Annotated in this window: 65 protein-coding genes, 1 tRNA gene, 1 pseudogene and 1 riboswitch (1 of these 68 only partly in view); of the genes and pseudogenes, 9 read left to right on the top strand and 58 right to left on the bottom strand. The window is 37.8% G+C overall.

All coding sequences use genetic code 11. From position 1 onward, the window contains the following. Window positions 1-237: transposase (locus T356_RS20760; RefSeq protein ID WP_197020880.1), on the top strand; the 237-nt coding region annotated here is incomplete at its 5' end. Window positions 238-260: 23 nt separating this feature from the next. On the opposite strand, the gene T356_RS0105660 is transcribed toward T356_RS20760, so the two are convergent. The 4 genes from T356_RS0105660 to T356_RS0105645 all read right to left on the bottom strand — a co-directional run bounded on the left by T356_RS0105660 (window position 261) and on the right by T356_RS0105645 (window position 2711). Continuing rightward, window positions 261-1046 (bottom strand): carboxymuconolactone decarboxylase family protein, encoded by a 786-nt coding sequence (locus T356_RS0105660; RefSeq protein ID WP_026513651.1) that lies wholly within the window; start codon window positions 1044-1046, stop codon window positions 261-263. An 87-nt stretch (window positions 1047-1133) separates the two neighbouring features. Next, the gene (locus T356_RS0105655) at window positions 1134-1463 is read right to left on the bottom strand and encodes a putative quinol monooxygenase (protein ID WP_026513650.1); all 330 of its coding nucleotides are present in this window, start codon (window positions 1461-1463) and stop codon (window positions 1134-1136) included. A gap of 13 nt (window positions 1464-1476) precedes the next feature. Continuing rightward, the gene (locus T356_RS0105650; protein ID WP_026513649.1) at window positions 1477-2475 is read right to left on the bottom strand and encodes an alpha/beta hydrolase; all 999 of its coding nucleotides are present in this window, start codon (window positions 2473-2475) and stop codon (window positions 1477-1479) included. Between the two features lie 20 nt (window positions 2476-2495). Then, window positions 2496-2711: a hypothetical protein gene (locus T356_RS0105645; protein WP_026513648.1), complete on the bottom strand. Its 216-nt coding sequence runs from the start codon at window positions 2709-2711 to the stop codon at window positions 2496-2498. 122 nt (window positions 2712-2833) lie between these two features. Between T356_RS0105645 and T356_RS0105640 the strand changes: the two genes are divergently transcribed. The 3 genes from T356_RS0105640 to T356_RS0105630 all read left to right on the top strand — a co-directional run bounded on the left by T356_RS0105640 (window position 2834) and on the right by T356_RS0105630 (window position 4484). Beyond that, window positions 2834-3706: a LysR family transcriptional regulator gene (locus T356_RS0105640; protein WP_026513647.1), complete on the top strand. Its 873-nt coding sequence runs from the start codon at window positions 2834-2836 to the stop codon at window positions 3704-3706. A gap of 201 nt (window positions 3707-3907) precedes the next feature. Beyond that, on the top strand, window positions 3908-4207 hold the full coding sequence (locus tag T356_RS18515; RefSeq protein WP_051563181.1) for a type II toxin-antitoxin system RelE/ParE family toxin: 300 nt from the start codon (window positions 3908-3910) through the stop codon (window positions 4205-4207). Beyond that, window positions 4176-4484, top strand: a complete 309-nt coding sequence (locus T356_RS0105630; RefSeq protein ID WP_197020879.1) for a hypothetical protein — start codon at window positions 4176-4178, stop codon at window positions 4482-4484. The genes T356_RS18515 and T356_RS0105630 overlap by 32 nt, the downstream gene beginning before the upstream one ends. A 122-nt stretch (window positions 4485-4606) precedes the next feature. On the opposite strand, the gene T356_RS21815 is transcribed toward T356_RS0105630, so the two are convergent. The 24 genes and pseudogenes from T356_RS21815 to T356_RS18495 all read right to left on the bottom strand — a co-directional run bounded on the left by T356_RS21815 (window position 4607) and on the right by T356_RS18495 (window position 20212). Then, the gene (locus T356_RS21815) at window positions 4607-4747 is read right to left on the bottom strand and encodes a DUF7713 domain-containing protein (RefSeq protein WP_442856031.1); all 141 of its coding nucleotides are present in this window, start codon (window positions 4745-4747) and stop codon (window positions 4607-4609) included. A gap of 193 nt (window positions 4748-4940) precedes the next feature. After that, window positions 4941-5666 (bottom strand): MerR family transcriptional regulator, encoded by a 726-nt coding sequence (locus tag T356_RS0105620; protein ID WP_026513644.1) that lies wholly within the window; start codon window positions 5664-5666, stop codon window positions 4941-4943. Window positions 5667-5802: 136 nt separating this feature from the next. After that, window positions 5803-6315 (bottom strand): nitroreductase family protein, encoded by a 513-nt coding sequence (locus T356_RS0105615; protein WP_026513643.1) that lies wholly within the window; start codon window positions 6313-6315, stop codon window positions 5803-5805. A 16-nt stretch (window positions 6316-6331) separates the two neighbouring features. Continuing rightward, entirely contained in the window at window positions 6332-6811 is a 480-nt protein-coding gene (locus tag T356_RS0105610; protein ID WP_026513642.1) for a YbaK/EbsC family protein, read from the bottom strand. Between the two features lie 15 nt (window positions 6812-6826). Further along, window positions 6827-7144, bottom strand: coding sequence for an SCP2 sterol-binding domain-containing protein (locus tag T356_RS0105605; RefSeq protein ID WP_026492917.1), 318 nt, complete (start codon window positions 7142-7144; stop codon window positions 6827-6829). A 184-nt stretch (window positions 7145-7328) separates the two neighbouring features. After that, the gene (locus T356_RS0105600) at window positions 7329-7799 is read right to left on the bottom strand and encodes a cyclophilin-like fold protein (RefSeq protein ID WP_242846564.1); all 471 of its coding nucleotides are present in this window, start codon (window positions 7797-7799) and stop codon (window positions 7329-7331) included. Between the two features lie 178 nt (window positions 7800-7977). Further along, window positions 7978-8526, bottom strand: a complete 549-nt coding sequence (locus tag T356_RS21475) for a DUF4298 domain-containing protein (RefSeq protein WP_242846563.1) — start codon at window positions 8524-8526, stop codon at window positions 7978-7980. A gap of 29 nt (window positions 8527-8555) precedes the next feature. Then, on the bottom strand, window positions 8556-9023 hold the full coding sequence (locus tag T356_RS21470) for an SEC-C metal-binding domain-containing protein (protein WP_051563176.1): 468 nt from the start codon (window positions 9021-9023) through the stop codon (window positions 8556-8558). 31 nt (window positions 9024-9054) lie between these two features. Next, window positions 9055-9345 (bottom strand): helix-turn-helix domain-containing protein, encoded by a 291-nt coding sequence (locus T356_RS0105580; RefSeq protein ID WP_026513639.1) that lies wholly within the window; start codon window positions 9343-9345, stop codon window positions 9055-9057. A 1-nt stretch (window position 9346) separates the two neighbouring features. Further along, window positions 9347-9700, bottom strand: a complete 354-nt coding sequence (locus T356_RS0105575) for a type II toxin-antitoxin system RelE/ParE family toxin (protein ID WP_026513638.1) — start codon at window positions 9698-9700, stop codon at window positions 9347-9349. 114 nt (window positions 9701-9814) lie between these two features. Then, window positions 9815-10021: pseudogene (locus tag T356_RS21765) on the bottom strand (reverse transcriptase domain-containing protein); the annotation flags it as partial. Continuing rightward, a complete protein-coding gene (locus tag T356_RS0105570; protein WP_026513637.1) occupies window positions 10006-10428 on the bottom strand; it encodes a hypothetical protein in 423 nt (140 codons plus the stop codon). The pseudogene T356_RS21765 and the gene T356_RS0105570, both read right to left, overlap by 16 nt. A 307-nt stretch (window positions 10429-10735) precedes the next feature. Further along, on the bottom strand, window positions 10736-11542 hold the full coding sequence (locus tag T356_RS0105565; protein ID WP_026513636.1) for a nucleotidyl transferase AbiEii/AbiGii toxin family protein: 807 nt from the start codon (window positions 11540-11542) through the stop codon (window positions 10736-10738). 1 nt (window position 11543) lies between these two features. Beyond that, window positions 11544-12149, bottom strand: a complete 606-nt coding sequence (locus T356_RS0105560) for a type IV toxin-antitoxin system AbiEi family antitoxin domain-containing protein (RefSeq protein ID WP_155838977.1) — start codon at window positions 12147-12149, stop codon at window positions 11544-11546. Window positions 12150-12217: 68 nt separating this feature from the next. Then, window positions 12218-12931: a YkgJ family cysteine cluster protein gene (locus T356_RS20195; RefSeq protein ID WP_051563174.1), complete on the bottom strand. Its 714-nt coding sequence runs from the start codon at window positions 12929-12931 to the stop codon at window positions 12218-12220. Between the two features lie 194 nt (window positions 12932-13125). Then, a complete protein-coding gene (locus tag T356_RS0105550) occupies window positions 13126-13329 on the bottom strand; it encodes a hypothetical protein (protein ID WP_026513634.1) in 204 nt (67 codons plus the stop codon). A gap of 8 nt (window positions 13330-13337) precedes the next feature. Further along, window positions 13338-14450 carry an RNA ligase gene (locus tag T356_RS0105545; RefSeq protein ID WP_026513633.1) on the bottom strand — a complete coding sequence of 371 codons (1113 nt, stop codon included), beginning with the start codon at window positions 14448-14450 and terminating at the stop codon, window positions 13338-13340. After that, the gene (locus T356_RS20190) at window positions 14447-15034 is read right to left on the bottom strand and encodes a metallophosphoesterase (RefSeq protein WP_026513632.1); all 588 of its coding nucleotides are present in this window, start codon (window positions 15032-15034) and stop codon (window positions 14447-14449) included. The genes T356_RS0105545 and T356_RS20190 overlap by 4 nt, the downstream gene beginning before the upstream one ends. An 18-nt stretch (window positions 15035-15052) precedes the next feature. Further along, the gene (locus T356_RS0105535) at window positions 15053-16099 is read right to left on the bottom strand and encodes an RNA ligase (ATP) (protein WP_026513631.1); all 1047 of its coding nucleotides are present in this window, start codon (window positions 16097-16099) and stop codon (window positions 15053-15055) included. 17 nt (window positions 16100-16116) lie between these two features. Continuing rightward, window positions 16117-16869: a tRNA(His) guanylyltransferase Thg1 family protein gene (locus T356_RS0105530; protein ID WP_026513630.1), complete on the bottom strand. Its 753-nt coding sequence runs from the start codon at window positions 16867-16869 to the stop codon at window positions 16117-16119. 370 nt (window positions 16870-17239) lie between these two features. After that, window positions 17240-17311: transfer RNA gene (locus tag T356_RS0105525), tRNA-Ile, on the bottom strand. A gap of 387 nt (window positions 17312-17698) precedes the next feature. Continuing rightward, window positions 17699-18739 (bottom strand): hypothetical protein, encoded by a 1041-nt coding sequence (locus T356_RS0105520; RefSeq protein WP_035780473.1) that lies wholly within the window; start codon window positions 18737-18739, stop codon window positions 17699-17701. Window positions 18740-18831: 92 nt separating this feature from the next. Continuing rightward, complete coding sequence (locus T356_RS0105515; RefSeq protein ID WP_026513628.1) at window positions 18832-19533, bottom strand: metallophosphoesterase; 702 nt, start codon at window positions 19531-19533, stop codon at window positions 18832-18834. 40 nt (window positions 19534-19573) lie between these two features. Further along, window positions 19574-20212, bottom strand: coding sequence for a hypothetical protein (locus T356_RS18495; protein ID WP_051563173.1), 639 nt, complete (start codon window positions 20210-20212; stop codon window positions 19574-19576). A gap of 255 nt (window positions 20213-20467) precedes the next feature. On the opposite strand from T356_RS18495, the gene T356_RS0105505 reads away from it, so the two are divergent. Beyond that, window positions 20468-20818 carry a hypothetical protein gene (locus T356_RS0105505; protein WP_026513627.1) on the top strand — a complete coding sequence of 117 codons (351 nt, stop codon included), beginning with the start codon at window positions 20468-20470 and terminating at the stop codon, window positions 20816-20818. A 500-nt stretch (window positions 20819-21318) separates the two neighbouring features. Here the strand turns inward: T356_RS0105505 and T356_RS0105500 are convergent, their stop codons facing one another. The 4 genes from T356_RS0105500 to T356_RS0105485 all read right to left on the bottom strand — a co-directional run bounded on the left by T356_RS0105500 (window position 21319) and on the right by T356_RS0105485 (window position 25057). Further along, window positions 21319-22326 carry a hypothetical protein gene (locus T356_RS0105500; protein WP_026513626.1) on the bottom strand — a complete coding sequence of 336 codons (1008 nt, stop codon included), beginning with the start codon at window positions 22324-22326 and terminating at the stop codon, window positions 21319-21321. Window positions 22327-22363: 37 nt separating this feature from the next. Continuing rightward, window positions 22364-23236 (bottom strand): SDR family oxidoreductase, encoded by an 873-nt coding sequence (locus T356_RS18490; RefSeq protein ID WP_242846561.1) that lies wholly within the window; start codon window positions 23234-23236, stop codon window positions 22364-22366. 72 nt (window positions 23237-23308) lie between these two features. Further along, window positions 23309-23755, bottom strand: a complete 447-nt coding sequence (locus T356_RS0105490) for an Abi family protein (RefSeq protein WP_026513625.1) — start codon at window positions 23753-23755, stop codon at window positions 23309-23311. 165 nt (window positions 23756-23920) lie between these two features. Beyond that, window positions 23921-25057: an alpha/beta fold hydrolase gene (locus tag T356_RS0105485; protein WP_026513624.1), complete on the bottom strand. Its 1137-nt coding sequence runs from the start codon at window positions 25055-25057 to the stop codon at window positions 23921-23923. A 118-nt stretch (window positions 25058-25175) separates the two neighbouring features. On the opposite strand from T356_RS0105485, the gene T356_RS0105480 reads away from it, so the two are divergent. Continuing rightward, a complete protein-coding gene (locus T356_RS0105480) occupies window positions 25176-25724 on the top strand; it encodes a TetR/AcrR family transcriptional regulator (protein ID WP_026513623.1) in 549 nt (182 codons plus the stop codon). Between the two features lie 10 nt (window positions 25725-25734). Here the strand turns inward: T356_RS0105480 and T356_RS0105475 are convergent, their stop codons facing one another. The 12 genes from T356_RS0105475 to T356_RS0105415 all read right to left on the bottom strand — a co-directional run bounded on the left by T356_RS0105475 (window position 25735) and on the right by T356_RS0105415 (window position 33773). Then, the gene (locus tag T356_RS0105475; RefSeq protein ID WP_026513622.1) at window positions 25735-25923 is read right to left on the bottom strand and encodes a hypothetical protein; all 189 of its coding nucleotides are present in this window, start codon (window positions 25921-25923) and stop codon (window positions 25735-25737) included. Between the two features lie 72 nt (window positions 25924-25995). Next, window positions 25996-26184, bottom strand: a complete 189-nt coding sequence (locus T356_RS0105470; protein ID WP_026513621.1) for a hypothetical protein — start codon at window positions 26182-26184, stop codon at window positions 25996-25998. A gap of 2 nt (window positions 26185-26186) precedes the next feature. Continuing rightward, on the bottom strand, window positions 26187-26456 hold the full coding sequence (locus tag T356_RS18485) for a hypothetical protein (protein WP_242846560.1): 270 nt from the start codon (window positions 26454-26456) through the stop codon (window positions 26187-26189). 110 nt (window positions 26457-26566) lie between these two features. Then, window positions 26567-27289: a hypothetical protein gene (locus T356_RS0105460; RefSeq protein WP_026513620.1), complete on the bottom strand. Its 723-nt coding sequence runs from the start codon at window positions 27287-27289 to the stop codon at window positions 26567-26569. Then, window positions 27267-28433 (bottom strand): ATP-binding protein, encoded by a 1167-nt coding sequence (locus tag T356_RS0105455; protein ID WP_026513619.1) that lies wholly within the window; start codon window positions 28431-28433, stop codon window positions 27267-27269. Before T356_RS0105455 ends, T356_RS0105460 begins: the two co-directional genes overlap by 23 nt. Window positions 28434-28511: 78 nt before the next feature. Further along, entirely contained in the window at window positions 28512-28682 is a 171-nt protein-coding gene (locus T356_RS21060; RefSeq protein ID WP_155838976.1) for a hypothetical protein, read from the bottom strand. Window positions 28683-28778: 96 nt separating this feature from the next. Continuing rightward, on the bottom strand, window positions 28779-29987 hold the full coding sequence (locus tag T356_RS0105440) for a tyrosine-type recombinase/integrase (RefSeq protein ID WP_026513618.1): 1209 nt from the start codon (window positions 29985-29987) through the stop codon (window positions 28779-28781). Window positions 29988-30605: 618 nt separating this feature from the next. Then, window positions 30606-31826 (bottom strand): tyrosine-type recombinase/integrase, encoded by a 1221-nt coding sequence (locus tag T356_RS0105435; protein ID WP_034462090.1) that lies wholly within the window; start codon window positions 31824-31826, stop codon window positions 30606-30608. A 162-nt stretch (window positions 31827-31988) separates the two neighbouring features. Then, complete coding sequence (locus tag T356_RS0105430) at window positions 31989-32210, bottom strand: DUF6462 family protein (RefSeq protein ID WP_026513616.1); 222 nt, start codon at window positions 32208-32210, stop codon at window positions 31989-31991. Between the two features lie 12 nt (window positions 32211-32222). Next, a complete protein-coding gene (locus T356_RS0105425; protein WP_051563168.1) occupies window positions 32223-32771 on the bottom strand; it encodes a sigma-70 family RNA polymerase sigma factor in 549 nt (182 codons plus the stop codon). A 111-nt stretch (window positions 32772-32882) separates the two neighbouring features. After that, complete coding sequence (locus tag T356_RS18480; protein ID WP_034462092.1) at window positions 32883-33257, bottom strand: helix-turn-helix domain-containing protein; 375 nt, start codon at window positions 33255-33257, stop codon at window positions 32883-32885. A gap of 273 nt (window positions 33258-33530) precedes the next feature. Beyond that, on the bottom strand, window positions 33531-33773 hold the full coding sequence (locus T356_RS0105415; protein ID WP_026513614.1) for a hypothetical protein: 243 nt from the start codon (window positions 33771-33773) through the stop codon (window positions 33531-33533). Between the two features lie 254 nt (window positions 33774-34027). Then, a riboswitch (cyclic di-GMP riboswitch) is annotated at window positions 34028-34103 on the bottom strand. Window positions 34104-34295: 192 nt separating this feature from the next. Here T356_RS0105415 and T356_RS0105405 point away from each other — a divergent pair. Further along, window positions 34296-34580 (top strand): hypothetical protein, encoded by a 285-nt coding sequence (locus T356_RS0105405; RefSeq protein WP_026513613.1) that lies wholly within the window; start codon window positions 34296-34298, stop codon window positions 34578-34580. Window positions 34581-34623: 43 nt separating this feature from the next. On the opposite strand, the gene T356_RS0105400 is transcribed toward T356_RS0105405, so the two are convergent. The 3 genes from T356_RS0105400 to T356_RS0105390 all read right to left on the bottom strand — a co-directional run bounded on the left by T356_RS0105400 (window position 34624) and on the right by T356_RS0105390 (window position 37163). Beyond that, window positions 34624-35064: a flavodoxin family protein gene (locus T356_RS0105400; protein ID WP_026513612.1), complete on the bottom strand. Its 441-nt coding sequence runs from the start codon at window positions 35062-35064 to the stop codon at window positions 34624-34626. Window positions 35065-35180: 116 nt separating this feature from the next. After that, complete coding sequence (locus tag T356_RS0105395; protein ID WP_026513611.1) at window positions 35181-35936, bottom strand: hypothetical protein; 756 nt, start codon at window positions 35934-35936, stop codon at window positions 35181-35183. Between the two features lie 18 nt (window positions 35937-35954). Further along, window positions 35955-37163: a hypothetical protein gene (locus tag T356_RS0105390; RefSeq protein WP_026513610.1), complete on the bottom strand. Its 1209-nt coding sequence runs from the start codon at window positions 37161-37163 to the stop codon at window positions 35955-35957. Between the two features lie 267 nt (window positions 37164-37430). On the opposite strand from T356_RS0105390, the gene T356_RS18475 reads away from it, so the two are divergent. Continuing rightward, window positions 37431-39236, top strand: coding sequence for a zinc-ribbon domain-containing protein (locus T356_RS18475; RefSeq protein ID WP_035780470.1), 1806 nt, complete (start codon window positions 37431-37433; stop codon window positions 39234-39236). A gap of 151 nt (window positions 39237-39387) precedes the next feature. Continuing rightward, window positions 39388-41067: a hypothetical protein gene (locus T356_RS0105380; protein ID WP_026513609.1), complete on the top strand. Its 1680-nt coding sequence runs from the start codon at window positions 39388-39390 to the stop codon at window positions 41065-41067. A gap of 285 nt (window positions 41068-41352) precedes the next feature. Here T356_RS0105380 and T356_RS0105370 read toward each other — a convergent pair whose 3' ends face one another. The 11 genes from T356_RS0105370 to T356_RS18465 form a co-directional block, all read right to left on the bottom strand. Then, on the bottom strand, window positions 41353-42114 hold the full coding sequence (locus T356_RS0105370) for a hypothetical protein (RefSeq protein ID WP_026513608.1): 762 nt from the start codon (window positions 42112-42114) through the stop codon (window positions 41353-41355). Window positions 42115-42158: 44 nt separating this feature from the next. Then, entirely contained in the window at window positions 42159-42740 is a 582-nt protein-coding gene (locus T356_RS18470; RefSeq protein ID WP_051563167.1) for an alpha/beta hydrolase, read from the bottom strand. 86 nt (window positions 42741-42826) lie between these two features. Continuing rightward, window positions 42827-43624 carry a hypothetical protein gene (locus T356_RS0105360; protein ID WP_026513607.1) on the bottom strand — a complete coding sequence of 266 codons (798 nt, stop codon included), beginning with the start codon at window positions 43622-43624 and terminating at the stop codon, window positions 42827-42829. Window positions 43625-43709: 85 nt separating this feature from the next. Continuing rightward, window positions 43710-44387, bottom strand: a complete 678-nt coding sequence (locus T356_RS0105355) for an MBL fold metallo-hydrolase (protein WP_242846559.1) — start codon at window positions 44385-44387, stop codon at window positions 43710-43712. Window positions 44388-44449: 62 nt separating this feature from the next. Then, window positions 44450-45598 carry a hypothetical protein gene (locus T356_RS0105350; RefSeq protein ID WP_026513605.1) on the bottom strand — a complete coding sequence of 383 codons (1149 nt, stop codon included), beginning with the start codon at window positions 45596-45598 and terminating at the stop codon, window positions 44450-44452. Between the two features lie 54 nt (window positions 45599-45652). Further along, the gene (locus tag T356_RS0105345; RefSeq protein WP_026513604.1) at window positions 45653-46546 is read right to left on the bottom strand and encodes a DUF4238 domain-containing protein; all 894 of its coding nucleotides are present in this window, start codon (window positions 46544-46546) and stop codon (window positions 45653-45655) included. Between the two features lie 84 nt (window positions 46547-46630). Beyond that, entirely contained in the window at window positions 46631-47095 is a 465-nt protein-coding gene (locus T356_RS0105340; protein WP_026513603.1) for a hypothetical protein, read from the bottom strand. 17 nt (window positions 47096-47112) lie between these two features. Further along, complete coding sequence (locus T356_RS0105335) at window positions 47113-47811, bottom strand: GIY-YIG nuclease family protein (protein WP_026513602.1); 699 nt, start codon at window positions 47809-47811, stop codon at window positions 47113-47115. A gap of 113 nt (window positions 47812-47924) precedes the next feature. After that, window positions 47925-49313 carry a DNA (cytosine-5-)-methyltransferase gene (gene dcm, locus T356_RS0105330; RefSeq protein ID WP_026513601.1) on the bottom strand — a complete coding sequence of 463 codons (1389 nt, stop codon included), beginning with the start codon at window positions 49311-49313 and terminating at the stop codon, window positions 47925-47927. 138 nt (window positions 49314-49451) lie between these two features. Further along, window positions 49452-50876 carry a Sau3AI family type II restriction endonuclease gene (locus T356_RS0105325; protein WP_026513600.1) on the bottom strand — a complete coding sequence of 475 codons (1425 nt, stop codon included), beginning with the start codon at window positions 50874-50876 and terminating at the stop codon, window positions 49452-49454. Further along, window positions 50860-51217 carry the 3' end of a hypothetical protein gene (locus T356_RS18465; protein WP_155838975.1) on the bottom strand. Its footprint extends 371 nt past the window's final position, so only the last 358 of its 729 coding nucleotides appear in the window; the start codon falls outside the window, past its right edge; its stop codon occupies window positions 50860-50862. The genes T356_RS0105325 and T356_RS18465 overlap by 17 nt, the downstream gene beginning before the upstream one ends.

Genomic DNA, 51217 nt, shown 5'->3' with positions numbered 1-51217 from the left:
CCTGTAAAACTCATCAACTCGTTAAAATCACAGCTGTCCAAAGAAGTGAGAAATACATATAGAACACACGTTGAGAAATACCTATGGGGAGATTCACCCTTCTGGAGTGCAAGTTACTTCTGTGCCACTACCGGAAGTGTTTCTCTTGATACTGTCAAGAAATACATTGAAGATCAACGAACAGAGGAACACAAACGCAAATACATTAAGACGGGGAAATACAAAAAGAAAAGCTAGTGCGATTCATCCCACAACCGACTTCATCGGAAGGGGTTTTCTCGCACGATATTTATGAGTTTTTCATAATCCTCTTCTGCCACCGATTCACACCATTCATTACTTGTCTCCTCGCCTTCTATCTCAATGGCAAGATGTGAGAACCATGAGTCAGCAGCTGCACCATGCCAGTGCTTTACATTAGCAGGTATATTTACTACGTCCCCGGGATGAAGTTCTCGTGCTTCTTTTCCCTCTTCCTGGTAAAATCCTCTGCCTCCGACACAGATAAGCATCTGTCCTCCGCCACTCTTTGAATGATGGATATGCCAATGGTTCCTGCATCCGGGTTCAAAAGTCACATTGTAAATAGGAATCTGTTCTGTAGAAACCGGTGCAAGATAGCTCTGTCCATCAAAATACTGAGCATAGGCATCATTTGGATTCCCTATGGGGAAGAAAATAGTATTCTGATAACGATCCTTGTCTGTATTCTCAGTGACAGGCTCATTATATACTTCTTTTGCCAGATTAAATACAGCCCATGCCTTTGGCCATCCGGCATAGAAAGCCACATGCGTGATAACAGCAGCCATCTCTTTTTGAGTAACGCCATGATTTTTAGCATTCATGATATGATACTTTAAGCTACTGTCAGTTATTCCTTGCGCCATTAGTGCCACAACTGTAGTGATACTCCTCGTCTTTACATCAATATCCTGATTATTCCAGTTCTCTCCAAATAAAACATCATCATTAAAATGCGCAAAATCCGGTGCAAATTCTCCAAGCTGTTCCCTTCCTGCTGTCTGTACAATCTTTTCGCTCATATTCCTCACTCCTTCTATTCAAGCCCTAATACAGTAAATGCTGAGATAAGTAGCATTGAAATTATTTTCTTCATCAGGCACCCTTTCTTATTTTCTTATGAAATCTTTATCCTTATCCGGCATACTGTTGTCAGAGACATACCTTTCTACAGTCATATGAAGATCATATTTTTCGCGAAGCTCCATGATAGTCTGCATCATAGGTGAAGCATGATGGACATCAATAGACTCCTGATCTTCCCAACTGTCTATCAGAAGAATTGTCTCAGGGTCATCCAAAGACTGATAATACTCATACTTAAGATTGCCTGCCTCATTTCGTATTTTTTCAACCGTTCCGCTTTTTGTCATTTCCTCTGCAAATCTTTTTGCAGCACCATCTGTTCCTTTATAACGTAAGTTAACTGTAATGCTCATCATGAACCTCCAATCACAGTTTTTCCTTAAAGAAGTTCTCCAGCTTGTCAAAAGGAATATAATCCTTATCTCCGCCATCATATAGATCAGTATGTACTGCATCAGGGATTATCATTAGTTCCTTGTTATCTGCATACTTGCTGTCTTTGATCATATCTGCATAAGCATCCTTAGAAAAATAGCAAGAGTGCGCCTTTTCTCCATGAACAAGTAAAACAGCACTCCTTATCTCATTAGAGTACTTAAGGATTGGCTGATTAACAAAAGACTCACAGCCAATAACATTCCATCCACCGTTGGAATTAAGGCTTCTCTTGTGATAACCTCTGTCAGTCTTGTAGTAGTCATAATAGTCTTTTACAAAGAAAGGTGCATCCGAAGGCACTGGATCTACTACTCCACCGCCAAGCTTATATTCGCCAGCCTTAAGGTCTTCAAGTCTCTGAGCACACATAGCTGCTTTTTTCTGATATCTCGCTTCTTCACTGTCCTCGGAATCAAAATATCCCTTGGCATTTACCCTTGTCATGTCATACATTGTTATAGCTACCGTAGCTTTAATTCTTGTATCAAGAGCTGCTGTGTTTACAGCCATTCCTCCCCAGCCACAGATACCGATGATTCCGATCCTGTCAGGATCTACCATTTCATTTAGTGATAGAAAATCAACTGCCGCCATGAAATCTTCTGTGTTGATATCCGGAGATGCCATATATCTCACATTTCCTCCGGACTCTCCTGTGAATGACGGGTCAAATGCTATGGTCAAAAAGCCTCTTTCTGCCATTGTCTGTGCATAGAGTCCTGAGCACTGCTCTTTTACTGCACCAAAAGGTCCGCATACAGCAATTGCAGAAAGTTTACCTTCTGCATTCTTTGGTACATACATATCTGCCGCAAGGGTGATTCCATATCTGTTTACAAATGTAACTTTGCTGTGGTCTACCTTATCACTTTTCTTAAAGGTCTTATCCCAATCGGTTACAAGGTTTAGTTCTTCTTTTCTGATCATTTTACATTCCTCCGTTTTAATCATTTCTCTTTTTGAATCTGTCGTATCAAAAAATCCATGTTGTCTACTTTTTTCTGGCTGTCATGAAGTTTATCCATGAGGTGACATCGGCATTTCCTGAGATCTCGAAGAAGTGTATCTGTATCCCCTTCTTCATACATCTTTTTCATAAAGCTTATTTCTTTCTCATTGCAGCCCATGTCTGAAAGGCTTTCAAGAATCTTTTCTGTATCCATCTTTTTTGCTCCTTCTGATTTCATAGTAAATCCTTGACCGGATTCTCGCTAATGAATAAAATAAATATCATGATATTCACTTTTGGAATAACACTTAACCAGTCAGCTTTATGGAGGTTTTAATGGAAATAAAAAATCTCAGATACTTTCTTGCAGTTGCAAGGGAAGAAAATATGTCAAAGGCTGCTGAGCTGCTTCATGTATCGCAGCCTACTCTTTCAAAGACATTAAAAGCATTAGAGGAAGAACTTGGAAAAAAGTTATTTGTCAGGCACAGCTTCAGTATTTCACTTACTGATGAGGGGATGCTTTTGCGTGACCGCGCTCAGGATCTTGTGGCCATGTCAGATAAAATCGAACAGGAATTTAACTCCCTGGATGATATAACAGGTGGATATATATATTTTGGACTGGCAGAAAGCTATCAGATCAGATACCTCGCCAGAGAGATTTATAAGTTAAAAGAAAAATACCCTAATTTCACTTATCATATAACAAGCGGAGATACTGAGCAGGTTACTGAAAAGCTTGATAAGGGCCTTTTAGACTTTGCTGTACTATGTGAAACACCTGACAGCAATAAATACGAATATGTAAAATTTCCTGAAGCTGATGTGTGGGGAGCAATCATATCTTCATCCCATCTCCTTGCAAAGAAAAAATCCATTCGTGTATCCGACCTGACAGGACAGCCTCTGTTTGTCTCAGAACAGAGCTGGAACAATGAAATCAAAGCATGGGCCAAAGACAGATATCCTGAACTAAAGCTTGAGGGTTCCTTTAGACTTTCTTATAACGGCTCTGTATTTGCAAGAGAAAACCTTGGAATACTTCTTACATTTAAAAATCTGATAAATACTGAAGGAACTGACATGGTATTCAGACCGCTTTCACCTGAACTAAAATCAGAGCTGTATCTGATATGGAACAAGTATCAGACCTTTACTCCTATTGCGGAAAAATTTCTGGAGCAGATAAAAAAGACTTTCAAGTAATTTTCATGAAGGTCACAGCAGTATGAAGCTATGACCTTCTATGCTTTCCATTAGCCTTATACTTCTCCTTTAACATTTTCTGGTAATCTTCTCTGGATACTAAGTCATGAATAAAGATACCTGTTTAATTTACGAAGGTGCGTTTATAAAGTCGAGTGGTATTTCGATGACAAGGGTATCAGTCAGGCTTATGAGTACTTTTTGAAAGCGTCTGCTGTTCAGAAACGTAAGTTTCTTATCCTTGTAAAGAAACTTGCCGACTTTGGTACCATTTACGATAAAACCAAGTTTCGGAATGAAGGCGATGATATATACGCTTTTAAGCCTCAGCCGGACAGATATCTTTGCTTTTTCTTCACAGGAAAGAAGATTATTGTCACAAATGTATACCATAAGAAATCAGATAAGCTGCCTCCAAACGAAAAGTCCACTGCGCTAAAGAACATGGCAGCGTATAAAAAGGCAGTTGATGAAAAGAATAAGAATGGAAAAGGGGAATAATGCAATGAAATCCACTTTTGATGAATTTATAACTGATGATCCCAAGCAGAAGGCTTTGTTCGACAAGGAATATGATGATTTCCTTCTCTCCGAGTTTATCATACAAAAAATGGAAGAAGAAAATCTCTCAGTCCGTACACTTGCACAAAAGGCTTCTGTCTCTCCTACCGTGATTCAAAAGCTTAGAAACAATGAAAGCGCCGAAAAAATCACCTACAGCACTTTTATGTCAGTAATCCGATCTCTTGGATACAAAATGCGTCTTGAAAAACTATAAAATATCTTCCCCCGAATAAGCACACTCTGCCTATCCGGGGGATTTTTCATTCACCTGTAATAAATCTTTACGCTTTATGCCAATCTTTATGTATATTCGTTTGCCGTGATAATCTTGCTGCTTCAGTTCCTTAATCTCGCGAACTCCTCAGGCGTAAACTTGATTCCGTCGATCACAAATGCCGGAGCATATCCATTGTCTTCGTCCTCAATGATATGGATCACTCCCTTATCACCTATGCTGTATATATGTCCATCCTTCATAAGAAGCATAAGACCGTATAATGTCTTGGCAAGCGCATCAAGTCCACTGAAATAAGCGTCTGTGAATAAGAGCTTTGGTATTCTGTAAAAGGCAAGCATCTCGGATTGTAAATATAACACACCTATTTTGAAAAAAGAATACTCAAAACCTACCACTTTTCTACCAAAAACCTACTTTTTTCAAAAATTTGTATCATCCGCAGTAGATCTGTATCGCCCGGTGAGTAAATTCAGCAGTTCCTTCTCCGCCCATCTTATTAATGTTCTCGGTGAATTCTCCGCCACCGGCATACATCTTACCAAGTCCGGAAAGAATCTCATTAGAACACTTATAAAAATGCTCGGTAATAAAGCTCTGCAGCTTCCTTACCTGGTCCTGTACTTCTGCAGAAGCAGGATCCTGATCCTTCATAGCTCCGAACTCTTCAAAGATTTTCATAAAATCGGCCATCATACTTTTTTCTTCGCTCCTTGACCGCTTACCGTTCTTCTCTTCGAATTCCTTATATTCCGGAGTATTACCCCATCGTTCTTTCGCACGCTTAGCGTATTCGTCTAATTTACTTGAATCAAATGCTGTAAAATCCAAATGTCTCACTCCTCTCAGTTTTAAACCACGGCACATACTGATCAGATTTTCGATATGTTCCTTCTTTAATTCAAGAAGTTCTATCTGCTGATCAAGTGCCAATCTCTTGTCAAAATCAGATCTGGTTACGATATCCTTGATATCCTTAAGCGAAAACTCAAGCTCACGAAACAGTAAAATCTGCTGAAGTCTCTCCAGCGCCGCATCGTCATACAGCCTGTATCCGGACTCGGTATACTCCGCCGGTTTTAAGAGTCCTATCTTATCGTAATACTGCAGCGTGCGTATACTCACTCCTGTCAGCTTACTCACTTCATTTACTGTCTTCATGGCTATCATCTCCTTCACGTGTGATTACATCATAAACTATTACGTTGCGTCATAGTCAAGCAAAAAATATATAATTCTGCAAAAAAAGATCGGCATCAAATCCATTTCTGAATTCTTTGCCGATCCTCTGCTTTTCTTAAATATAACTTACTGTTTCTGTAAGCTCCTTCCTGCTGTTATGATTATCAAGCGGTCCTGCGCCATCTGCCGCATATCCAAGGTCAAGCAGCATCAAAATCTCTTCATTCTCAGGCAAACCAAAGTCTTTGGCGAGCTTATCTGGATCAAAGAAATTTAGCCAGCAGCTGTCTACCCCGGCATCAGCGGCAGCCAGCATGAGATGTGTTGCCACAATTGACGCGTCCTCCACTCCGGAATCTCTCTTGCCACCCGGATATGTAAATACATTGTTTTTATCAAATGTTACAACAAGAACAGTCGGTGCTCCATAACGGCAAGGCGTTGCCTTATCGATCTTAGCCAGGTTCTCATCAGTCTCAACAACATAAATATGCTGTTCCTGAAGATTCTTTGCCGTAGGTGCAAGCCTTCCGGCCTCAAGGATGTCATTAAGCTTTGCCCTGTCTACTTTTCTTTCACTGTATTTCTTACATGAATAACGGTTCTTTACTACTTCTTTGAATTCCATGGTAACTCCCCTTTCTTTACTCGTCTTCTTCCCATCCCTTGCACACATCGCACCAGCCCTCGGCTCCGGTAACAGCTTCAAGCTCTGATGGTGTTACCTTAACAGAAGTAAATTCATTACCTCCTGCAGGATGGACATATTCAAATCTCTTCATGGATACATCCAGCCAGATAGGGATGTCATCAGCCACAGCAAAAGGACATACTCCGCCTGGCTGGAATCCCGTGATACTCTCTACCTGATCTCTGGGAATCATGTGTGGCTTGGTGTGAAATAGTGATTTGAACTTAGAACTATTAACCTTACCATCGCCTGCCATTACCACAATTACAGGCTTTTCATCTACAACAAAAGACAATGTCTTTGCAATCTCCGATTCGGTACAGCCTATCTGCTGTGCTGCATGTTCAACTGTATCAATCGTTTCTGTATGTTCAGTAAGCCTGTCACCAAGATTATTGGAGACAAGAAACTCTTTGACCTTTTCATTGACCATTTTGCTTACCCCCGATCATTTCAGAAGCTTGGAAAATTCCAATGCCTTCCCTACATCACCGTCAACCTTAAGTTTACCGATAGTAAAAGCTGCTACAGGATCTAACTTGCCACTGATAAGCTTATTAAAATCATCTGACTTGATTGATATAGCGCAGTTCCTGTCATGGTAATCGTAAGGCTCTATATTGATCTTGTGATCCTTAACTTCAACATAGAACACTCCGGGATCTTGATCTGTCAGATTCACCTGAACAGCAAGAAAATCCACATTTGAAACATCGGCATTTTCTGCCAGCTTTCTAAGTTTAGTAACTACTGTATCACGCTTCATATTCGTCCTCCTCAGAAAAAAACTGTCTCTTTTACCATTATATAGTTAGTAGCGCTTACTCTGCATATGTATTTCCCTATGGCTGATGATAGCCTGGGGTTATATCAGAATTATCACCTAATATTCTTGACTGAAGAATACAAACTTCAGCACCGGCATCCATTATCTTCTTAAAGGCCGCCTTTTACCCATTTATCTCTAAAACAACATCACCATTACCAAGAATCTCTGTCAGCTCTTCCTCAGATAGATCAATATGCCCAAGCTTCGTATATGCCCAGGAATTTGAGCCATAGAAAACAACAATTTGATTGCCCGAATAAAGCACAATATCCCCAAACTCTGTTGTGATCTGCTTGTCATCCCGGCTTATGCTCTGCCCTATCGAGCCAACCTGCTCAAAGCCACCATACATTGACATATCTACTTTGAGAGGACAAATTTCCTTCAGTTCCTTTACCGAGGCATTATCTTCCCATGTAACCGGCATTTCTTTTCCATCAATAGAAAGTGTCATAGCTGTCTCTTTTACCTCCTCTGTAACAACCTCTCCGGTCCAGTCGATGATTGTTACATCTGATTCAGTTTTAGCTCTGCAGCCTGTCAATACCATGGCTAGCGTAAGTATCGCCAAAGCTAAATTCCTTCTTTTCACTTAATGATCACCCCTCAGTCAGTTTCTATGCAAACACTCCAAAAGAGTATCTTGGTCTCCTATTCTGTTCCATAGGCGTAATTCCCACCAAGGCCAAGAAGCATTATTCTGTTTCCAAGTCTTTCGTTGGTTCTGAGGAAGTCGTATTCCTCGGATTTCATTAGCTGTTTAAAATCCATTATTGTAATCTATCCTCTGTAAGATATGATCTCAGTACTTCCATAATTTCTTTGTTACGTTCAAGCAGGTTGTAAATGCCATCTTCAGACAGAACGCCTCTTTTCAGATCCTCAGGGAAGAGGCCCTGTTCCTCAGACTCAAGATCTTTTCTCCACTGCTTACTTCCATAGTAGTCAGAAAGCTTCTGTATATCATCCTGCATATGCTGCAGATCAAAGATGCTTGCCTCCAGAGTGTTAAGTGTCTTGGTTGCCTGCTGGAGTATTGATTCCATTTTGTTAAGATTCGGCGGAACAATATCTCTTTTCAATCGCTTAGAAAAATGATTTTTCTTATGATCATATCTCTGTGCTGCATTCTCCGGAAAAAGAAGTATGCCTCTACTCTTTAATAGTTCTGCAACACGCGCATGTGCCTCGTCGTCTGAATAACCTTCCTTCATCTGTTCCTTATAGATAACATACATCAGGTTGGTGCATCTGGCTTTCGAATTCTTTTTGAGATCTTCAAAGCGTTTCATTTTGGGTGGTGATTTCTTTTTGCTCATGTTAGTGACAATCCTTCTGGTTTTTACAACTAAATCTCCAGCTCTTTCTTTGCACAACACTTTTTATACTTTTTTCCCGAGCCACATGGACATGGATCATTCGGATAGACTTTATGTCCAACTTTTTCTCTATCCTCAAACATTTTTATTCTACGATACTCTGTCTTTAGGTTTTTGAGCTGTTCTCCCTTGCTATCATGCTCTTCCTGCTGCCTGAGCACAGCCTCAACAAGTATTTCTTTCTCCTTAGTATAAAAGCTTAGTTTTGCCTCATCATCCAGTTTTGCAAGTTCTTCACTTTCCTCGGGAGACAACTCTTCTCTTCCGGATTCCTCTTTCTGTTTATTAGCTCTATCCACGATATGCTGCAAGTTTTCTCCATACTCTGTGTAAGCATCTAAAAGGCGCTTAGCCAAATCCGGATAATTACTGAGTTTATCCATCAGTTCATTCAATTCACCATTTGCATTTACACTATTTGAATCCTCATTTTTCATTTCTCATAACCTCAGTAAATAGCTATCTGTGTCATTTTCTGACACTTGCTTTGGGTGTGAACGATATATTCAAAACCATATCCATCCCATCCGCAAGTCTCTGTAATAGTTTAATAGACGGATTTCTTGTTCCATTCTCCAACTTGCTGATCTCAGTCTGAGCGATTCCGGTTCTCTCAGCAAGTTCTTTCTGTGTTATATTCTGTGAAATGCGAGCATCTATGATTGCGCGGATCACATTCATTTCCGGTTGGATTTCCTCATATGCCTTTGCAAATTCCGGATCATTCATCTTTTTTGTTTTATACTCTTTAAGATTCATGTCAGCCCTCCTTATGGCGACTTAACCAATCTGTACGACGTTCTTTTGCTATCTTAAGCTCTTTAGCCGGAGTCTTTTGTGTTTTCTTTACAAATCCGTTTGTCGCTACTATCTTATTTCCTACGTAAAAGAAATACATCACTCTTGTGATATTACTTCCTTGTTTACAGCGAAGTTCAAAAATACCATCCTCAAGATATTCTGAATAGGGCATACGTAATTCTGTTCCTTTCTCTTCCAGTATTTCCATAAGTCCTACCAGTTTTGCAGACATTTTAGAATCCAGAGAATCTAAAAACTCTGCTACAGGTTCCTTCCCATCTTCGCTTGAATATAATTCAATTTCAAAAGCCATAAAATTTCCTTTTCTGTAATCATTATATGAGATATATCTCAACCAGTCAACACTTGCATTTCTTCATTACTTCGTCACTCCACATACCTTTAACACAATAATTATTGAATCTAACAAACATACTATAAGTTTATCGTGATTAACTGTGTCGAAGAACTTTTCCAAGTCAATATCTACAATCCAGTCATTACCATCATTCATCATATCGAGCGCTGTTAGGATTGCTTGCTGTGCACATCTATTAGGTCTGAATCCATAACTGTGGTCATGGAATTGTTCCTCATAGATTGGTGTTAATACCTGTGCTAAGTAATCTGATACTCATCACCTTTGAGCGCATTCAGAAATGAATCAAACACTTCGTATTCCCTGCGCATCATGGCTATCGTCCATATATCCTTTTTATGTTTTTCAGGATTATCCGTGTCCTTGAGGATCCCGCCATCCATATCACATCGTTCTATTGCTTCGCGGATCATTACTCTCTCAACAGCCATCTTTGCTGTAGGATCGCTTTTATTGCTTGTCTGAACTCTTACTCCGAGATCAGCACTGTTCTTGGCTCTTCTGTTGTATTCCTTCTCATTAAGGATTGTGTTGAACAGCCCAATTTCAAAACAATCAACCAGCTGCGGGAACACAGAGTAGTTCTCGTAGATCAGATCAAATCTTTCTTTCGCATTGCCTGTTCCATAAGAATCAACAAGTTCATCTTCTGTAATGCTCATATCGCACCTCCTGTTTGAAACCCGGAGGTCAGGTTAGCCGGCTAAGCTGTACCTCTTGCTTACATATGTAATTCTACGGAACGTGACGGAATAATACGTTCTCTTAGAAATAGAACTTTGGGTTCGAGATTTTCGAACAAAAGGACAAAAGAAAAAGCACCAGCCACAAGTGCATTTACACTCGTGAACTGATGCTCTCTTATTATTTCTTCTTTTCAATAACATTTTTCTTTTATAGTAACATCAACCATGTTATCGTCCAATAAGTAATGAGCTGCCATCATGATTTAAAACTATTCATCGATTATTACAAAACATTAAGGTCAGACAGATATTTTACAATGGCATCTGCTATTTCGTTTATATCGTCATCCACCCAGCGTTGCCTGGAGCTATCAACTCTTTTCAAATATTGTTTATCTTTAAATGTATTCGACACTCGAGTAATAATTTCTCCCATCGTGTTTTCTCTCATTCCAGAGTCTGAAAATATATAGTGGTCAATCAAATTTAAAAGCTTATCTCTTTTAGCAACTGTCTTTTGATAATACATGTCGTAAATATCCTTGTATCTTCGACTATTGCTGCCAAATATCAGAAGAGAACGCAATTTCTCTGTAAAAGACTGTTCAACTGTGTTTTTCAACAGGCTCGCCCCGTTTTCATCCATACAAACATCAAAGCAGTACTCTTCCTGTTCGACGTCCAGATCCTTATGTACCCCAATGTCGATCTTGCTGCTGATGCTGTTTCCGGATTCATCAGTGATCAATACTTCTATACTTTTCCCATGATAATCCTGATGTTTTAGTTCTTTGATATCGCCGGTGATTGCAATATTGAGCCCATCTATGCAGTTTAATTTCTCTACAAACAGTCTTATAGATTCATCAGAAATAGAATAATGGATAAAGTCCAGATCTATGTCACGTGTTGCCCGCCTGTTATTGTTAGTAATACTACGCATGACAACGCCACCTTTTATTGTAACATTCCTGTTTAGCGGTCCAATCGATATAGCCTTCAAAACAACATCCTGACAGACCCTAGCTGCGGCAAGTTCTCTTGTCAGGCCATCTTCCATGTACATATCTATCATTTCATTTATATCCAATTTACATTACCTCCTCATCCAGGGCTTTGGAAATCATTTTGCTTTTAGGGAATTTTTCGGCATACTTCTGGATCCGCCATATTTCAAGGTCCCCAATTATTCCCCTATAATTTAACAGAATCTCTTTATAGATGTCATAAGGCATAGAATTCTTATTCCGAAGAAGTTCGATGAGCATGCGTTCTTTATCATATACTCTTATAACAGCTCCATTCTTTTCTATTTCCTGTACTCCAAGTGGTAAAAGATCCTGACGCACATATAGCTGCTCCACTCTCTTATCTGTAATCCGAGCCGCTTTGGAAGATGTCGCGAGAGAATATTTCTCTGGTATCACATCTGTAAGACCGTGAATATAGAAAGCATATTCTCCTGCAAGTATGGCTTTTGGATATTTTTTTAATATAACTTCCAGCTCATTATTGTACTTTCGACTTGAATATATCCCATTTTCAATTTTAAAAACATTGCCTGAATCTATGGCTTTCTTGAGTTTATAATCTGAGCCGTATTCTTTTATTGCTTCTTCATATGACAGAATCATTTTAAGTAATCCTCGGTAAAAAATGTTTTTATTCCTACTTTTACTTAAATATACTCTGTACATAGAATTAATTCAAGTAAATATCGGTAATATCATATTTTTTACCGATATTTACTCTATACTGTTATCGCCTACATCCGCCCTGTAGCATTAGCTAAAGTGCCTTCGACCATTGTTATCATTTTTCCAACCAGTATAGCATTTTCTTTTACCTGTGGAATCAAAGGTTGTTCCAGTTTGTGACGCAGATACAAAATCTGTGCAATCCCCATCAACAATTCATCGCCACTTCTTCCCGGCATTTTAGGAAGGACAGTCCTTATGCGCTCAGATATTTCCATGACTATTCCCTGCCAAACAGAAAACCATTGCTCACTTTCTTCAAGTTCAAATTCGCCCAACCATTCACGTGGTGTATGTGCCTCATAATATTCTCCGCAATCTGTAGGCTGTAAGATATAAAAGATTTTCCTCTTGCCCTCTATATCTCCTGTTGCCCCACGGCCTAAAGGATATAATGCACAAACTGTCGGCTTATGGTTATGTATCCTGCAACGATTGTCTTCCATCAGGAACGGACATTTCCCATTATCCCTGCGCATATTCAGGGAAACTAGTGGAACTTTACTTGTCCCTCCGACATAAAGGTTTCCATATTCATAAAGCACTTCATGAAGATGCTTGCCTAAAGCTTTTGCTATGCGGCATAGATCAAATGGTGATAGCAGTATATCAACTCGATTTTTGCAGCATTCACCACACTGCCTGCATTTGAAATAAAAAGTTTCATCTTTTCCTATGGGGTTTTTCATCAGTTCCTGTATCAATTCTTCTCTGTCATTCATCCGCTGCTCCTCTTTTCTATCATGTTACTATTTATGATAAGTAATAGCCGGACACATGTCATTCGACTCGTGGTTGATAAATTCAGATGCTTTTCAAAAAAAAGAGCCTGATTTAAATATCAAGCTCTCCTGTCATAACATGTATCAAATTCACTCCTTCGGCATAATGCTTTCAGGTTCATCTGTGTATTTTCTTAACAATCCTCGCCCCGCCGGTAAGCTTCAAAGAAACTCACAATCTGCCTTGTTGAAACAGGGAAGAAATTGTTTGCATCAACACCTACATCATATCTTCTCTGACCATCTCTCGCCTTCCTTATAGATTCTTTAAGCCTGCTGTTCTCATTGCACATCTTCTCTGTGTCTCTGAAGATAATGACATTCTCATCTCGTCCCATTTTTCCTCCTAAAGTAAATTATTGGCGTACGAGTACTCTGATATTAATTTCTCTGCACTGGAAGGAACAACCAGTTTCATTATGTCATCGATATCTTTCTCGTTACCGATCGCCTTAAATCCCGCCCATGCATATGGTGAGTCCTTAATCATCATCGCAACCGCTTTTCTGTCATGATCGTATTCTTCATACAGACGCCTTGTATATAGCATCATATCCTCGGCCCTAGCCTTAAGTTCTGCAAACTGCCAGTCATAATACTTGATTATATGTGCATCTTCCGGGAAGTCCTTTGCCAGCTTGGAAAAATCTTCTCCGCTGCAAAAAAGCTCCGCCATCCTTTTTGCAGTAAACACTCTGTTAGTAGCCATTCTGTGCATTGCTACATAAGCAGGTGATTTTATCTTTACCCTGTTATGTTTCGCATCCACTACCACAAAGCCTTCTTTTTCAATATCTTCTCCGTCATTCAGATTATCTGCAGCCTCCATGCAATCTATAAGTGTAGTAAGCAGATAGCTTTCAGGCTTTTTGAACTCTGGCAGCTCATTATCAGCCTCATCACCGGTCTTGTTATTCCTTGCTGCTAGAAAGAATAAAAGAGTCACATCATATCTGATGACAACCTGTGTAAATGGAGATACCAATTCAAAAACATATGTGTAGTCCTTATTCAGCTTATCAAATGGTATCTCCGCTATATTCTCTGCCTTGTTAATGATATCTGCATAGCTCAGATCCTTATATCCCGGGACAGGAACATTTCCTGCATCGCAAGTGGAGCTTGTTGCAAATCTCCATGCACCTTTGTACCAGAACAGCTTTATCATGGAGCCATCTATTTTTTCCAACACCCTGGCGCTATTCCAGTCGATATCTGCAGCATACTGTTCCTGTACATTAAAAAACTTATCAAACGGCCAGCAGACCACAGAAAGCTGAACCACATCGATCATGATTCCTCTTGCTTCACATACCAGTGGATCTGAGAAATCAGCTTCTGCCATATACTTAAAGCATGCCAGATCACCATTACGGCTTATCCTAATGAGCCTTGCATTCAGCTTTTCTTCCCAGCTATCTGTATTATTTTCTATAAACTCTAATATCTTCGATTTCATTGCTGTGTCTCTTTACTAATCCACTTCTTTTCTTTCTTCTCCACTGCATGGTCAATCGTGATCCTGTGTATACTGTCGATATCAGATAGAATCCCGTCTTTTATCAGTTTTCCAAGATTGACCGGAGTATATCCGCATACATTGGCTGCAAGGTTTAAATGCTTGCAGCCTTCCTTGTATATCTCCATGTTACTGTGGTCATGTCCATGGATGTTAAGACACCACGGAAGTCCGTATACCGGCTCATGCGACAAAAGGATCTTGTCAGCTATAAATAGCGGACCGGAATATATCTCATCAAAAAGACCCTTGTAATCTCCCCTTCTGTCATGGTTTCCAAGAAGCAGTATCTTCTTTCTGACCCTGAGCTTTTTTATATATTCAGGACTTCCAACATCTCCCAAGCAGACAAATGTGTCATTTTTCATGATCACAGAATTCAGGATATTAACCTGTTCATCTGGTTCTATCCAGTCAGGGTCCATGAGTTTACAATCAGAATCTTTAAAATGCGTATCAGACAGGATATAAACAGATCCATTTTCTGACCAGTGCCTGAATGGTTCATATAAAGTTGATATCATGCTGCCTCCCGTCTATGATCACTCATCATTTTTCATTAGATACTTGTTGTTTATCACTTTCATTGATAAAGGTCCGCTAAGTGTATAAGAGTGAACAGGCGTAACAGGCCTTATTACTATTCCCTCTCTTATTGTCCCATTGTATCCAACACCTTCTGCCCTTGCTAATAGAGCCGCCTCATCAGGATACTTTGCTAAGAGATCATCGCCTTCCTCTTCCACCGGGACCATCTGACATCCGACATATCTGCAGATTTCCTTAAGCGTTGCCAGGTCAGTTCTCTTATCATCAGCTCTTGCCGTAAATACAAACCACTCTGGCTTCTTAAGCCTAAGTCTGTTCTTCTGTATTCCTTCCCCGCACCATTCTCCCTGGAGAACCAAAGAGCTCAGTCCATGTTCCTCTGCATATGTCTTCATCTTTTCTGGAATACCCGCTGTTTTTACATGCTCCACAAACGCTGACTTTCCGTCATCCTTATAAGTGAAGTTATGGCCGGTAAAAGAAATTTCTCCATCCCTTACACCTATGGAATGACTTGAACCATCCATCTTGGTTGTTATGTAATAAGGCAGCCCCTTAAACTCATTAAGCAGCTCCGGCGCTGACTGTATCCTTGTCTCATCAGTCTTAGGTATATATCCGGGCCGATCACCTATCATGGTTCCTCCTGATCCTGCCCTTTCTGGCATTTCCCACTCGCGAACTCCAAGGATTTCCGCCACATCCATTCCTTCTTCAAGACTCATCCCCTGAAGCTTTGAGAGCTTATCAATCCCAAGGCATAATCCCTGGGATATCTCTCCCCTGAACTTCATAGTCTTTAATCTGAATCCTTCACCCATAAAATCATTACTTCTGTAGGAACTCTTTCTCAGGAATTCAAACTCCTCACATACAGGGAGAAAGGAATCTATCTCGAAATAGACCACCAGATCTCCCACATGAAATTCTCCCTTTCCTCCGACACACTTCCATCCAAGAACCTGAACAAGTTCCAGTCTGTCTGCATCGGGTATTGGAAAGACTTCCTTTATCTTCTGTATTGATGCTAATTTTCTCATTTTTCTTTTCATCCTCCTCAAGTAAATTTCCGAATAAAGCTGCCATATTCATCACCTAACGGCAGCTCATAATCTACCTGTATTCTTTTACGTGTTGTCATCTTTGTTTCACCTGTAAGTGGATTAAATCCTTCTTTTCCATACTCTTCCATCCACATACCTACGCCTCGTTTCTGCCATGAAGGCAACTTATCATAGTTGATTCCTCTGCTGAAAAGCAGCTCATTTTTATACGCAACACCTTTTCCTTTCAACTCTGACGTAGCTTTATGAACTGATGTGCCCTCCTTTCGGAGCATCCAGTAACAATGTGAATTTAGCGCATTCCTGTTAGCATCTTCCTGACGCCATCTGAAGTAATCCTCAACTCTCTCCGCATTTGGAAGAGGCACCATTCTACAGTCAAATGTTGCCGCCATCCCAAGTTCAAGCGAAAAGACTGCGCTTGCTTCAGCAGCAAGTGTTGAATTATACTTGCACACTTTTCTGCCGAATGCATCTTCATCTGCCGCAAACAATAATGAAATCTCATCGCTTTCTGTATAGGCGTATACCACTCTGAATCCGCAATCCATGAGAGTTTTTGTTGTTTTCACCATCATATCTCTAAACTTTTCATCAAATGGTGCTTCAAAATGACAGACTTCCTTAGTAAGTCTTGTAAAGCCTCTGCCATCAAGCCTTGCCACCATATAAATATCTGGAAGCAATACCTGATCTAAGGACTGCTCGTAAACACGCATCTTTTTGTCCATCTCATCAAAACGCATTTCTATCATCTCTCCCTGCTATACTTATTTTCCCAAATCTTGTAAATCCGACTGTTACGGCGACGCCCGATAGGTGGACACCATCTGATTTTCACACCACCTCCGGATTAATGTGACGGCGCACAATCCATTTAATTAAATGATATCCCTATACATACTGACTGTCAGTTAACTCGTGGTTGATAAATCTTGTGGGAATGCGACGGCGCAGCCTAGTCCCTGTGGGAAACCCACCTGAATATCCTGCTTGCAAAGCAGGCGACCACCCCATGCAGCCCCAAGACCCGCGGTGCAGAAGCCCGTGCCTCTGGACTTCTGCTAAAGTATTAATTTTTTCAGGAATAAGAAGTGCCAGCTAACTATTCCCTAATATGGCGACTGAGAATCGAACTCAGGTTAGATGCATATAAGACACCGGTTCTCACCATTGAACTACCGCCATCATTTTTTATATTAAAAAAGGACCTACCCACTTTCACGGATAGATCCTAACCCCCTGATACTATTCCAATGTGCCTGATATCAGTCTAACATCGGACTTTAAAATCTATCCTTCTATTTCTTTCTATACCTGTTATGCCGCGTGATGTCGCCAAATTGAGCGCACGAGTACTAAGCATATCGATTGTGCAATCATATGCTCTGGTTTCTATGGCTGTGAAATTTGTAAACATCATATTTCTCATTGAAAGCTTAACCCCTTACCTTTCGTAGTATTTCTGTTTTAATCCAATTAACAAAAAAGGAAGCGACCGCATATTTATATTGATGATTGCATCAAAATAAATAGGACAGGCACTTCTAGTTTTATTTCCTTGTTTAGGAGACCTTATTCATAAGTTTTAGCAACAATCTCAAATCGAGGAAGTAGCAAAGAAATATAACCATGTCCCGAAGATATGATTATACCTTTTTTTATCAGTCTATCACGGTATCTTGAGAAAACAGCAGATGTCATGCCTACCTTCTTACATATTTCACTGACTTTGGTCTCATCCTTTTTTATTGCAAGAATGACTGTTCTATCCTGCTTTGATAATGAGGACCATATTTTTTTGTATACAAAATCATCAAGCATATCATCAAGCTTGAGGAGAATTTCTCTTAACTCCATTTCATCTCTATATTCATAATATAGAAGACCTAGCGCTTGGAATGCAAAAGCATATCCCTTAGTTATCCGTGCAAGGTTCTTGGCATCGTCTTCATCAATCTGAAAAATATCTGCATACTGTTTCGTTATTTGATGCAAGCTTAGTGGTTCTAATGTTATTTTCGGCGTTCTAAGCAAAAAAGTAAGAGCTGGGTCGTTCTGGATTGCATAGATATTTTCATATAATCCTGTCATTAACAGGAAAACCGGATAATCTTTTCTAACAAAAATTTGAAACTGACTCGCAAAGTGACGCATGTTGTCATCATGCATTACTTCATCAATAGTAATGATTACTTTTTTATTATGCTTTTTTAATGAAGAAAGCATATTATCTATGATGCTTACGTTATCCTGAGGAGTATCATTTCCATTAACACCAATACCAAAACCTGCGATGGATATGCTGAATCCCTGGTTAAAGAAATCCGGGATTTTCTTGCAGGAATCGATCAAGCGCATAGCACAGTCATTGATAAGATCCTGCGTTGAATTTAGGTCTATTACAATCCAATCCTTATCCTTCCCAAGTTCATTTGTTATTGAAGTCATAAGTACAGTCTTGCCACTTCCTCTGATTCCTTCGATAAGATATGCCTGACTGATTGGATTGTCAGCCTCAAATGTACTTAAGATCATATCTGTATTTTCATATCTGGATATATATTCATTTGGCTGTTTTCCAAAAGTAAGAGTAAATGGATTATTCTTTTTCATAACATGACATCCTTTCATAATTCTTCATAATCCATTATACTTTCATAATTCTTCATAATTCAATATAGTTTTCATAAACTTTCATAATTAAATTACAATGCTTCTATATATTTCCTCGTTTCTGTATCCACAATGTATATCTTCTGGTTTCCATACGGATCACCATTTGAGTATGTTGAAAATAGATCCAATGTCAGTACTCCTCCCAGGTCAAGAGGCTCTTCTACCGGTGTATGACCAACAACCTGGTAAAAGAAATCATCCCTGAACATTCGGTAGAAATCAGCCTGAGGTCTTGCCCAAATTGGTGAATTGTCCCTCCACAGTTCCTGCTTACCCATACGGTTGATTCTTGCAAGGATATCATCAATCTCTTTCATATGATATCCACACGTCTTAAAGACAAAACTCTCCGTAAGACCGGCATGACTGAACAGCACATCATCAATTTTATGGACAAATCTATAACGTTCTTCAATAACACGCTCCAGTCTGGTAATACCTTCAATAGCAGTTATCCTTGCCTGGACAGAATACCCCGATTCCATAGCATCCCATAGATAAGACACATCGTGGTTGCCATAGCACCACAATGAATGGTCATGCTCTTTTCCAAATTCAGCAACCCTGTCCAAAGTCTCGTTATATGCGTCTAAATCATTTCCCTTTCCCCAATCATCTACCAGATCTCCAAGAATCACGATGTCATCGTAGCTGTTCTCATCAACTCTATCAGCCATATCAAAAATCCATGGTTTCAAATGTACATCAGGAATCACAAGTACTCTGCTCATTTCAAAAAATCTCCAATTATTCCATCACAAATTGACCGAATCAATCCCAAAGGTCCCAAAACCATTCTTTAAACATATCAATAGCTCTGTCCTTGCACTCGTCTCTATATTGGTCAAGTTTCCTACTTTCTTCAAAATATCGGTCTTCTATCTCTTTATATTCCGGCACATCTCCTGGATGATACAACCTGTACAAGCCCTCTTGTTTCTCCCTGGAAATTTCATCCTCTGTTCTTAGTTTTTGTCCATGTTTCCCATATTTTTCTCTAAATTCCTGATATGCCTTATGATAATCCTCTTCATATTTGTTTTTCTTAGTGCAGGTATCCTCATTTGATTCATTCAAAAGAAATATCATTTCCGACAAGATGTCATCCCATTTCTTCATACCTGCATTATCAACATCGTCTGATCTACCTGTACCAAACAATGCATGTGAAGTGTTTCCGCAAAAATCCGGGTAGCTATGAGTTGTGTCTTTCAATTGTTTCAGCATCCCAGGCATCACCATCAAAAACCAGTAATCAATGCTCCATACATCGGAATCACAATAGCCATACTTTACACGCTGAAAAATAAACCTAATATTGCGTTTCCATCGTTTTATCTTATCAACCGGCATCTCAAAACCTTTATGCTTTTTCTCAATGCATGTTTTTCCTGTTTTTTCAATATTCATTTCGCTTCTTATACCATGTAATCAATAAACTTATGCCTTTTCTCATATATATTGTATTGGAGATTAATTCCATTGTATATAAACCCGTGGTTGATAAATCAGAAAATCGCTCTATCAAAATGATTAAATAATAGTCCCAGAAACGGGTAGCAGGCATCCAGGGGATGCCACGCTTGCGACTCCGAGCTCCGCGAGGGAACCCCGCATCTCTCGGCTTAAAAGGCCGGTGCATATCCGCTCTGCCAAGGAAGCATAATGGATTCGGACGGTATCGAACCGCCTACGCGGAGATCTTCAATCTCCCGCTCTACCATGTTTTCAAAAACAACAGGTTCACACGCAAATATGTCTGAAGTAAATTTATCTTACCAAAATGCTAAAACTGTTCTGGACAATTTAAAGCCAAACGATATTCCCAAGCTCTTTATTGATGCTTCATATTCCTTTGATGAAAAACCTGAATTCAAAGAAACATATTGGACTCCCTTAGAAGAAAAAATCGGAAAATGTGAGTATGTTCCTTTACATGGTAAACATGCAATATACATGGATCGTACAGAAGAATGTGCAAAAATCATAAAAGATCATATTGACAGTCTGGAATAACCAAGAAATAGATGAGGAAGCAATTTCATAACGCGTCCGGAATTCATAAAAGCGCACTGTTAGAAAATGCGCTTTTACAATTCTCTCTCATATCCGTACCAATACTGCAGATTCCATTTACTCATTATAAAATCCTACTTCCAATATATAATTACCCGTTCAGTTGATCACAAATGTCCATAGCACGTTTGTAATATTGTTTTAATTCTTCTATAGGCACATAGCCTGTAACAATCTCATATGCATCAATAGCTTTTTGCTCAGCATCTATCCAACCTTTTGCAACTAAGGATACATTATGTCCCCTTCATCATAAAAAGGCGATGAGTATTATCATAATTCATCGCCTTAATTCTAATCCAACTTATTCATTATTTTCCACTTCGTTATTTGATTCGTTCTTGCCCTTATCTTTGTTTTCCATATGAACCGCCCCTTATATGTTGTGATGGTCAACACAAAATATAAAATTTGTAACAAAAAAAACATGTAAATTTATTTCATCCAAAATACATAATACCCTCAAACAATTCATCTTCACTTACGCCATTAACAGTAATTGCACAATCCCAATCCTCATCGGTAGAACAGTTTTCGAATTCATAAGTTATATAGCCCAAGAATTCGCCAGTTTCAGATGTAAAACTCATAGTATTTACACTTTTTCCATCTATGTTATCCCTGTAATGCGCATCAGCCTCATAAGGAACTATCTTCTGTCCGGTCTCCAATGTTTTCTGTTCATTTCCATTCTCATCATATAATGTAAGTGGTCTTTTCAGAGTTAAAACTTGATTTTTAGAAATAGGATGTATTTTGTACATTTTATCTTCTGTGAAAAAACCATTTTCATCATAAGTATAGTTTTTACAACAGATCCAAGTTCCAAAAGAATCAAAGTACCAATCGCCAAGAACTACATAATCCTCATATATTTCATCCTTTATCCTTTGACCATTTTCGCCTTCTAAATTATAAACATACTTCTTCTCTAATCTATCTATTTCTTCAAAAGAATCGTTAGCCCACTTATACAACGTAACGTCAATACAATTAGAATACCCTGATCTGTCTGTAATAAGGTAATCCACATCCTTTCTATGAATATAAAAAGCATCTGCATCTTCACCACATTCAGGATTTTCTCTTGAAATCAGCTTAATATTTTGATTATTCACTATTAAGGTAACATTTTCGCCACCATCTTCAGAATTTAAAAGAAGAGAATCCATTCTGCCATCATTTCCAATATCTATACTCTCTTCTTTATCATAATCAAGCTCAACATAATAAAAATCTCCGCTTTGAGCATCAGGAACCTCTTCAGCTATTTTTTCCACACTTATATCAGTAACTTCTGTTGTGGCATCATCAGCAATATTTATATCTTCCGATGTGCTCTCATTAGAGCTTACAATTTCTATCTGATTGCTATCTATTCCACTACAGGAAACAAGCAACAAAGAAGCTGCTAAAAACACTGAATATTTAAATTTATTTTGTATCACGACAATCCTCCCGCTTATCTGCATACAAATATTTATATTACAACGTGAAATTATTGAATGCATTCTGCGTTTTTTCTTTTACCAGAGCCTCGCTGAACTCATACAATTTCTTTGCCAGTTCAGGATCATTGGACCGCCTTGACGACTTGGCAATTTTACATCTGTAGAAGTATTCGCCTGAGATGTCCTTTACCGATTCATCAGTTGCAAGAAAGATTGCTGTACGCGCTCCTTCTGCAGGCGTTTGAAAGAATGGCTTAAGTAACCCCGTTATAGTCTTTCCGAATCCTGTCTCCCTGCTAACGCCCATATTGGTAGCGACTGCTCCCGGATGACAACAGTTGACCGTAATTCCCCTATCCTTAAGCCTCTTCGACAATTCTTTTGCAAAAAGAACATTTGCAAGTTTGCTCTGCGAATACGCTCTTACAACATTATATCCGCGTTTAAGATTGATGTCATCAAAATGAATCTTACCCGCTTTATGCGCTCCTGAAGCAACAACCACTATACGAGATCCCTCTCCCATAAGATCAAGAACTTCCGTAGTAAGAAGAAAGTGTCCGATATGATTAATACCAAATTGTCGCTCCAATCCTTCTTTTGTTTCCTGCCTGTCGAGCGAGATGAATCCTGCATTATTCACAAGAATATCGATTCTCTTGTACTTTTCTTTTACCTGCGAAGCAAAAGACCTGATTGAAGAATAGTCACCCAGATCACAGAGCATAAGCTCTATCTGCCTGTCCTTCTTTTCCATCAGTTTCTTAAATGCTTCCACGCCTCGCTTTTCATTTCTGCAAAGCATGATAACCTTTGCACCTTCATCACTTAAAGCTTCAACGGTAGCCATACCCATGCCGGAATTTGCTCCGGTCACAATTGCCAGTTTATTATCCAGTCGTCCCATAAATCACCATTTATATTCTTTGTAAAATAGCTAACATCCACAATGCACAATATACTTTTGCCAACTCTTTTGTCATAATAAATTTTTATAGTTCATTGGAAAGCCAATTAGCGATAAATCCACAACATCTTGATATTCTTCAATCAGCTTAAATAACTTACTTTTAAACTCATTCCTTAAATCATCGGAAGGTAATCGATATAGCAAAACCTTAAGATATGCAAATAGCGAATCATTACTAACGCTTGGATTATCTCTCAAAAATTTTTGTGACAATTTTGCCGGAGGATTATACCTTGTATTGATTAGCCTCGCAGCATGCGCACACTTATTTCTAAGCACTGACAACAACAATGCAAACTCATTAGAAATATGTGTTTTATAATAAACTTCATTAATTTCTATATAATGCCTGATTAGCGATCTAAACCGAGAATCAAAATCATACAATCTATGTATTTCTGAAAGAGAATGTTTTGACGCAAGCTCACTACTAGAAGGACTTTTTCTAAACTGCAAGGTTGCGCCGCCAAGGCGCAATTTCCTATTAAATAAAAAAGCGGTGACCCTAAAACTTTCGATCTAAAGCCACCGCTTTGGTTACCGTATTCTGTTTTTCTTTTTTCACTTTATCTTCCGGTATAAACTACCATCAATGTCCTGTATAAGAATTCCGCAATCTTTTTAGCTGATTCTTTCAATCCAATCAAGAATTGTATCAACAGCTATGTTATGATTTCCTATTTGGCAGTGCTGTTCTCCGCCTTCCTTTATGGTAAAGCAACGCGATGTCATAGATTTAGCATTTTTAATCTTTTCCCTGCATCTTTCAAACTGACACATTGGTATATAGTGGTCTTTTTCACCGGCAAGTAAAAGCACATCTTGATCTATTTTCTCATACAAACCTGTCAAATTATGCTTGCCAAGAGATTTATACATCGCAGGAATTGAATCCGCGCCCGTAATAAACTGCCCTTGAGATAGCATCCAGTCTGCCAATACACTTTTTTTCGCTATTCTTGTCAACAACCTGATAAGCTTCGTCTCATTCCCGTTCTTTATGAGCTTGCGGATATACCAGCATATAAAGCAGGGGAAAATATTAGTCATTACCTCCACTCCATCGTCCATAGCATCATATGCAACTACGTGTTTTATCCTCTTTTCAAAAGCTGCTGACCTCAGGGCAAAGTACCCTCCCCATGATATTCCTATCATTGTACAGGATATAACACCAAAGTAACCAAGAACTGAAGCAACCGGGAGTTCAAATCTTTCAGTAAAATATATTTTTTGCCTTACGCAATCGCCTTGGCCCGGTCCTTCCATAAGAATCACATCAAAACCTTTTTGAACAAATTTGCGAACCTGAAGTACAAATTCTTCTATGAAAGAATCATATCCGCCGCAAACAAGTACAGTCTGTTTGTAATTTCCCGGAGTCATTCGAATACACTTAAGAAACCCTTTTTCATATGGAACCTCATATGCCTTATACTCTATACCCAGCTGCTCAAAAGCTTTATGATATTCTTCAATGCATTTATCATATAGTGCCGGCTTTCTGCTATCACTCTGCTTTAGAAAGAATTCTGCCATTCTATCATAATAAGCGGCATGCATAACCTTGTTATTATCAATAGCTATAGCTGATAATTTAGTCCATGCCTCATACCATTCCTCTATTGTACGAACATCAGACAAATACCTGATAACCAGCTCTTCATCACAAGCTTCTTCTCCATATGTCAGCACTCTGTTGATCTGGAAATTGAATTGTTTGATTCCATTAACCTTTTTGTATCTTTTTAATTCCATCGTATCGCGCCTCCTTGGTGTAACACTTGTAACCCCTTCGAGATTATTATAGAATAAGGTTGTAAACGATAGCAAGTAAATATGCTAATGTGTCACACATTCAGGAGATCTGTTACTCATGAACAATACAAACGGGATTATTGCCGAACAATCGAAGAAGAAAATAGCTGAGGCTATGCTCAAGGTAATGAATACTTATGATTATAAAGAGATCACGGTAACTCAGATCACACAGGAAGCCCGGATATCAAGAAAGACTTTCTACAGGCATTTCCGCGATAAAGATGAAGTCTTAAAGCATCTGTTTGATTCGCTTTATCAGGAGTGTTTATCTTCAATAACGGAAAGCGGAATACACCATTACTGGGATGTAGTACAGTGCTTTTTCGATTTCTGGGAAAAGCATGCAAAAACGCTGATTCTGATGAAACGAAGTAATCTTCTGCCGCAACTGTTTGAAGAATCATACGACAGATCATTCGAAGTGTTCAGATCCGTAAGAACCGGAGATATCGTTGATCATTATGGAGATCAGCTCCCATATCTTCTTGCCTACAGTATTGGAGGTATGAACTCAATGCTTATCAAATGGATAGAAGGCAGAATGAGTATTCCTTCATCAACACTTATTTTATGTCTGCGTGAAGGATTTAGTTCTGAAATGTGAAGTTATTAGTTCATCCGAGTTGATTTCCGAACTTATGCATAAGCCAATGTGCAAATCTAAGATTGACCATCATTAATGCAATGCTGCCGGACAAGATCAGGACTGTCGGCAAACTAAAAACTAAATATTCCGAACTCTTTATGAAGAAGCCACCATCATTAGGGCAGCCACGTCCGTCCCGATTACCTTCATAACGCATAACAACACTTCTCCCATGTAATATCATGCGTCCTTAGGCCTATAGCCCATATCATGATGCCATATTTTTTTCTTAGATCTCAAACTGACTCATTTCTTCATCAGTAAGAGGTCTTCCCAGGCGTTTCGAATACAGGATTGCTTCTCTGAGCCTGTACTTCTTTCCATCCGAAGGCTCTGTCAGTCTGCCGTCCTGCATTTCTTCGCCAAAACTTTCATAATCAATACTATTTAATTTTTCAGTTCTTTCTGCAATTATCATATTCAACGCTCCTTAAAATACTTATGAATCAAATCGGAAGCTCCATATGAATCAATATACAATGTGTGCCAATCAAGAAGATGTGCATTCAAAGTCTTCTGATAATGCTCTATAAGATCTGTTTTAGCTGTAAACTGGACATATCCTTCATTTCCTGCATCCCAGCTATGCTTACATGCTATTGCAAACAGATGTGCTCCTACACCTTTGTACTTACCATACTTGCCGATGTTCTCCGGTGCTGCTTCTACAATATTACGACTATATTTCATCCATCTCAACCAGACAGCTAACTATTATTTTTTGTATTTAAAAACATCCATACTGGCTATTTGTGCAATTCCCTTGGCCAAAAAAGATGCCGAGGAATGCTTATGGGTTTCTATAGCATCACAAACACCTTCACGTTTTTACTCATGTCAGTTTTCTCATAGGTATCCCTAAATACATCGATATTGTCTATTATTCTGGCTTTATCATATATTAAAAAGAAAATGTTTTTATTATCATAGTGAACAATGTCAGATGCTACTTCCTCTGAAAGCTTTTTAGCGGAAAGGCTATCTCTTGTACATTTTAACTCTATCGCAATGTCAAACTCATCAATACATATGTCTTTTCTAACAGCACACGCTCCTGCATCCTGATACTCTTCTATTCTGGCAAGCGGAAACACTGCTCTTAGCAGAGCATATACTATATGTTGCAGATCATATTCATTACCAATATCAAAACACTTTTGCATACTCAAAATACTGTCAGTACATTTAGTATGTGGTTGCCGCTTAAACATATCCTGCAGATAAAGCTGCACATTTCCTAATACTCTCTCAACGATGCAACATGCTTCTTTCTCGCTGACGTGATTAAATTGGGGTTCACTCTTAAGTATGCTGATAGCTCTTCTTTTGGATTCCTGTAATAGTTCCTTCTGGCCAATTACAGAAAATCTATTATTTGATATCGGTATAAGCTGCTCTAAGCCATCTGCGATTTCTTTGGAGCCCTCTGATTTCAATTCATCTATGATATCTAAAATTGCTCTTTCTAACGCTTTAGTGTCTTCTATAGTCTGAATAAACTCAATACTCTGTTCCCTGTTCATTGCGCCCCCAACGTAAATAGAATAAGAATAATGCTTCTATAACATACAGTACGTTATCTCTCCACTCAAGAACCTCAAAAGTTCTGTTTTTATCGTTTAGGACTTCCTGTATGTTGCCCAGATATTCTTTTAATGATTTAGGTGTAACCTTATCATCTCCAACAATTGTTTTATTGATTCTCGTCAACAGGTCATCAAATCCAATCTCCTCTATTGGCGGATCCTGAGCAATAGCTTCAAGTATAAGCGAATATAAATCCAACTCTCCCTTGCTTGTACAATATTTTTTTCGTTCTCTACCACGTTTTGTCTTTCCATTACTGATAACAGCAGTGACATTTTTAAAGTCCAGGTTCAGAGTTGAAAACTTATAAGCTTTTTTTATAATCTCTTCGCTAACATCAACTGCATTACCAGAATCTGCCTTTATAAGCACACACAGATTCAGGCATAACAATTGCATCAATTGAGGTGATGCAAGGCTCTCGCCGACTAAGCTTTCAATATACTTATCATCAACATGTATTCCAAGCTGCTCAAATCCTTTTCTTGGAATCTGTCTCAGTTCATCCTTAGACCAGGGCTTAATATCGATTATACTTATACGTCCCTGAAGATCAGGATTGGTTCTGATTGCATCGTCACATCTGTGCGGAAGCGAAGATATTATTACCCTTAGTCCTTTCCTGATAGCATCTTTCAGCTGTTGCGATAAAAATCGTTGTATTTCTTCGCTTGCGTAATGAAAATCATCAATAAGCAGCACAAGTTCATGCTCCTGATAATAAGCTATAACATTTTCTCGTGTTACAATGTACTCCTCAGATATAGAATTATCAGTATTTCCTGTAGTAACCATTCCCGATAAAGGCATCCCTGCCTTTGCGCCGATTGTCTTCCATACATTTTCTTTATTCAAAAAGTCTGAACCCAATACTTCTACAAGTTTGTCGATTCCCACAACTCTTTCACACAGTACCGTTTTTCCTATTTTGGATGGACCGGAAATAAGTGTTATATACCCAGACATATTTAACGCCTGCTCAAGTCTCTCCTCATAAGTAAAACCTAGCGCAGCTTCTCTGGAAATATAAGTAGTCACAGGTAATGCCCCTGGCTTAAAAATTTCAGCTGATTTGTTCATGAAAGTGATACCTCCTGTTAATGGTATTATATCACTTTTTAAAGGATTTTAATGGCTTTATTGTATATTTAATGAATTTTAATGTATTTTAATGGTTTTTAAAGGTTTTAATGCATTTTTATCTTTCTCAGTTGCAAATAATGAATCTCCCTCCAGAATAAGCTTCTGATTCTCAGATTCATTCCAAGCTTCAGGATCTCCAAAATCAATCACCGGTCCTTCATTTAATCCATGCCCGGTACCTGTCAATCACCACCTTTGACCATCCTTCTTTTTCCTGCTTTGTTGGTCTCATCCTGGCTGCTGGGGATTTTTTCCCTCATCGCCTTGTCCATTATAAATATCTCATCTCCACTTGGACGAGAATTCTCTCCTCACAAATTCTTCATTTACTCTGGTATAGATATCAAGAGTTGTGGATATATCGCTCTGTCCAAGTAGCATCTGCATAACCTTTAGATTTACATTTTCTTCACACAGTATATTTGCAAAAGTATGCCGAAAAGAGTGCGTTGTAAGCTTAGGAAGTATTACAATTTTCCCCTGTTTATTGTGTATATCACTGTCATTAAACGCCTGCACTATTCTTTCAAGTGCTCTGTTGATCGGAGCCTGAGTGATAGGAGTTCCTTCTCTTGTCAGAAATACAAAATCTGTATATCCATCGACAACAGATTTACATACTATATTTTCGCTACTTTGATATTCTTTTTCCTGCTCCAGCAGAGTAAATGCTTTTTTCTTTAGCGGTATCTTGCGATAACCGGCAGCCGTTTTAGGTGGAGCTGCCTTTAATCTTGCTTTTTTATTATGAGTTCTGTTGCAATAAATAATTGCATGATCAACAGATAATTCTCTATTTTTATAATTGATGTCTTGCCATCTCAATCCAGCCATTTCACTTATACGCATGCCGGTATTTATAAAAAAATAAATCAAAGGATACCAATGGTTGTATGCCTCTGATTTTTTGACAAAATCTAACAATAAATCTGCTTCTTCTTTAAAAATACCTTTTCTGTTACTGCTATGTTTGGAATGATCGCGCTCAAAATCACGCGCTGCCTGCTCTGCCGGATTTGAAAGAATAAAGCCTGCTTCTTTAGCCGATCTGAATATTTGGAAAAGAACATTCTGAACTTTTCCAATAGTTTCACATGACACTCTCTTATCAACTACCAACGCAGAGTAATGGCACTTAATATCAAAAGTTGTAATCTCATCTAAATATCTTTTACCAAGTTTGCCTCTGATATAAGCATTATATAGATATTCATATCCCTCTCTTGTCTGTTCCTTCAGATTTACTTTAGACATTTTCCAAATCTCAAATTGATTATCCAATGTCTTATCCACAAACATCTTTTTAACCTCAAGATGCTCTAAAAACAGTATCTTTGCTTCCTCACCCCTGAGTTCAGAAAGTCTATTCGCATATATCCATTTAGTTTTACCATATCGATCCACATATCTGTATTCATATCTTCCATCTTTTCTTAAATATTCGCCTCGAAACAGCGCTTGTCCATTACAATCCATGCGTACACCAGTCATAGTCACACCTCCTTTCAACATACAATATCTTTCTATTAAATATATCGGATTAACTGTAGTCAAAATGTAGTCAAAAAAACCCTGCAGATTGCTCTGCAGGGTGCATATTTACTGTGTTCTTTAATCGATGTGCTTAAGTGTCGGGAACACCAGTTCGACATCTCTCCTCTTTCAGAATTGAAGCGAATTAAGGAGAACCAACACTTTAGAATTCTTATCAAATATGGATATATAGCACCATAGAAAGGAAGGATAGTGTTGTAATCAGTGTGTATATCCCTATTTTTCGTGGTCTTCTATTCCGAATCCCACTTTATAGTACTTTAGGTTCCTATTTAGACCTTATATAATCCGAGGACAACGCGCTCTCCAAAGCACATCTCGGAATCACTATTTATTACATACTCATTGTATCATTTTGGAAAGGATTTGTCACTATGTTTTTCAAAAAATCCAGCATTCATGCGGGTTTGGAGACCACATCACAACAAAACCTACTTTTTTGTCGTCTTTAATATGTATTGACTAAAACCTAACAACAACACGTCTCTTTTTTTATGCTCTGTAGTCAAAAAATCATTCGATAAAGGTATCAAGTAATCCGCAGCCTGCTCATTATCAAAATATAATCTTTCCCTGTAACTCTTCGAAGGTCTCAAGCTTCTTTTCTTTCTTGACCTCAGCATAGATGTTCATAGTCGTCGTTATATCTGAATGTCCCATTATAACTTGAATAACCTTTGGATTAACATCATTCTCACAAAGCCTTGTACAGAATGTATGTCTTAAATGATGACATGAAAAATCAGGTAAAAAGATTGGCTTCCTATCTTCGTATGCCGCTTTTGCTTTTTCCTCACTATTATAATGGACAATAGCACGATGAATAGCATGATTTATTGCTGTAGGAAGATATACGGTATGACTCGCTGTTGAGAACACAAATCCGGAATAGCCATCAATTTCTTCCTCACAGAATCCAATGCATTTTTGAAACTCATATTCATCAAGGAAAGCCTGATATACCTCATCAAACATTGGAATCGTTCTTATTCCTGCCTTAGTCTTTGTAGAATGGATACGCTTCCTTGTCTTGCGATTCTCATCAGGGCTGTCGGAAAAAGCATGTGTAATAGAGATTGTCCTTTCATCAAAATTCAAGTCATTCCATGTAAGCCCCAAAGCCTCTCCGATGCGACAACCTGTACCTAAAAGAACTGTAATGATAGGAACCCACCCTGCATACTCACGATTTCCTCTAAGAAACTCCATAAAATTCCTTTGCTCATCAACAGACAAAGCTTCTCTTTTTTCCTTCACAAAGTACTTACTCGCTTTTACCTCAGCCATGACTCCTTCAGCAGGATTCGTCCTTATCAAACCATCCCTTATCGCCATCTTGAACGCAGGAAAAAGGATTGTATTTACATGATCTACCGTACTTCCACTATATCCATCATTTTTTATCAAACCATAATAATATGTAAGGATATCAGTATACTTTATACTTATTATTTTTCTTTTACCAAAATCCTTTTTGATAATGTGATCAAAAAGGTATACATATACGCCCTTAGTGTTGGTCGCAAGATTATTTTTATTATCTAGGTACCTTTGAACCATATCGTTTACTGTGATTGTCTTAGCTTTTGCCGGATCAAGCCCGTCTTCATAATCTCTCTGAAGCTGTCTCTCCTTTTCTCTAAGTTCTACAAGGGTCTTTGAATAGATGTAATGCCGCTTCCCCAATCGGTCAGTGTAAGCATAACAATACTTTCCATCCTTTCTTTGAGACTCCCCTGTTCGTAACTGATAACCTTTGCTATCTTTTCTTGCCATAATCTTCCTCCTAAACATTGGAGGAACAGTTGAATTATTTTCATTATAATCCGCACTGTTCCTCGCTTTCAATTGACTTTTCTTTTGATTGGTTATAGTGTTTTTTCTTTATATAAGTGATTGGACAAAAATGTATTTCATTGTACCAATCTGTTATAAAAATTATCTTTCTTTGAAATTCTCCAAAAACTCCTCGAACAACTCTGTATTGATCAAAACAACTCTCCCCACCTTGTAAGTAGCTCCTGCATCCTTCGCAAACTTCCTCACCGTCTTATCGCATATAGAATAAAGCTCCACTGCTTCATCATATCTGACAAACTTCTTTCGCCCATTTTTTACCTTTTCCTCAAGATGAGGAATCTCCGCTCTGGTCTTTGGCATAGCACGTACCTCCTAAATACTTCCTTCCATATACATAACTACCTGTTTCATGAGCTTCTGCTTGATCCGAAAAATGCACTTTCTTGCTGATTCAACCGAAATCCCATTTGCATCTGCAATATCTCCCAACGGCGCATGTGACTCTATGCGACTCATAAAAATATCACGTTCTCTCGGTTTCAAGCTGTTAAGCTGAGCATTATACAATTTGTAATCCAGCCTCATCTGTCTTATAACAAATGCGTCTTTCTTGAACTCTTCTTCTCTATCTGTCCCAGTCAGTACTCCGTTGGAAAAATCACACCCCATCAGTGCGTCACGTATCAGAACATTATTGGTAGCTGTGTTTCCTGTAATATCACTGATTTTGTTATCCTGAACTCGGACTCCCAGATCCTCTATACCTCCTCTTCGATTGGAAGCCTTCTCCCTCTCGATGAGATATACAAGACCATCGATATGGCTATCGATTATTCCAAGAAAAGTTACAAAATTGCTACTGATCAACCTCACTCTTTCTGCAGCATCAGCCACAGCATATTGTTTTACCAAACTTGCCATTGTAAATCCTCCAACTAAAGAGGAAACAGCTGTATTCAAGAAATAGTTACCGGTTATTTCTATCTACAATTACATTCTATGGGCTTCTATGGCATGCAACGAGTCCCAAGATTATGACTCAGCGTCAACGCAGAATTGACTTTTCAAAGTTCCGAGCGCCCTCAACTGCTCCAAAGCAACTCTCTTAAGCTCAGGTCCCAGATTCTTAAAAGTGTTCATCATCTCCTTCTCTTCGAAAACATCCTTTATACATCCACACTCTTCTTCATCGATAAATATTGATGTCGGAACCTCCAAAGCCACGGCAACCCTCTTAAGCATTGATACCTTAAGTTCAAGCCTATCCTGTTCATATAAAGAAATTGTCTGCTTCTTGGTAAATACAAGCGAAGCCAACGTTTCCTGACTGATTCCTCTCTGCTTCCTGATAAATCTGATTCGCTCCCCAAGTGTCATCACATCAAATCTTTTGCTCTCATTACCCATATCTCCCCTCCGTTCCGGAGTCCCAAAACGGAAACATACTTAGCCAAGAGCAGATATATCAAGAAACAAAAATAGAGCCTGCAAAACACAATAGACCTAAGGTCAAAACCTTTCGGTATATTTCCGTTTTGCAGGCTCCTTCGATGTTACGTGCCACGCACGACTCTTTAAGCTCTTGGCAATACTTTTGATAAATGATGCTGTTCCTCGCTCAATGGCACTGCACTAGTCCATCAATTATCTCATCTATATGAAATTGTAAATATAAGGCTACTAATAAGCTTCTATCGCAAGCCCTAACAGCTCTTTATGATACCTATGAAGTATCTCGATCAGCGCTTCATTCTCATCTTTAACAATAGTAGTAACAAACCTTTTGGTCGCACAAATCCTGAGCACCGATCCGCAGACATCACACTTTTCAACACATGACGCGAATTCCGCTCGCATGATCTTATTTCCGCATACTGGGCAATTCACCCACAGTTCGCCTGTTTCCGGTATTTTAGTTTTCATAACCTTCTACCCCATACTCTTTCCACAGATTAAGGAAAATATTTCTTACAATAACCAATTGACTACCGGCCTTAATCTGTATGTCCACCCTACGCAAGCACTGTACCTACATAGTCAGATGCACGAAAGAAATGAAGAACTATTGTGCGATCATCCCTAATCTATTTTACTAAAACAACGTAAAAACAATCTTCTCCTTTCGATTAGAGTTTTAAAGGTTCGAAAAAAAAGAAGCTGTCACCAGCTCCCTCCATACTCGCAACTGGCTGACTCTTGTGAGTCCCTATAGCTTTGTGCCACCGGATTGCTCCAGCTTTACCCTTGGTATTGTTCTGTTCGAACATTTTTTACACTTTTATTTTAACCGAGACGCCCCTAAAAAGATACGGCAAATCCTACAAAATAAAGCAGTTTATTTTACCAATTTAGCAAAATAAAGCGTGCTCATTTTGATTGAAACATCTTTGCTAAAGGTGTATTATATATGCGAACATCAGTTCTTTTTCATTGAGGTTATTTGTTATGAGTAGAGTTATTGATAATGTAGACGTCATCTGCCAGCACAAGGCAAACGGAGAAGTTATTCCTCTTCGTTTTCGCATTATGAACGAAGACGGTCAGTATGAAAATTATACGATAAAAGGTTATAGAACCATTACCCATCCGGGGCCTTATACTACTCCGGACGGGCTCTATGTTTCTTACTCCACATTTGTTTTTGAATGTGTTGTTGTCGTGCTTGATTACAAGCGTAAGGTTAGATTATATTTTGAAACACATAACAGTAAATGGCGGATCGCGATATGAAACAACCTTCCAGAACCAAACATGCCATACTCACACCATTCTTTTACAAACCTTTATAGAACTCCACCGCGTCTGCAATTTCATCCTCTGTAGGATGCCCTTTCTGAATACCGCCAACGAGCTTAAACGGGCCAAATGTATCAAATCCTTTACACTGAAATCTGCCAAGTTCATTACACTGCTTATCCTCAGCAATCTCAGCTATACTGTCAAAATACCGCTTCAGAGGATTCCCTGATGTAGCTATGTAAAAGACATCTTTCTGCGGCGGAAGATTAATCTTGGCAAAGTTCAAAATCTGCTCAGCGAATTTGCTGTAATAAATCCCGGATGCAAAACCAATCCTATCATATCCGTGAAGATCTGCTTCTCGCTTCTGTGTAGAATCAATAAGCACCACATCAGAATCCACAGCCTTGATTGCATCAAGAACTTTCTTGGTATTCTCGTGGTGCTTAGAATAATAAACAATACATGTACTCAAACTTTTTCACTCCTCTGCATTTTTAATATAAGCCATACTCAAGCAGAACACAGTAAATGCTCTTAATATTGTAACAGAAAAGCAGGCATTTATGCTGTTGTTATTCGATAATCACTTCATGAAATTATTCTCTTCCAATCCTCTATGTGCTGATTTAATCCACCAACCCTATTCTTTTCTCCATAAAATCCCGGATGGAACATAGGATAAACATCGCACTTATAAGCTCCGTCCTGATAATTCAACACTATTCCACTATCAATATATTCATTATAATTCTTATATTTTGGAGCCCTTCTAAACAAAAGCTTTTCTGCCGCCCGTGTAACAGACTCGCCCAAACAGATAATCTTCTCTGGCTTCAGAATATCTATAAGTTCCTTAATATACTCCGAATCAGCTTCCAGCAAGTCCTCAGTCATACCACCTGTGTCTGTCCCTGTCCTGTAGCCAAGCGAGAAATTACAAAAAAACAAATCCGGATATCGTATCACATCAATGTTGGGATATCCTATCTCAGAAAACAGCTTAATCAGATTCCTATCAGTTTGCGACGCCTTTGAATCCAGATGACACCCAAACATATACGGAACATCAATTCCATCATTCATCTTTCTGATATTCTCACGTAGCTTAAAGCTCTGCGTACTATACGGATTTCCCCAGTCTTGACCAAGCAAAAGAATCTTTACCCCATCTTGTCTTTCTGAATATCTCCATCCCTGCCAATAAGTCCAAAGATTGATTTCTCTACACAGATTGTCAGACTCATCCGTATCACACCAAGTTAATCTGACAGTGCCATTATCCCTGAAATTTTTCTTATAGTCGGCGCGCAGCCTGCTGATTAGCTTCAAGTATCTCTCATCCATATATTCACCTGTAATTTATCATTCAGCTATCAAATAAATATTATCTTTATCAAAACAGATTTCTGTCGTCTTATTATAGATTCGAATCATATCATCCATCTTTTTCATAAAAATCCCAGTGTTAGGATCACTTACATCAGAAAAAGATTGAATTGCTTCTTTGCTGATATCATCAGCAGTAATGCATAGCTTTTTCCCTTTTTCTTGCAAGAACTCATCGACCTTGCCATCTTTAACCTTAGGAATATTCCCTACAACTTTACCGACAAAATCTCCAGTCGCCCCAAGTCCCTTAAGTAAATTAACCTCCAATGAACCATTTGAAAGTTTTTCCAAGAAAACAGAGCACTTACTAAACAGCTCTCGATATTTATCTGAATTATCTCTTATTTCAGCAATAGCCCCCGATATATTCTCTTCTTTAAAATTTCCACTTAGCATAATCTCTGTCATGGATGCTAAAGAAAAAGTATATATTGAAAGTCGATAATATTGAAATTTCTTTCTCAAATCATTCAATGCAGTATTCACCTGTCCTTTTGCAAAAATAAACCTCTTTGAATTCAAAATCTCTGAAACCATTTTCTGATAAGAAATCATATTCTTTCTAGCCGTTCTTTGAATGTCACAGACCATCTTATGATTACTATCCATAAAGCGCTCATTGTCCCAATTATGCTTATATTTTGTGATGATTTCATTTAGCGTAACTAAATCTGCTTCGATTCCAGATTCTTTTTCTATTTCAATAAAAGACATTATCTGTTTTGTCATATCAGATATATTTCCAAGTTCTTTTTCGATAGAAAAAAGTGCAACTGACATCATAAGCAAAGCCGGATTAGTTTTCATCACAATGCTATTAGTAGCAGATATCGGATCCGCTTCGACAAGTTGCGCAAATTTTGAGCCTCCTTTAGCAGTCTTAAACGCTCCCCAAAAATTACCATTCTTCGCAATTTTTAAGGTATCTCCAATCTCTGCGTTTGCCAGCTTGTATAGTCCATCAATATTTAGGGTTGTCGTTTGCGTAAAAGTATTAAAAGCTGGAAGCAAAGATGAAACACCTGCTCCAAGCGTTGCTAATTCTGATATAGGCATACTGATGGTTTTTTCCTTTGGAGCACTTTCTTTCCTTACCTCTAAAAGCATATCCTCAGTAACTGTGGTAATCTCATTTTTATTCTCAGATATCTCATTGTCATTAATTGATACAATCTTCGACATAAAGCCTCCTACCAAACAATTCTATAATATTCTCAATATTAAAAATCCTAAGACAAAAGTATCTTGTAAATGCTAATACAAGTTTCCTGATATAATCTTCCCCAGAAAGCCATTTATATTATCTCATTATATTTCAAAAACGTTTATTAAAATACGGTAAAATCCCAGTTATTGTCTTTTATAATGTTAAAATATTAGCTATGAACATAACTCCATAGACTGCTATTCAGATAATGATTATCATTTTTACATCCTAGGAGAATTATTATGAATACACCCGAAAATGTTGTTGGCAATATATATGGCAAGTTAGAAGTACTTGAAGAATTAGACACTCATATCACCCCAAATGGCTCGAAACAACGAATCATACGCGTAAAATGCAGTTGTGGAAACATTTATACTACACGGCTCAGCGATGCAAAAAAGAAACAGCAATGTCGAAACTGTTCCTTTAAAGAAAAAAGAGCAGATATTTCAGGTAAAAGATTCGGCAAACTTGTTGTAGTATCAATGGCTGATGACTATATTTCACCTTCTGGACATAGACTAGCACAATGCGTATGTAAATGTGACTGTGGAAAAGAAACAATCGTTCCAATGAGTTCATTGGTAACCGGAAGCACAAAATCATGCGGATGCCTTCATAATACGAAAGGTTTACTAAAAGACAACAAAGACTTACTAAAGAAATATGATTTTGAAAGAAATAAAAATATCGACTTATCTAAGCTTACTGCAAGAACTTCAAAAAAAGTATGGTGGAAATGTGACAAATGCAAAAACAGTTGGTATGCAACTATCGCAAGCCAAAACGATAAAAAAAAGCATGGCTGTCCATATTGCTCAGGAAGACTTGTAATAGCTGGCAAAACAGATTTTGCTTCTCAACATCCAGACCTCGCCATGGAATATGATATGACCTTAAACAAACTATCGCCCTCTGAGATATCATGCTTTTCAAGCCAAAAAGTATGGTGGAAAGGAAAATGCGGTCATAAATGGATGGCTACTATTGCCAACAGAGTAGGTAATAACAGCGGCTGTCCCCAATGCAAATCATCAAATGTTTCATCTTTTCCTGAGCAAGCAATACTATTTTATTTAAAAAAGATATTTCCTGATACGCGTAGTGCAGATAAAGAAGCAATTGGCAAAGAACTAGATATATATATTCCCTCATTAAATGTAGCTATAGAATATGATGGAGAAGCATGGCATACAGGGAAAAAAGAACAAATAGATTTACTCAAAAATCAATTATGCCATGATAATGGAATATGTTTAATAAGAATTCGCGAAGGCAAGCTAAAAGATTTAGGGGAATGCATAAATTTTCATCGATATGATGCAACAACTGATGAATCCTTAGAAAAAGTGATACTTGAGCTCTTTGACTATTTAAAAATACATACCAAAGTAAACATAACAAAGGACACCGGTGCTATATTAAAGCAATTTACCGCCGCAAAAGTAGCTAATAGTCTTGCATTATGCCACCCTGATATTGCCGCTGAATGGAACTATGAAAAAAATGGTTCCCTTACCCCCAATCAAGTTGCACGCGCATCAAGACGAATTGTATGGTGGAAAGGGAAATGTGGACATGAATGGGATATGTCTGTAAGCGATAGAACATTAACATTTACTAGAGCCAACGGAAAAACAAAGAAGCCTTATGGATGCCCCTATTGTAGTGGAAAAAGAGTATTAAAAGGCTTTAATGATTTAGAATCTTTATACCCAAATCTTGCTAAAGATTGGCACACTACACTAAATGGTGATTTAAAGCCATCAGAAATACAAGCTCACAGCAACAGAAAAATATGGTGGAAGGGATTATGCGGACACGAATGGACAGCATCAATCAACAAAAGAATACAGAACAACCAGTGTCCAATATGCTATAAACAAAAAAGAAGTCCAGCTGTATTTTGCATTGAAATGAACAAAACGTTTCAAAACGCTCAAGAAGCTGCGACTTATTTGGGAAAGAGCCATTCTTCTCTCATTTACAAATGCTGCCGAGGAGATTCAAACACAGCTTATGGCTATCACTGGAAATATTTGTAAATACTCTCCATGAAAACGGCTTTTTATTCTTCGTGTACGCTTTTAGTATTATTATAAAGGCGCACACGATATCATTATTTTTCTCAAAGAAACCTATCCAGTTGTACTCCCACCCATTTTTAATGTATTCTTATCAATAGGAGGAATGCATATGCCAACACCACTATTTCCGTTCAGCAACGATTACTTTGAAGAAGTTTCCGAACAAGAGCTACAAAAGCATTTCGAAGCGAAAAAAGATCTTGCCGGAATCATGATGGAATACTTTGGTCAAAATGAGAATGAAAAAATAGTTGCTCCTGACACTGCAGGAGTTGACTACTACTTCTTAGAAGACTTCCTTACCGCAAATATGGAGATAGATTTTGCCCTGATCGAGCAGGATTTTTTAAAAAATTGCAAAGACAGGTTGCATGAGTTTAATGAAGTATGTACATTTAGCTCTCTTTCTTTCAGAACCAGAAAGCCATCATATTCAACCCACAAAAAGATTGTTGCACTGATATACAGCGGAGCAAAGCTTGGTGATTCCTACTGTGTCGAACTTATCAAATACCTTTATAAGACTTACCATAAACCGGAATACAGCAAGCTGAAAAAATTCCGCAAAATATCCACTGCTGAGATTTTCGGACTTTCAGAAGACGAAAGAGGCGGATGTGACTATTCTGCAATGGGAAGAATCTTGGGTATGTGCCCATTCATGTACATTGAATATAACAATGACTGCTCTATTCTCTTTAAACTACTGTTAAAACGCAGAGATGACTGGATTCGTTACGACGAAGAACTCTGTGAATATCAGACTGTAGATTCAGACCTCTATGCAGAATGCAAAACCCAGATTGACGTATGGTTTGATGAAGAAGAAAAAGCCGGTGCTCCCTATGATAGAGTCCATGAAGCATTCTACGACATAAATGATTTCACTTCCACATGTCTGAGAGGCCGCGGCTTTAGTGAAGATTACCTTTATCACTGTATCGATCTCGTTTTTGAATTAAAGCATCAGATGACTCGCACTCTTGCACTTTTAAAAACCGAATATCCGAATAAAGAGTTCACGTTCGAACAGGTCCAAAAGCTCACCAATATCCATAATCTTGTCGAAGGGCTTGCAGACGTATCCGACAGCTATGAAACTGAGATCAGTTATCTTTTGGGCGAAGAAGTAGATCCGCTCGATTATGAATACGCCCAGTTTAACCCGGATGACATCACATCCAAAAACACTTCAAAGAAAGAAGTCAAAAAAGCCATGACGACTGTTGCTCCCGTAAGCAATGGAGCAATCGGTGAAGAAGATTATATAAATGAGATTGCCGAGCTTCGAACAAAGCTCCATGAAAAAGAGCAAGAGAACATGTATCTCCGTGATCAATATAGATCAGCAAAACGCTCTTCTGACGAGGCAAACAGCCTTCTAAAAAAATATGAAGAAGAAAGAGATGAACTCATATCACTGCGCGAGTTCGCATATAATCTGGAACACGAGGAAGATGCCCCCGTAGAGGAAGACACTCTTTCAGAAATGAAAAAACTAATCGCAGAGAAAAAAATTGTCATAATCGGTGGTCACATTAATTGGCAGAACAAGTTAAAAGAGCTGTTTCCCAACTGGAAGTTCATTTCTGTAAATGCCTACAAAACTGTTGACGGCGCTATGCTTGAGAACAAAGACAAAGTATATTTCTACACCGATTACATAAGCCACGTCAGCTACTACAAATTCATTGCCGCCGTCAGGGAACGGAAAATTCCTTTCGGATATATCGGTACCTACAATATCGACAAAGCTGTAAGACAGATTTATCAAGACTTGATAAAGTGAAAGTTTACACTTAAAATTGACCCGGATGGGTCAGTTTTAAGTATAAACATTTTAACCTAAGCTATAACAGTTCTGATAAGTTCCCTGCACAAAGATAGCGGAAAATCAGGAAACATCTCATCAAATTCTTCTTCCTCTGATGCGTTATTTCTTCATTATTTACGGTAATAACTTGAGTATCCATGCTAACCTCCGTAACTTGAAATCACAATACAGTATTCTCAAAGAGTTCTCTACTTCCCAAAGCTTTTGAAAACTCATTAAAACTAACAGTTTCATATTATATTAAAGTGTTTCCATCTTTCTCTGAAGCATGGCTATTGCCGATACGTAATTCATTGCCACACCTTTAGGATAGATGTTCATAAGCTCATTCACCAGGTATTCCATATCTTCAATTGTTATATTAAGGATCTTCTTTGCCGCATCGATCATTATTACTCTTGCCTCATCCGGCTCCATTCCCAAAGGACGAGACAATTCAGGAATTTCAAAATCAATGCAATCTACTGATATTGCAAAAGATGATCTACATCTATCAAGGATGTCCTGCGCAATCTCTTTTTCTCCACTTCGAAGCGCAGCCTCAAGGAACAATCCTCCCATATTAAAAGAATCACCGAAATCCACCTGTACTACTCTTCCCATGCTCTTATACAACTGCACGATATCAGAATTATTCAGCATGATTGCAAACGCAAACTGCGCAAGAATGTCTCTTTTCTCACGGTCTGTCAGTTCCTTTGAGTATTTCACGAACTCAAGGCCATCCAAATAATCAATAGCAACAGCGTAGGGACAGCGGAATTTCTTATTAGGTGTCAGCAGATGCGCTTTTGCAACCGGAATTCCCATCTTTCTTGCAACAAAGCTCGCCACAAATTCATTGCCTGCATCCGTCACTTCTGTATGTTTGATGATATATCTATTCCCATTTGGAGATGTTCCGAGTAGCAATTCTCCGGAAAATCCTTCTGTGAATCCGTCTACTGTCTTACTCCTTGGGTCTATGAACTTTTTGTATTTCAGTTTGGTTGAATCTATCAATAGCCTACAATTCCTCTTTCTGCAGGAACACTACATTGCACTCATTATACAGAAGTAGCTTCGGCTGCAAAATATTCTACAAGCTCTGCGAACTCTTTCTCCATTCCTCTGAATTGATGATCTGCGCCCGGAACAATATATAATTGGCATAGAGGCGCATCTATAAGCTTGATAAGCTCTGCGTATTTATAGGAAGGATCCTTATCGCCATACACGAACATCACTCTCTTATCTTTAGCTTTTTCAATGCCGCTCTTTGTTTTATGCCAGTTGATCATAAGCGGACCGTTTATCAAAAGCATCTTTTCAATCATACTTATATCACACGCTTGTTGCGCGCCTATCAGAGCACCATTGGAGATACCTGTAAAATATATTTTTTCCACATTCGGGCAAACCGCCAAAAGAGTTTGAATATCGCTCGTTAAATTGCATGTAGAATCAATCAGATTAGCAGAAACGCATATCGTATATCCATACTTCAAATGAATATCCTGAGCCAATTTTAGATATTTACCGTTATATCCATATATAGTTCCGCCTCGACCTGTTTTTATAAAAAGACATGTATCTGTCCCCGGAATTATTCCAAAAAGTTCATCAAGTTCTCGAGGATACCTATTCAATCCTACACTCCATTTTTCTTCATCAGTTCTATAAAATCTTTTTTCGACTTCTAACAGATAGATCAATTTAAAGTATAAATCAATAACTATCCAACTATCAGTGTATTATTCGTTAATACGTGTATAACCTTCAGAATCACTAATCCATAATCTACAAAGAAAGCCTTTTGTTCTTCAGAATATGATTTTCGTTCAGCAATTGCTTCATTAGTAGAATGCCTAAAGCATTGCATTTTCTTTCTGTACGATGTAATCTTTTCATCCGAAACATAATCAAAACATACTGATGCGTAATTCAGATTTATAAATTTTCCATTCTTCTTAAGCATGTATTCTATGAGATTGGCTATTTCTGCTAATTTTTCATCCGTACTCATATTGTTAAATGATGCATTTCTATTTGAAATTTCTATAAATTTTTGTTCGATTGAATCACCTATATCTATATGAGTATTCTTTATTTCAAATGTTAGTCCCGCAACAAACGCTCTACGAGTCGCATATCTAACTGTTCCATTATCATCCTCGCCATTAGCAATGATTCTATTTCTAATATCGCTATATGTGAAATCTGATGGATTCCTAGGCGGACGTGCTAACAGCCGTGGAAATTCCTTAATCTCATATCCCATAGAAAATAAATAAAACGTCAACAGGTAAAACCAACATGTTTTTTCTTTATTAAAATTGACATCTGGCTGACATAATTCTTTAAATTTTACTATTGCCTCTTCTACATCAAAAACCTCAAATTCATAGTCCTTAACTTCTTTTTCTCCATCAAAAACGTTGTAAACTTTATTAACATTCTTTATTGAGTCAAAAAAAATGTAATGATAAGCATCCGGTTTGATATTTTGAAAATAAAATTCTTTAAGATTCATTTCCGCTTTTTCCTTTTTAGTTCTTTATTCCATCATTCGCTTGTAATTTCCAAGGTCACATCCCCATAAGCTACTTCGCCCTATCTCAATCAAAATACTGCATCTTCTCAATAACCTTCACAGGGCTCTTTACAAGCGAAGCAAAAGTCTGAGCGTCGCTCTTTTTCCCGACAAGTCCGCCGTAATGGACGGGGATGGCGTATTCCGGCCTTATTGTATTTGCAAAATCCGCAGCTCTCTTAGCATCCATAGTAAACGTTCCTCCAATGGGCAAAAGAGCTATATCACACTTCACCTGCCTTGCCTCCTTCGTAGCTCCCGTATCTCCCGCAATGTAAATGCGCTTCCCGTTAACCCTAAGGATATAGCCAACCCACTCGGCACGCTTTGGATGAAACGGCTTTATCGTGTTGTAAGCAGGAACAGTCTCCATCTCAAGACCGTTTATCTCCTTGTAAATGCCGGGCTTGACCGTCACAATATCTTTTATATCAGGCTTAAGCTCTCCAGCGTCATCCTCCATCTTCTCAGGAACAACAAGAATCGTATCCGCTTTGATCACCTTCCTGATATCATCAATCGAAAAATGATCGTAATGCGAATGCGTTATCAAAACATAATCCGCATCATGCGGCTCCTCCTTCATGTGAAAAGGATCCACATAAATCACGCCGAGGTCGCTACGGATTCTTATGCTGTTTTGGGTAAAAACATCTATGTTGTCCGGCATATATCTTACCTTAACAATATTATAAACACGCACAATGCACTCTTCTAAAATTGATACATTATTTATTATATCTACAACTAGCTGAAACTTTTGATCTATTTTCTGTTTCCCATCGTAAGAATCGAATGGTATTCATTTTTAGTAAGTTTGCCACCTAAGTAAAATTCATTAAGTAAACCACTATTAATCCAATACTTGATTATCCTTAGTTGGTTATTTGAAATTTCTCTGTTCTTTGCATTCTTAACAATCATTTTTATATCTGCAAAGTATTTTTTTTCTTCATCAGATAAAACATTATCTAAGGCATATTTTACAAGGTCTCTATATTGTCTACTTTCAAAAATGATTGTATTATTTTCGAAGGCATAATCACGCAATGCTTCTAATAATTTAAGAATCATAATAAGTTTATTATAGATTTCCTCATTAACATCTTTATTCTCCTCTGTTCCATGAACTAGCGCATTCCTATATTGTCTAATATCATCTAAGATTATACATGTTGCGTTATTTAATAACCTCATCTCTTTTAGAGTAGTACAACTATTTAAAAAGCCTTTAGGATGACGAGGTATAGTTGCCCCCACCATATAATCTCCCTTTTTATCATAAATATTAACAAGATCATAGAGTACTTTTTCTAATTTATTAAATTTGGTAATATACTCATCAAATGTAATAATTTGGGCTGTCTTCTTTTGATAGCGCTTATCCATACTATTTTTTATGCTATCGCTTTGTTTAGAAATTGCCTTTGGCGAAAGGAATAGAGTGAATTTTATTAAAATAATAAAAAATAATAATAGAATTACTAATGCTTCACCAGAAATAATATCAAACAACCAAGAAGGTTTTTTATCATAAAGACTAATTGAGAACAAACATAACACAATGTCTATCAAACCATATGTAATTATTCTTATGAGCCATATAAATTGATCACGCGCTACACTTTTTTGAAGTTCTTTGATTCCATCATCATCAATATCATCTATTGAATTATTCCTTGAATCTAACAATGTATAGCCCGCTATAGATACACCAATAAAAGTCCCAACAACTTGTGCAACAACTGAAAAAATATACAAAACTTGGTTCTCTACAAGCAGAATTAGATGTTTTTTTAATATCAACGCATTACAAATAATTATAAGAGAAGTTATGAGAAAATAAACGCATATCTTCAATGAGTCAATGCAATGCTGCTCTTGTTTTTCTATCCTTTTAATAAAGTCAAACATAGGTATCTCCCGATGCAAGTTACTGTTTATAGCCAAATGATGCAATTTTAATTCTCAAATAATTCTAGACTCTTCAATCATTTTCATCTCACGTTTACTAAATAAATGATTTGAATAAACCTTATTAAATGCCGCACTAGAAATACAGCCATTTATATAGTCACGTAAATCAGCATCTATTAAAAAAAGACGATTATGGTCTACTCCTTCCTGCTTTTTTCCGCCAATCAAAACGAGACAGATCTGTGCTGATATTGGAAAAATAACTTCTTCATAGCTCTCACATGGAATTTCATCTGTATAAATATAGACAGTTTTATCCGATGTCAGTAGTTTTCCTTCAATATCTACACCTAAAATTATTTTCATCGGAAACATAGGGCCAATAATCGAATTAAAAACCATTGTTTCTTTTGATTTTTCATCGACTTTGCCAAATAGCGGAATGCAATATCTCCTAACAAAATTTCGAGCGTCATTATCTGACACATTATCACCACAAAGCCTTTTCACCTCCTGCTGTGCCGTTTCAAGCAGTTCAGGTAGTCTTATTACTTGTAATGATATATATGAAAGCCAAAAAACTATCTCTTCTTTGTCAAGGAAGTGCTTGATGGAATAGTTTTCTTCATTAAAAGCTTTCTTTTCTAATTTATATCTGTAATCCGAAAACATGTCTTCTAAACACTTAAAACCTTTCTCAATCCAATTAGGATTAAGAAATTTCCCATCATCATCTTTCATTTCATAAAAATATTTTTTTTGACATATATCATCAATAGGCACAGCTTTTTTAAGCTGTTTTTCACTCCGTATTGCATAAGCATATATTGTATATGCAGAACTTTTCAGTTTGCTTTTTCTTAATGGCTTATATTCAGGTGAAAAACCTCGTAAATAAACCTGTGGAATATAGTGCTGATTCTTAGTAAAATTCTCTTGTTTCATTCAATCACCAATCAAATAGGTATACACCTGTCATAACAAGGTATTACCATCGATTATATTCGTCATTAAAACCACCCATAATCATCAATGAAATCTCGAAAAGTCTTTTGCAATATACTTTTCAAATTGTTTTTTACAATACTCTTTTTTTATCCCTGTCTGCTTATCTTTTCTATTACCATTAAACCAGATGACATGCTTACCTTTATTTTTCCCATTTTTATTCGTAAAACATTCTTCCAAAAATTCTTCCGATGATAATATCCACATTTTTTCCATTCTTTCCGAATAAAAAACAAAGTAGAAATTATCAGTCAACTCATGCGTTATTGCAGAAAATAAAGCCGCATCCCCATCTGTCACCTCATTAGATCTTGCCTTGATTTGCACTTCTATAAAAGTGCCATCTTCCTTTTTTATTACGCAATCTACTCCATGATCATCTACTAAAGGCAAATAAACATCAAGTCCTTCCATCAGCATTTTTCCGACGATATTATATTCCACTCTTTTTCCGAATCCAGCTGAATGTCTAAATGAAATCCCCACTCTTTCCCTCCTCTTCTCTATTTATAATAGTATTGATTGCTGCTAACGAGATATTCTTCAATTATGGAACAGGCCTCTGAAAAATTTATCTGAAAAAACTCTCGATCCTCTCTAATTCGATACGGTGCAAGTAATAGATGCACTTCTTTCTCAACTAATCTACTATCTTTTACTTTGTAAACTTTTCGTGCTGAATAGGGATATACTACCCCTGTTGCCGAATTTATCTCATTTACTCTTTTTTGAACATTACGAGTAGTCATTCCAATTTTCAGAATATCCTTTTCTTCTCTTCTCGAAAGAATATATAAATACTCCGATGATGGTTCAGAGTTTATACTATACGAAAGATAATTATTGCAATATATCAAAAAATTATTATTTACCAATCTATCCAATGCTTTTTTCCCGCTAAAATCATCTTTATCATTTATCGCTCTTCTCAAAACAGAAAGAGCAGAAACGATACTCACTAAGTCACGATTACGTGGATAATCCAAATACATATTTACTGTAAACCAATCCCACTGATTTTGTTTGATAACCCTATTAAAAATTCCTTTCACCACGCTAATATCATTAAGTATATTTTTTTGAACCACCTTGCAATCACCACTTACAAAAGCACTAACAGCGCATAATGCCATTCGATTATTTTTTTCAGTCTCAGGTTTAATTGGTGCCATACCAAATCCCCATTTTTGGATATTTCCCATTACCAGTAATACCTTCCACATCATATTGATATTCATTGCATGTTATTACAAATATTATAATCTACCACCATCTCAAAAAAAAGCCGTTCCACGCACTGTAGAACGACTTTTTCTCAATCTTCATTTTCAATTATTTTTGATATAACCGGCTCCATCTGTCTTACAAGATCAACAACCAGCGCATTACCCATCATAAACTTACGCTTATTAACAGGCATCTCAACTTTTTCTCCGTCAACAAGGCATTCCTTTGTCCAATTTGAAGGAAATCCCTGAATCCTTTCCATCTCTATAGGTGTGAGAAGTCTTATCTCTCCTGTTTTCTTATCTCTGACAATATGAGTTGTTCTGCTAAAGGATCCTTCACTTGTAAGCATAGTCCTTGCAGGTTTATCATACTCATCTATCAATGATATCGGGCCTTCTGAGAACACATACTCGTGTCCGTTCGCTGCAGTTCTGCAGATTTTCTTTGCTCCCTTAAGATACTGCCAAGTCTGGCGTTCTTCCTTCGAAAGCTTCTGCTTAGTCTCATCACTGTGCGTGACATCAGGATTTGTATAATACAGCTTTTCTTTAGGAATAAAGAAAGATGCATCAACACTTCCGGTCTCCATTACGTCACCAAGCGTAATCTGCTTGCCCGAATAACAAGGTACAGTTTTAGCTGTATAGATTGTTCCATCAAGCATCATACCTGAATTTTCAAAATTGAAAGTAAAGGAATCAGAAAGCTCTCCGATACCCTTTGGAAGCTTGCCTATCTTTACATACTTTGCATCAAGCGGATCTACCGGAAAACATGTTGCGAAAAATCCCTGTGAAAGGATCACTTTCGCAATACTATGTCTGTGAAGTTCATCACCATGCATCTCAATATAATTTACATCTTCCAAAACCTTCTTTGCATACTTTGTATCATTTCTATATGCAAAGATAAATGTACGTCTTCTTCTCTGCTGATATCCATATTCAGCAGCATTGATGACTCTCCATTCTACTGTATATCCAAGATCTCTAAAGCAAGCCAATATGATTGCAAAATCGCGTCCTCTCTGATTTGCAGGACTCTTTATAAGACGATCGACATTCTCAAGCAGGACAAAAGGTGTATTCTTAGCTTCAAGCATATCTCTTATGTCCCACCAAAGAACACCTTTCTTACCCTCTAATCCCTTAGAAGTAGCAAGCGTTGAAGCTACAGAATAATCCTGACACGGAAAACCTCCGACAAGTAATGTATGATCAGGAACTTTGTTTTTATCAACTGCGTTTATATCTTCATTAGTAGTGTCGTTTCCATCAAGGTCAAGACATACGCCGAATCTGTTGACATAACAGTCATGAGCCCATTGCGTCTTTTTGTCAGCAGGTTCCCACTGGCTAAACCAAACTGTTTTCCACTTTTCAGGTTTCTGCGCATCCTCAACTGCGGATATAGAATTTAATCCACATCTGAATCCACCAACACCTGCAAACAACTCACAAACCGTTTTCTCCATTCCCAACAACTCCAATCAAAAAAATATATCTAAATCGTATCACAGAACAGTTTTTCGATCAACTATTCCATCCACAAAATAATATCACAAAGCCCCAGATTGATCAACTCTTGACATTCATGACGTTGCATTTCTCCCCTATTTTAGCCGTTCATCAATCTGCTCCAAAATATAGGTATTATTCAGCCAAAAGCACTGCTTCGGATATTCTCGTCCATCAGGAAGCTCGTAAGTATCTTTTGCATTCTGAGCATGTGGCCTTACATGACTTACCCTATTCTCTGTAGCTTTAGGAAAATTATTATGATTGATACCGTTTATCTTCTCAACCTTAAGCCCTTCCTTCAGTACCTGAACTGTTCTTTCCCACATCTGCCTTACATCGTTTTCAAGATCTTCATATGGAATATTCCAGAACTGTGCTCCTTTGAGATGAAGTTTATCATTCTCATCAAACTTATATACAACAAACAAAAATCTCGTTTCACGCAGATAGTTCCCGAATGTTGAATCATCCCATTCTTCCTGAACAAGCTCCTTGAACTTAAATGTCGGAAAAGACATGCTCTCTTTTATCTTATTATTAGAGCCTATGCGGATTGTCTTCAGGACAATATTCGCCTTCTCAAATTCTTCTGCCTGATTACTTTTTATCCCAAGAATCCTATATGCTAACATTGCCCCAAGATTTTTTGCTTTCTTTGTAATATCAACATCAAACTTCTCGCAAAGTTCATCAACAGAATATCCCGCATACTCACCAATCTTATTAACAACATAATCTTCAAACGATTCCACAGAATCATCTTTGACTATAGGCTCGTAAGTATCTTTTCCCGGAATAATATAATTATTAAGCACATACGTCATGTATGAATTTTTGAACGTAAATGCTCTAGGCTTTGCAGGAATATCGCTATAGGGCTGCTTACGTCTTACTTCTGATGTCGAAGATTTAGTAGCTGCTCCAAGATACAACGTATCTCCTTCAGAAAGTTCATGAGCTTTTCCTGCCCTTATCTTTTCTACAATTATTTCATAATCATGCTTGATGATCTTAAGATCTTGTTCCGGCGGTGTAAAGAGTTTTGCATATCCGATGCGATAGTCAAGATTAAACTTGACCTCCTGCTTATAGAGATAATATATAAGCAATATTAGCTTTGACTTATTCCAGAAATGGCTTGTTTCAAAATCCTCATTTACAACAGTCATGTAATCTATCATTGTAAGAATCAGGCGTTCCTTAGCTGATAGCGTACCATTCTTATTTTCTTTGTAAGGAGTAACCTTCAGTTCAACACCCGCCTCCGGAAAATCAGCTCTTGCATCACTATTACAAGAATAATGAAAAAAACATTCTTCAATTATCTGTCCGACATTCCCCTTGTTGCGCTTAGTCTCTGCAACATCTGACTTACCGTAGGTGGTTCCGTCTTCTCGAATAGCATTGGAATCATCTTCCATTACTTGTCGGAAAGATCTTCCGATAAGTTTTTGTGCATATGCTTCAATAGATTTTGGTTTTGTCTTGTCATATCCAAGTTCAATTTTTATATCCATGTGCTACTCCTCGATTCTCGAATGATGCACAGCCTTCCTTCGAAACAAAATATCTTTTTTCTGCCAGTTCTTTTAATATCTTTTTAGGAATAAGAACATTAACAGGCTTTTCGGCTTTATGAGTCGAAATTCTTATTCTAATTCCATGTTCCAATGTATCTTCTATGTGTTTATTATCTTCAGAATTTGTTTCTCTTAAAACTCTTGCATAATCTAAAAGTTTTTGTTTGTTATATCCTAATTCATTCATTTTATGAATCAATTTTTCTTTAGAAATAAGCATGGTTTCTACAATAGTAAAATCATCCTTCTCAAGAGCATTTATCTCTTTTCGTACCCAA

The sequence above is a fragment of the Butyrivibrio sp. LB2008 genome (genome assembly GCF_000621565.1).
GTDB lineage: Bacteria > Bacillota > Clostridia > Lachnospirales > Lachnospiraceae > Butyrivibrio.
The sequence above is the reverse complement of the archived record's forward strand: the minus strand, read 5'-3'. Positions and strand labels throughout refer to the sequence as shown.

Excerpts from the sequence above, each read along its gene's own strand:
- T356_RS0105350 (WP_026513605.1), bottom strand. The coding sequence starts at position 45,598 with ATGTTTGACTTTATTAAAAGGATAGAAAAACAAGAGCAGCATTGCATT.
- T356_RS0105580 (WP_026513639.1), bottom strand. The coding sequence starts at position 9,345 with ATGAATCTTAAAGAGTATAAAACAAAAAAGATGAATGATCCGGAATTT.
- T356_RS20195 (WP_051563174.1), bottom strand. The coding sequence starts at position 12,931 with ATGAATGACAGAGAAGAATTGATACAGGAACTGATGAAAAACCCCATA.
- T356_RS0105455 (WP_026513619.1), bottom strand. The coding sequence starts at position 28,433 with ATGAACAAATCAGCTGAAATTTTTAAGCCAGGGGCATTACCTGTGACT.
- T356_RS18480 (WP_034462092.1), bottom strand. The coding sequence starts at position 33,257 with ATGGGTAATGAGAGCAAAAGATTTGATGTGATGACACTTGGGGAGCGA.
- T356_RS0105650 (WP_026513649.1), bottom strand. The coding sequence starts at position 2,475 with ATGATCAGAAAAGAAGAACTAAACCTTGTAACCGATTGGGATAAGACC.
- T356_RS0105460 (WP_026513620.1), bottom strand. The coding sequence starts at position 27,289 with ATGAACAGGGAACAGAGTATTGAGTTTATTCAGACTATAGAAGACACT.
- T356_RS0105395 (WP_026513611.1), bottom strand. The coding sequence starts at position 35,936 with ATGGATGAGAGATACTTGAAGCTAATCAGCAGGCTGCGCGCCGACTAT.
- T356_RS0105530 (WP_026513630.1), bottom strand. The coding sequence starts at position 16,869 with ATGCGTTTTGATGAGATGGACAAAAAGATGCGTGTTTACGAGCAGTCC.
- T356_RS0105360 (WP_026513607.1), bottom strand. The coding sequence starts at position 43,624 with ATGAATCTTAAAGAATTTTATTTTCAAAATATCAAACCGGATGCTTAT.
- T356_RS0105440 (WP_026513618.1), bottom strand. The coding sequence starts at position 29,987 with ATGACTGGTGTACGCATGGATTGTAATGGACAAGCGCTGTTTCGAGGC.
- T356_RS18485 (WP_242846560.1), bottom strand. The coding sequence starts at position 26,456 with ATGAAATATAGTCGTAATATTGTAGAAGCAGCACCGGAGAACATCGGC.
- T356_RS0105505 (WP_026513627.1), top strand. The coding sequence starts at position 20,468 with ATGGATTCGGACGGTATCGAACCGCCTACGCGGAGATCTTCAATCTCC.
- T356_RS21475 (WP_242846563.1), bottom strand. The coding sequence starts at position 8,526 with ATGAGCAAAAAGAAATCACCACCCAAAATGAAACGCTTTGAAGATCTC.
- dcm (WP_026513601.1), bottom strand. The coding sequence starts at position 49,313 with ATGGAGAAAACGGTTTGTGAGTTGTTTGCAGGTGTTGGTGGATTCAGA.
- T356_RS0105405 (WP_026513613.1), top strand. The coding sequence starts at position 34,296 with ATGAGTAGAGTTATTGATAATGTAGACGTCATCTGCCAGCACAAGGCA.
- T356_RS0105435 (WP_034462090.1), bottom strand. The coding sequence starts at position 31,826 with ATGGCAAGAAAAGATAGCAAAGGTTATCAGTTACGAACAGGGGAGTCT.
- T356_RS0105380 (WP_026513609.1), top strand. The coding sequence starts at position 39,388 with ATGCCAACACCACTATTTCCGTTCAGCAACGATTACTTTGAAGAAGTT.
- T356_RS0105480 (WP_026513623.1), top strand. The coding sequence starts at position 25,176 with ATGAACAATACAAACGGGATTATTGCCGAACAATCGAAGAAGAAAATA.
- T356_RS0105345 (WP_026513604.1), bottom strand. The coding sequence starts at position 46,546 with ATGAAACAAGAGAATTTTACTAAGAATCAGCACTATATTCCACAGGTT.
- T356_RS0105430 (WP_026513616.1), bottom strand. The coding sequence starts at position 32,210 with ATGCCAAAGACCAGAGCGGAGATTCCTCATCTTGAGGAAAAGGTAAAA.
- T356_RS0105605 (WP_026492917.1), bottom strand. The coding sequence starts at position 7,144 with ATGAAGCGTGATACAGTAGTTACTAAACTTAGAAAGCTGGCAGAAAAT.
- T356_RS0105470 (WP_026513621.1), bottom strand. The coding sequence starts at position 26,184 with ATGATAATTGCAGAAAGAACTGAAAAATTAAATAGTATTGATTATGAA.
- T356_RS0105520 (WP_035780473.1), bottom strand. The coding sequence starts at position 18,739 with ATGAAAAAGAATAATCCATTTACTCTTACTTTTGGAAAACAGCCAAAT.
- T356_RS0105390 (WP_026513610.1), bottom strand. The coding sequence starts at position 37,163 with ATGTCGAAGATTGTATCAATTAATGACAATGAGATATCTGAGAATAAA.
- T356_RS21815 (WP_442856031.1), bottom strand. The coding sequence starts at position 4,747 with ATGAAGGATGGACATATATACAGCATAGGTGATAAGGGAGTGATCCAT.
- T356_RS20190 (WP_026513632.1), bottom strand. The coding sequence starts at position 15,034 with ATGATATCAACTTTATATGAACCATTCAGGCACTGGTCAGAAAATGGA.
- T356_RS0105475 (WP_026513622.1), bottom strand. The coding sequence starts at position 25,923 with ATGCGTTATGAAGGTAATCGGGACGGACGTGGCTGCCCTAATGATGGT.
- T356_RS0105655 (WP_026513650.1), bottom strand. The coding sequence starts at position 1,463 with ATGAGCATTACAGTTAACTTACGTTATAAAGGAACAGATGGTGCTGCA.
- T356_RS0105620 (WP_026513644.1), bottom strand. The coding sequence starts at position 5,666 with ATGAAGACAGTAAATGAAGTGAGTAAGCTGACAGGAGTGAGTATACGC.
- T356_RS0105575 (WP_026513638.1), bottom strand. The coding sequence starts at position 9,700 with ATGGCTTTTGAAATTGAATTATATTCAAGCGAAGATGGGAAGGAACCT.
- T356_RS0105645 (WP_026513648.1), bottom strand. The coding sequence starts at position 2,711 with ATGGATACAGAAAAGATTCTTGAAAGCCTTTCAGACATGGGCTGCAAT.
- T356_RS0105630 (WP_197020879.1), top strand. The coding sequence starts at position 4,176 with ATGAAAAGAATAAGAATGGAAAAGGGGAATAATGCAATGAAATCCACT.
- T356_RS0105485 (WP_026513624.1), bottom strand. The coding sequence starts at position 25,057 with ATGGAATTAAAAAGATACAAAAAGGTTAATGGAATCAAACAATTCAAT.
- T356_RS0105615 (WP_026513643.1), bottom strand. The coding sequence starts at position 6,315 with ATGGAATTCAAAGAAGTAGTAAAGAACCGTTATTCATGTAAGAAATAC.
- T356_RS18495 (WP_051563173.1), bottom strand. The coding sequence starts at position 20,212 with ATGAATATTGAAAAAACAGGAAAAACATGCATTGAGAAAAAGCATAAA.
- T356_RS18490 (WP_242846561.1), bottom strand. The coding sequence starts at position 23,236 with ATGGGACGACTGGATAATAAACTGGCAATTGTGACCGGAGCAAATTCC.
- T356_RS0105415 (WP_026513614.1), bottom strand. The coding sequence starts at position 33,773 with ATGAAAACTAAAATACCGGAAACAGGCGAACTGTGGGTGAATTGCCCA.
- T356_RS0105640 (WP_026513647.1), top strand. The coding sequence starts at position 2,834 with ATGGAAATAAAAAATCTCAGATACTTTCTTGCAGTTGCAAGGGAAGAA.
- T356_RS21470 (WP_051563176.1), bottom strand. The coding sequence starts at position 9,023 with ATGAAAAATGAGGATTCAAATAGTGTAAATGCAAATGGTGAATTGAAT.
- T356_RS0105515 (WP_026513628.1), bottom strand. The coding sequence starts at position 19,533 with ATGAGCAGAGTACTTGTGATTCCTGATGTACATTTGAAACCATGGATT.
- T356_RS0105610 (WP_026513642.1), bottom strand. The coding sequence starts at position 6,811 with ATGGTCAATGAAAAGGTCAAAGAGTTTCTTGTCTCCAATAATCTTGGT.
- T356_RS18475 (WP_035780470.1), top strand. The coding sequence starts at position 37,431 with ATGAATACACCCGAAAATGTTGTTGGCAATATATATGGCAAGTTAGAA.
- T356_RS0105570 (WP_026513637.1), bottom strand. The coding sequence starts at position 10,428 with ATGAGCATTACAGAAGATGAACTTGTTGATTCTTATGGAACAGGCAAT.
- T356_RS0105545 (WP_026513633.1), bottom strand. The coding sequence starts at position 14,450 with ATGAAATCGAAGATATTAGAGTTTATAGAAAATAATACAGATAGCTGG.
- T356_RS0105325 (WP_026513600.1), bottom strand. The coding sequence starts at position 50,876 with ATGGATATAAAAATTGAACTTGGATATGACAAGACAAAACCAAAATCT.
- T356_RS0105335 (WP_026513602.1), bottom strand. The coding sequence starts at position 47,811 with ATGGGAAATATCCAAAAATGGGGATTTGGTATGGCACCAATTAAACCT.
- T356_RS0105660 (WP_026513651.1), bottom strand. The coding sequence starts at position 1,046 with ATGAGCGAAAAGATTGTACAGACAGCAGGAAGGGAACAGCTTGGAGAA.
- T356_RS0105425 (WP_051563168.1), bottom strand. The coding sequence starts at position 32,771 with ATGGCAAGTTTGGTAAAACAATATGCTGTGGCTGATGCTGCAGAAAGA.
- T356_RS0105535 (WP_026513631.1), bottom strand. The coding sequence starts at position 16,099 with ATGAGAAAATTAGCATCAATACAGAAGATAAAGGAAGTCTTTCCAATA.
- T356_RS0105550 (WP_026513634.1), bottom strand. The coding sequence starts at position 13,329 with ATGGGACGAGATGAGAATGTCATTATCTTCAGAGACACAGAGAAGATG.
- T356_RS0105560 (WP_155838977.1), bottom strand. The coding sequence starts at position 12,149 with ATGTACAGAGTATATTTAAGTAAAAGTAGGAATAAAAACATTTTTTAC.